The sequence below is a fragment of the Curtobacterium aurantiacum genome (assembly GCF_018598555.1).
Lineage (GTDB): Bacteria > Actinomycetota > Actinomycetes > Actinomycetales > Microbacteriaceae > Curtobacterium > Curtobacterium aurantiacum.
The window spans coordinates 1-57531 of sequence record NZ_JAHEWN010000008.1; the positions used below are offsets into that span (position 1 = coordinate 1).

Here is a 57531-nt window from a genome sequence, read left to right on the forward strand (position 1 = left end):
AACCGGGCATACCTGGCGGAACCGGGCGTGCCTGGTGGTACCGGGCATACCGAGCGGAGCCGGGCGTACCTGGCGGAACCGGGCATACCGAGCGTCCCTGGCGGAACCGGGCGTACCGACCGGAACCGGGCGTACCTGGTGGGTTCTTCCGACCAGGTACGCCCGTTCTTGCAAACCAACGCGCCCGCGATGGGAAGGAACGTGCGCGCAGACGGACGGGAGGCCCGGTGCCAGCTGGCACCGGGCCTCCCGTCCGTCCTGTGGGGACGCCGGGCCGGCGGCCGCCGCCGTCGTCACGTGCTGGGCGACACCTCACGCGCTCACGTGCGCGTGAACTGTCCGGCGGGGCGAGACTCGGCGCGCCGTGGCCACATGCGCAACGAGCAACGCCCCGACCGGAGCGGTCGGGGCGTTGCTCGTGATGGTGCCGATCAGCGGATCAACGAGATGTTGTCCGCCTGCGGGCCCTTCTTGCCGGGGCCGACTTCGTACTGCACGTGGTCGTCCTGGGCGAGCGGCCGGGAGCCGGTCGCCGCAACGATGCTGGAGAAGTGCGCGAACAGGTCCTGGGACCCGTCGTCCGGGTGGATGAACCCGAACCCCTTGCTGTGGTCGAACCATTTGACGGTGCCCGTGGGCATGGCGCTCAGCACGGCGTCAGTGGATGCGCAGCTGCGTGACCATGGGGCACGCGAAGGGGTCGCGGGCGGCGAGGCCGACGCGGTTGAGGTACCGGACGACGATGCCGTAGGAACGCAGCAGCGTGGTCTCGGTGTACGGCACGTCGAGGGTGTCGCAGTGGTCACGCACGAGCAGGCGGGCCTGCTTCAGCGCCGGACGCGGCATCGACGGGAACAGGTGGTGCTCGACCTGGTAGTTCAGCCCACCCATCAGGAACGACACCCACCAGCCGCCACGGATGTTGCGCGAGGTGCGCACCTGGCGGGAGAAGAAGTCGACCTTCGCATCGTGGGCGATGGTCGGCATGCCCTTGTGGTTCGGGGCGAACGAGGCACCCATCATCACGCCGAACACGGCCAGCTGCACCCCGAGGAACGCACACGCCATCCCGAACGGCAGGAACCAGAACACCACCGTCAGGTAGATCGCGAACCGCGCCACCAGCAGGGCGCCCTCGATGATGCGGTTCTTGACGTCGGCCTTCGTGCCGTTGCCGGTGACGATCGACACCACGGCGTAGCGGTGGAGGTTGATGCCCTCGAGCGTGAGGAGGGGGAAGAACAACCACCCCTGGAAGCGCATGAAGGTCTTCATCGCGCCGCCCTTCACGGCGGCGGCGTCCTCCGGCAGGAACCGGATGCCGTCCGGGGCGATGTCGGGGTCCTTGCCGACCGTGTTCGGGTTGCCGTGGTGGCGGGTGTGCTTGTTCATCCACCACGAGTAGCTGAGCCCCACCAGGAACGTGCCGAGCCAGCGGCCCGCACGGTCGTTCCACTTCTGGGACTCGAACACCTGACGGTGCGCGGCTTCGTGCGACAGGAACGCGAACTGCGTGAACAGCACGCCCAGCGCACCCGCCACGATCAGCTGGAACCACGAGTCACCCAGGAACGCGAACGCGACCCAGGCGAGGGCGAGGCTGCCGACGAGTGCGCCGAACAGTGCCCAGTAGAAACCGGTACGACGGCGCAGCAAGCCGTTCTCCTTCACCTGCGCCAGGAGCGCGGAGTAGGTCGAGGTACCCTTGCGGGCTCCCGTAGCGGGACGAGTGCGGGTGTAACCCGGAGCGAGCGGAGTGGTGGTCATGTGGACCGCCTTCCGGTACGGATCGGTCCTTCAACCGGTTCGAGGGAGTTCACGCGAGTGCGCTTGTGGCGACCCTAGGGGCCGAACTTGCGTGTTCACCGTGGTGTCCGGAACACGTTGTGGGCGCCTCCGATCAGCCCGCGTGACGCTCCGTACCGTCTGCGAAGCGGCCGGACGATGCGCGCAACGTCTGACCCGGGTACTCCCCGAAACGACGGAAGTAGGTGCCCGAGAACCGCCCCAGGTGCCGGAACCCCCAGGCCATCGCCACCTCCCCCACACTGGTCTCGTGACGGGTGCCGGACTCGAGCGCGGCGTGCACGCGGTCGAGCCGCATCCGCAGCAGGAACGTCATCGGTGAGACACCGTGCTCCCGCATGAAGGCCGTCTGCAACGTGCGGGGACTGACCCCGACCGCGTCGCAGATGTCGGCGAGGCAGAGCACCCGATCGCAGTGCCCGTCGAGGTAGGCCTCGGCGAGCTCGACCGTCGACGGGGTGACGGAACGCCGGACGACTGCGGTCACCCGCGTGCCGAACGCTCCGAGGACGGCCTCGACCAGTGCCACCTGCGCACCTGTGCGGGCACCGGACGTGAAGCCGTCGCGGGTGGCGGTCACCGCGACCTGCTCGACGCACCGACGCAGGTGCTCGAGCGCGCCGCCTGCCGGCTCGGCCCCGTGGGTCGGCAGCTCCGGCGCCGTTCCCCCCGATGACCCGCGCACGTGGTCGAGGAGCGACCGGTCGATGCTGACCAGCTGGAGTGTGCCCTTCGGGGCGCGCACCGAGAACGCCCCCGTCGTCGGCATGAGGACCGGCGTGCCGGGTCGGGTCTCGAGCACGGTCTCGTCGTCGACCGCGACACGCACGCCCCCGGTGCTCGACCACCCGACGACGATCCGGTCGATCGGCTCGAACACCCCCGAGAACCCGGAGGTCGCCGACGCCGTCACGAGGCTGACGCAACCGTCCCGCCGGGTCCGGTACCGGAACCGGAACGGCAGGCGGAACGGGTCCTCCTCGACGTCGAAGGCGACGTCCCGCCCGTGTCCGGCCTGGGCGAGGACGCGTGCCGCGAAGGCACGGTCGCTCCCCGAACGTTCGGTCCGACGGCGCTGACCGTCGATCCTGGCGGTGACGGTCCGGGCCGCGTCGGTGCCGTGGACCGCGGTCAGCACGGTGCCTCATCGAGGTGTTGCCCGCAGCGGTGCTCGAACCAGGCGCGGGCGTCCTGCAGCGTCGCGCGCCGGTCGTGCTCGTGCAGTGCCGCCATGAGCGTGCAGTCGAAACCGTCGCCGGTGCGCTCGATGAACCCGAGGAGCATGTCGGGGTCGCCCCAGGCCGCTGCGGCGTCGACGACGCGCCAGCACCCTGAGTCGACCGGCTGCACCCGGATGTCGGTCGGGTCCGTCGCGGCGAGCGCGCGGATCCGGTCGGTGTGGACGACCTGTTTCCACACGACCGAGTCGCTCATCATGGTCGAAATTCCCTGTGCGTGTCCCATCGCGCCTCCCTGTTGGTCCGATGTGGCGCACCGCTTCAACCGGCGGTGCACGAGACACTTTCAGTATCGGCAGGACAGTTCCCGTCACGTCAGGGGTTGACAGCAGACCGCGTAAGGCGGATCATCCGCGGTCTGCACGGCGGTGCTGGGAGCGCGCGGTGCAGCGGTGTCGTACGGTCGGCCCATGAGCGACGGGAGCACCGCGGTGCCGGACGGGCCACCCCGGCTCTCACGTGCGGTGCGGGACGCCGTTCGCTTCGTGCAGGAGCACGCGGCCACCCACATCACGGTCACGGACATCGCCGTTGCTGTCCAGCTGTCGCCCAGGAGCCTACAGAAGCGGTTCCAGGCCGAGCTCGGTCAGACGCCCGGCGTGTACCTGCGGGCCGTCCGGCTCGAGGGCGTGCGCCGCGACCTCCAGGCGGCATCGGGAGCGCCGGACCGCCGGACGATCGCCGAGATCGCCGAGCGGTGGCAGTTCAGCAACGCGGGGCGGATGGCCGCTGCGTTCCGGGCGGCCTACGGCATCGCACCGTCGTCCGCGCTGCGGTCCTTCGTGCCGGAGGACGACGAGGACGGGGCGCCGAGCCTGTCGGACCGGAACCAGCGGCGGTTCCGCCTGGTGCTGGACTGCGAGGTCGACGTCGACGACCCGAAGGCGGTGCTCGCCGGTGCCCTGCAGCGAGCCGGCAGCGGACCGTGGCGCGACTACCGGCCCGACGGCGGCAGCGAGGACCTGATGGCGTTCCTGCTCGGCAACGCGGTGCGGACGGTGGTGCGCGAGACCTCCGGTGTGACGCTGGTGGCCCTGGACGCGATGCTCCGCGTGCAGGACGAGCAGGGGTCGTACCCGCCCGCCGAGCTCCCGGCCTGGCGCGCCGGCCCACCGCCGAACACGACTGCGCCGTCCGGATCGTCCGACACCGCCCTGCGCGTAGGATCGAGAGACGGCAGGGAAGGTGCCCATGGATGACGCATTCGAGCGTGCACTCCGCGCGCTCCGCTCGGCGGACATCGCCGACGATCAACTCAGTGGGCCGTTCGCGCTCGCACTGCCCATGGGTGGTGTCGCCATCTCGACGTTCGGTGCCCTCTGCCCCAGCGAGACGGTGTCCGCGACGGACGAGGTCGCCACCCGCGTCGACGAGATCCAGTTCGACCTGTCCGAGGGCCCGTGCTGGACAGCCCTCGCGACCGACGCCCCGGTCCTCGCGACCGACCTCGTGCAGCGTCCCAACCCGGAGTGGCCGGCCTTCAACGAAGCCGTCCGGCGCGAACCCGTCGGCGCAGTGTTCGCGTTCCCGGTCGCGTTCGGGCCCTTCCCGCTCGGTGCGGTCGACGTGTACGTCCCGCAGCCGGCGACGATCGAGGACGACACCGTCCGGCAGGCCATGACGCTCGCCTCGGCCGTCAGTCGCCGGGTCCTCCGCCGAGCCCTCCGTTCCATCGCCGACGAGGACGACGCCCTGCTGGACCGGAGTCCGTCGTCGCGTCGCGTGGTGCACCAGGCCACCGGGGTCGTCCTCGCACAGCTCGACATCAGCCCCGAGGACGCGTACCTGCTGCTGCAGGGACACGCGTTCGCCCGCCGGACGACGATGCGTCGCGTGGCGGAGGAGATCCTGGACGGCACGGTCCGGTTCGAGAAACGCGGCGACCTGATCGAGGAGGTCCAGTGACGACAGCAGGCAGGGAAGCCCGGATCGTCGAGACGTTCACGACGCTGGCAGACACCCTGGTGGACGCCTACGACGTCGTCGAACTGTTGCAGACGCTCGTCGAGACCTGTGCCGACGTGCTCGGGATCGACGCCGCCGGCATCCTGCTGGCGAACGACGAGCAGGAACTCGAGGTGGTGGCGTCCACGTCGGAGGCCACCCGGCTCGTCGAGGTCCTGCAGCTCGACGCCGAGGCCGGGCCCTGCATGACCTCCTTCGCGACCGGCCGGACCGTGACGTGCCCGGACATCGACGCCGCCCCTGCGGAGTGGGCGATGTTCCGGACCGGCGCACTGGCGCTGGGGTTCCGTTCGGTGCACGCCGTCCCGCTCCGACTGGGGAGCAACGTCATCGGCACGCTCAACCTGTTCGGGACCGACACCGGTGCCCTCCCCGAGGCCGACCTGCGGGTCGCACGGGCCCTGGCCGACGTCGCGACGATCGGCACCCTGCACGAGCGCTCCCTGCGGGAGCACGAGGCCGTCCGGGCGCAGCTGCAGCGCACGATCGGCTCGCGCGAGGTCATCGAGCAGGCCAAGGGGGTCGTGTCGTACCTGCGGGGTGTCTCGATCGAGGACGCCTTCGCGGTGATCCGGGGGTACGCGCTCGAGCACCACGAGCCGCTCTCCGAGGTCGCCCGCGCGATCGTGCAGCGCCGACTCGTCCCCTGACGAGCGCGGCCGGTCCGACGGGGCCGTCGACCCTCCGCCCGCTACGGTGAGCGGATGGGCAAGGTCACGCTGCAGGACGTCGCCGCACACGCCGGCGTGTCGATGAAGACCGTGTCCAACGTCGTCCGCGGCTACCGGCACGTCAGCGACCCGATGCGCAGCCGGGTGCAGGCCGCGATCGACGAGCTCGGCTACCGGCCGAACGTCTCGGGCCGCTCACTCGCGACCGGTCGCTCGAACATGCTCGCCTTCGCGTTCCCGGATCTCCGTCGCCCGTACTTCGCCGAGCTCGCACACGTCTTCTCGCGGGTCTGCGCCGAACGCGGCTACCAGCTCCTGCTCGAGGAGACCGGCGGCGACCCGGACGGTGAGCGCTCGGCGGTGCGGGGGCGCGAGGCCGGCGTGGTCGACGGCGTGGTGATCCACCCGCAGGTGCTCACGCCGGAGGCGATCGACCGCATCCGCGGGGACACGGCCGTGGTGTTCCTCGGCGAGGACGTCCGGCCCCCGCACGCCGACCAGATCGTCATCGACAACGCCGGGGCCGCCGCCGAGGCGGTCGCACACCTCGTGGCGCTCGGCCGTCGGCGCATCGGGTTCTTCGGGCACGAGACCGGACCGTCGTCGCGCACGTCCGGACTGCGTCTGGACGGCTACCGCGCGGGCCTCCTCGACGCCGGCCTCCCGTTCGACGACGCACTCCTGGTCCCCCGCGAGGTCGGCGACGCCGCGGGCGCCGAGCTCGCCTTCGGCGCGGCGCTCGACGCCGGGCTCCGCGTCGACGGCCTGCTGTGCCGTGACGACCTGGCCGCGCTCGGCGCGCTCCGCGCGATGCGCCTGCGCGGCCTCGACGCGCCCGGCGACGTCGCGATCGTCGGGTGGGACGCGATCGGGCTCGGGTCGAGCCTGGTGCCGAGCCTGACCTCCGTCGCGCCCGACACGGTCGCACTCGCCGACACCGCGCTCGACCTGCTGGTCGAGCGGATGGACGGATCCGACGTACCCGGCCGCCTCGTCACGGTCGGCCACCGGCTGCTGGTCGGCGAGAGCGCGCCGTACGCGGACGGCACGTCCGACCGGGCGGCGCACCAGGGCGCCTGACGACGGACGGGAGGCCCGTGGCGGCGCCGCCACGGGCCTCCCGGCCTCGTCCCCGTCGTTCTCCGTCAGCGGCCTGCGGGCACCGACTCCCCCGGGTGCACGCTGCCGAGCAGCTCGACGACGACGTCCCGGAGGGCGTCGGGCAGGCCCACGGTGCCGAGCTCGACGATGCGGTCGGCGCGCGGCAGGTCCTTCGCCACGACCTCCCACGCCTCGAGCTTCTCCGGGTTGCCGGCCTGCGCGCCCTCGAGGGCCCGCCGCACGGCGTCGCGCGCATCGACCCCGACGACGGGTGCGCCGACCAGCGTGACCGAGCCGCCCGACGCCGAATCCACCGACAGGTCCACGGAGAACCGGTCGGCGGACCGCGCCGACGTCTCCTGCCCGTCGGCCGGAGCCGCGAGGAACGTGATCCGCCACTCGCGGTGGGCGGGGACGACGTCGAGGGCACCGGTCGTGGCGTGCACCCGGAACTCGGCGCGCTCGGGGTCCCAGGTCAGCCGGGTCTCCGCAGCGTGGTCACCGTCGCCCTCGCGGTCCTCGACCAGGGTGAAGGACCCGGCGGCGCCGGGGGCGACGAGGACCTCGAACGCGGTCGGGTTCGCGGTGGCGTCGAGCTGGTCCTCCGCGGCGAGCGGCAGCACACCCCCGGCGCGCAGCAGGACCGGCACCGTGTCGAGCGTGCGGTGCAGGTCGACGAACCGGTCGCCGGCGTACACCGTGCCGGTGAAGACGTCGGTCCAGGTGCCCGGCGGCAGCCAGGCCCGGGCCACTCCGTGCAGGCTGACCGGGTCGCGCGGGACGACGATCGGGGCGACGAGCAGCTCGGACCCGAAGGCGTAGGTGTTCGGCACCCGGTACGCCTCGTCGCGGCGGGGTTCCAGGTGGTAGAGCGGGCGGACCAGGGCGGTGCCCTCGGCGGTGCGGTGGTTCATCGTGTGCAGGTACGGCACCAGGCGGTGGCGGAAGCGGAGCGCCTCCCCCATCGCGGCGCGCGCCTCGGCCGGGAACACCCACGGCTCCTTGCGGATGAACGGGTTGTTCGCCGAGTGCAGTCGCATGATCGGCGAGAACACCCCGAACTGCACCCACCGGGTGGCGAGTTCGTCGTCGCGGACGCCGCGGGTGTGTCCGCCGATGTCGTGGCTCCACCAGGGGTAGCCGATGTTCGCGGCGGTGGCGGTGAACTCGGGCTGGAACGCCAGGGACGCCCAGGACACGACGGCGTCACCGGAGAACCCGACGGCGTACCGGTGGCTGCCCGGGCCCGCGTAGCGCGAGAAGGTCATGCCGTCGACGGGGGCCGGGACTGCGGTTGCCTCGGCGGTGGTGGCGGTTTCTGCGTCCGCGGTTGCGTCTCCGCCCGACGGCGCGTGTCGTGCGGAGTCGAGCAGGTGGAAGTGGTTGAGCAGCCATAGTGGGTCGACGCCGGGCAGCCCGGTCTCGCGGCCCTGCTGCCAGTCGATCCACCAGAAGTCGACGCCCTGCTCCTCGAGCGGGCGGTGCAGCTGCTCGAAGTAGGCCTGCAGGAACCGACGGTCCGTCGGGTCGAACGGGATCGGCTGCTCGGTGTCCGGGTCGACGCCCATCGCCCGCGCCAGCGCGGGGTAGGCGTCCTCGAACGCCCGCACGCCGTCGGCCGGGTGCAGGTTCAGGGTCGTGCGCATCCCCCGGCGGTGCAGCTCGGCGAGGAAGGCCTCGGGGTCCGGGAACAGCGACGGCTCCCACGAGTACCCCGTCCAGCCGTTGCCGAACCGTGGCGGCACCGAGTCGACCCGGTGCCAGTCCATGTCGATGACGGCGACCGAGAACGGCAGCTGCTCGTCGGCGAAGCGGTCGAGCAGCTCGAGGTACGAGGTGTCGCTGTACGGGTGGTACCGGCTCCACCAGTTGCCGAGCGCCCACCGCGGCATCCGCGAGGGCGGCCCGGACACGGCGTGGTACGTGCGGAGCGCAGCCTCGTAATCGCGGCCGTACGCGAAGACCGTGACGTCGCGGCGCCCGGGGACCCGCGTGCCGATCCAGCCGTCGTCGGCGAACAGGAACGACTCGCTGTCGTCGAGCGCGGTGATGCCGTCACGCGCCAGGATCCCCGGTTCGAGCGGCATCCGGCCGTCGACGTCGTCGAGGGTGCGACCGGTGCCGCCGAGGTCGCGCGGCTCCTGCCCCCAGCGCCAGCGGTTGGCGTCCGGGCCGGTGGTCTCGACGACCAGGCCGCTGGGGCTGAACGGGCGGCCGTCGTAGCGCAGGCGGGCGCGGTCGGTGGTGACGACGACGCCGGTTCCGGTGTGCTCCACGGTGAACGCCGGGACGGGCAGCCGGCGGCGCATCGCGAAGGTCGAGGCGCGGTCCTCGAACCCGCCGTCGTCGCTCCACTCGACGCGGAACGCCCCCGCGTCGAGGACGGTGATGCGCCAGTGGCCGCCGCTGACGACGGCCGCGGGGTCGGCGACCGGGTCCGAGCCGGGGAACGGGCGGATGGTGGGCAGGACGGTGCCGGTGCCGGTGCTGCTGGTCGTGTCGGTGCTGGTGGTGCTCACGTGGTGCCTCTCAGCTCTTGACCGCACCCTGCGTCACGCCGCTGATGACCCAGCGCTGCGCGAACAGGTAGACGATGATCGTGGGCGCCATCGCCATCAGGTACGAGGCGAAGGCGACGTTGTAGTTGGTGCCGAACTGACTCTGGAAGATGTTCTGCACCACGGGCAGGGTCTGCAACCCCGGGTCCGCCGTGATGAGCGACGGCATCATGAAGTCGTTCCACGACGCCAGGAACGCGAAGATCCCGACCGTCGCGTTCATCGGACCGAGGAGCGGCAGGATGATCCGCCAGAAGATCTGCCACGTGGACGCCCCGTCGATCCGGGCGCTCTCCTCGAGCTCCACCGGGATCGAGCGCAGGTACGCCGAGTAGAGCAGCACGCTGAACGACAGTTGGAACATGGCGTGCAGGATCCCGACGCCGATCGGGTTGTCGAGCCCGATCTCGGCGGTCAGCTTGATCTGCGGCAGCGCCACCACCGGGAACGGCAGGAACATCGCCGCGAGCAGGTAGACGAACGAGTACCGGAAGAACCGCTTGTGCCAGTTCCGGACGATCGCGTACGAGGCGAACGAGCTGAGCAGCAGCGTCGCGACGACGGTGAGCGCCGCGACGCCCAGGGACACCGAGAAGGACACCGGGAACCGGGTCAGCTGCCAGGCCTCGGCGAACGAGCCCGGGTTGAACGGGAACGGCAGCGAGAGCGCGTTGCCGTCGACGGACTGCTCGGTCGTCTTGAACGCCATCGAGAGGGTGACGTAGAGCGGGACGAGCACGGTCAGCGACGCGAGGCCGAGGACCACGGTGAGCGTCCAGTTCGTGCCGCCGAGGCGTCGGCGGTGGCCGCGGCCGGAGCCGGAGCCGCCGGTGGTCACCGCGCGGGTGTCGGTCGGGGGTCGTGTGTCGATGGCGGTCATGCGAGTCGCAGGTTCCTTCCGCGGGTCGCCGCGAGCTGCAGCACGGAGATGAGGACGGTGATGATGAAGAACACGGTCGCGTTCGCCATCTGGTAGGCGTAGTCGCCGCCGGTGAAGCCGCCGAAGATGGTCATCGCGACGCTGCTCGTCGCGCTGCCGGGGCCGCCGTTGGTCAGGCCGACGATGACGTCGTACGCGCCGAGGTAGCCCTTCACACCGAGCACGGTGTTGATGACGATGAAGCCGCCGAGCAGCGGGAGCGTGATCGCGCGCAGCTGCTTCCAGCCCGTCGCCCCGTCGAGCGAGCTGGCCTCGTACAGCTCCTCGGGGATGGACGTGAGGCCCGCCGTGTAGATGAGGAGCGCGCCGGGCACGGTCTGCCAGGCGGACACGATCACGATCGCGAGCCAGGCGAGGTTCGGGTCACCGAGGATGCTCTGCTCGAGCGGGCCGAAGCCGACGCTCGTGGCCAGGGCCGGCACGGTGTTCGAGAACAGGAAGTTGAACACGTAGGCGACGATGATCCCCGAGATCACCATCGGGATGACGAAGATCGAGCGCAGCCCGGCGGCGAACCGGATCTTCTTCGCCAGGGCGATCGCCAGGGACAGCGCGACGACCTGCGTCACGATGACGGTGACGACCGCGAAGCCGAGCGTGAACCCGTACGACGCCAGGATCGCGGGGTCGGACACGAGCGCCTTGTAGTTCTCGATGCCGAGGAAGTTCCACTGCCCGAAGCCCAGGTAGTCGGTGAAGCTGTAGAAGACGCCGACGCCGGCCGGGGCGACGACGAACGCCGTGAACAGCACGAGGGCGGGCACGAGGAACAGGTAGTACATGCCCTCCGTGCGGTGGAGGGAACCCACACGACGGTGCGTGCGGGACGCCGCGGTCGCCGGTCCGGAGGTCGCCGGGTCGGTGTCGTGGGAGAGCGGGGTCTGCATGGTCATGGTGACTCCTGTGTCCTGGTCCGGCTCAGACCGTCGCGGAACGGCCGGCGAGCCGCCGCCAGTCCGAGTCGAGTCGCTGCAGCATCGAGGTGAAGTCCCCGCTCCGGATCGCCGACTGCAGGTAGTTGCCGAGCGGGATCGACGTGGGGATGAAGGTGCCGGCGCCCTGGTAGAACGCCGCGTCGTCGACGTACTGCTGCAGTCCGGCGAGACGCTCGTCCTGCTGCGGCGGGGCGTCGATGCGGGGCGAGTACGCCAGGTTGTCGCGGTTGTAGGCGTCGATGACGTCGGGCTGCATGAGGAACTCGACGAGCTCCTTCGCCTCGTCCGGGTGCTGCGACGCCGTCGGGATCCAGAGCCCGAGGTCGATGTTGACGCGCGCCTTGCGGTCGGCCGGGTCGTTCGACACCGGCAGCGCGAACGTGCCGACGGGCAGGTCCTCGTCGATGAGCGCGATCTGCCCGAGCGCCCACGGGCCCTGCAGGTACATCGCGGCCTCGCCCTTGCCGAACGCCAGGTTGCCGTCGGCGTAGGCCCGGGTGGCGTGGTCGGGGTTGAAGAACGACGAGATGGTCTTCGCGCGCTCCATCGGCACCGCGAAGTCCTGCTCGAACGACACCTCGGAGTCGGGGCCGACGTCGGGCCCGAGCGCCTTCATCTTGCGGAAGAACGACCCGGTGTCGACGAGGCTGCCGACCGAGTAGTCGAACAGGCCCTGCCAGAGCGTCCACGTGTCGCGGTCGGTGGCGTAGATCGGGGTGATGCCGGCCTTCTGCAGGGTTCGGCACACCTCGACGAACTCGTCCCACGTCGTCGGGACCGGCAGGTCGTGCTCGGCGAAGATCCGCTTGTTGTAGATGACCCCGGCCGCCGCGAGCGAGTACGGCAGCACGCTCGTACGGTCCTCGAACTTGGCGTACTGGTTCGTGAGGGTGTCGATGTCCGGGCGGACGCGTGCCGCCGACGGCAGGTCACTGAGGTCGCTGAGCACGCCGCGCGAGATGTACCGCGCGAGTTCGAGGTTGTCGTTGAAGCACCCGACGTCCGCCGGTTCGCCGCGCACGAACTGCGGGGCGATCGCCCCCGTACTGTCGTGCACGACGGAGAACCCCGCGTGCTCCCCCTCGAACCGTCGCAGCAGCTTGTCGAAGTACGCGATGACCTCCTGCTTCTGCTCGTAGAAGCGGAGCGTCGTACCACCACCGGCTGCGCGTCCGGGGGTCGCGCACCCGGCGAGCGCCATGGTGCCGAGTGCGATGCCACCGGCCGCGCCCGCGAGGAACCCCCGCCGGCTCAGCGCGGCCTGGAGTGTTGCGGTCCTGCTTCCCACCATCGGGTCTCTCCCTCGTTGCGCATCGTCGCGCAGGCTCCTGTTTACAGCGCTGTAAAGCGTACGTCAACGTTGTAATCGCATGTGACAGTGGTCGGTGCGCCCACGGACGGGAGGCACGGTGCCAGCCCGCCCCGCGCCTCCCGTCCGCCGCGCAGCGCGTCCACCGCCGCGCGCCGCCACCTGGTGCGAGGTTCCGCACTCCGTGCGAGGGCCGGAGCGCCGCACCGAGTGCGGAACCTCGCACGGGGCGCACCGGGGGCGCACCACGGCGGCGCCCGCGACACGCCTGCGTGAACGCACAGAACCGCGAGCAGGCACCATGGACGGATGGCAAGCACCACTCCTCCCCTGCCCGGACCCGTCACGACCACACCGCAGTTGCGGCGGTGGGTGTTCTGGCCCGCCGCCGTCATCGTGCTGGGGTTCGTGGCGTTCACCCTGATCTCCCCGTCCACCGCCGAGGCGCTGTTCCTCGGACTGCAGGACGGCATCGTCAAGAACTTCAGCTGGTACTACGTGCTGATCGCAGCGTTCTTCGTCGGCTTCTCGCTGTTCGTCGGGTTCAGTCGCTTCGGTGACATCAAGCTCGGCAAGGACCAGGACGAGCCCGAGTTCTCGACCGGTTCGTGGTTCTCGCTGCTCTTCGCCGCCGGCATGGGCATCGGCCTCGTCTTCTACGGGGTCTCCGAGCCGCTCAGCCACTTCGCCTCCCCGCGCCCCGGCGTCACCGGCGGCGAGAACGAGCTCGCGCAGCAGGCACTGACCCAGACGTTCCTGCACTGGGGCCTGCACGCGTGGGCGATCTACGTCGTCCTCGGCCTCGCCCTGGCCTACGCGATCCACCGCCGGGGTCGCCCGGTGTCGATCCGCTGGGCCCTCGAACCGCTGCTCGGCAACCGCGTGCGCGGCGGCTGGGGCAACCTGATCGACGTGATCGCACTGGTCGGCACGCTGTTCGGCGTCGCGACCTCGCTCGGCCTCGGCGTCATCCAGATCGGCGCGGGACTCGAGAGCGCCGGCATCGCCGACAGCAGCCTCGTCAGCCAGATCGCGATCATCGCCGTGATCACCGCCGTCACGATCGTCTCGCTCGTCACCGGCGTCACCAAGGGCATGAAGATCCTGTCGAACTTCAACCTGATCCTCGCCGCCGCGCTGCTGCTGTTCGTGCTCATCGTCGGGCCGACGCAGTTCCTGCTCCGCGACTTCGTGCAGTCGATCGGTTCCTACCTGCAGAACATCGTCGGCCTGTCGTTCAACGTCACCGCCCAGCAGGGTGCCGAGGGCGTGGCCTGGCAGGGTGCCTGGACCACCTTCTACTGGGGCTGGTGGATGTCGTGGGCGCCGTTCGTCGGTGTCTTCATCGCCCGCATCTCCAAGGGCCGCACGGTCCGACAGTTCGTGTTCGGCGTCCTCCTGGTGCCGACCGCGCTCACGTTCCTGTGGTTCGCCGTCCTCGGTGGCACCGCGATCCACCGCCAGACCGACGGCTCGGGCGGCCTGATCGGCTCGGACGGCACGGTCGACATCGAGGGGTCGCTGTTCGCGGTCCTCGGCGACCTGCCTGCGGGCATGGTCCTGACCTACGGCGCGATCCTGCTCATCGGCGTGTTCTTCGTGACCTCGTCGGACTCCGGCTCGCTCGTGATGGCGATGATCGCGTCGGGTGGTGACATCGAGCCGAAGAACTGGCTGCGGGTCTTCTTCGCCGGTGTCGCGGCGCTGCTCGCCGTCGCGCTGCTGCTCAGCGGCGGGTTGAACGCGCTGAAGACGGCCGCGATCACGACCGCCCTGCCGTTCAGCGTCGTCCTGATCCTGACCTGCTGGTCGACGATCATCGCCTTCACCCGCGAGCGCCGTGCCTACGACAAGGCCGAGCGCGAGGTCCTGCTCGAGCACGTCGGCGCGTACTACGGTCTCGAGGTCGAGGCGCCGACCGAGCGTCCGGCACGGTCCGGGCTCGGACGTCCGTGGGCCGCGGTCAAGAGCCGCGTCCGGGGCAGCCGCGGGCCCGCAGCGCCGACGGCGGGCGCGGGTGCGCTCGACGACTTCCCGGTCCGGCCCGAGTCGGTCTCGGCCGACCCGGCCGTCGACCCGAGCCTCGACGCACGTCCGGCCTCCAGCGACACGTCGGCGACGGAGCAGCCGGAGCGCTGACGCGGCGCGCGCCGTGTGGTGCGAGGTTCCGTGTTCGGTGCGACGAACGTGCCCTCGCACCAGAGACGGAAGCGCGCACGGGCCGTCGACGCGACCATCTGACGGACGGGAGGCACGGTGCCAGCTGGCACCGTGCCTCCCGTCCGTCACCCCGTCAGGTGTCGTTCCGTGCGGACGCGACCTCGAGGGTCACGACGACCGCCGCCACGGCGAGCGCCGTGACCGGCAGCGACACCGCCGGCACCGCGATGGACGCGAGGACCACGAGCGTCAGGACGACGACCGCGGTGTTCGCCCGGGCCGACAGCGACGGCCGGATCGCCAGCGCCCAGATCGACAGCACGAACACCGCGACCGGGATCGCGACGGTCGCGGCGACCGAGGCGGACGAGAGCTCGACGTGGCCGGCGTCGGCGCTGACGGCGACCTCGATGCCCGCGGGAAGGGCGCCGGCCGCGGCGAAGACGAAGTAGTGGCCGTACCCGAACACCAGCGCGGTGGGCAGCGAACGGATGTGGGCGTGCTGCTCGCGGGAGAAGTAGATCCACCACATCCCGACGGTGATCACGAGCCCGCAGCCCGCGAGCGCCAGCAGGGCCCCCAGGTGCTCGGTGTCCGAGAGGGCGTCGATCACCGCCCCGGCCGAGGCCACCAGCCCCTCGCCGAGGACGATGAGGGTGAACAGCGAGAACCGCTCGGCCAGGTGCCGGGTGTGCCACGGAGCGGTCCCCGTCGAGGTCTGCGCCCAGACCGGCACGAGCAGCTCGGCGAGCACGAGGAACGGCGCCGCGTACGGCCAGACGTCGTCGGGCAGGGCGAGTGAGACCACCCAGAGCACCTGGACGACCGTGATGCCGACGGCGTGCCGGGTGGCGGTGGGCCGGTAGCGGGTGGAGGAGGCGGCGGCGCGGATCCACTGTCCGACCAGGGCCAACCGCATCACGACGTACCCGGTGATGCCGATCGTGAAGTCGTTGTCGACCATCGCCGCGTGCACCCCGGCGGCGAGGACGAGCACCCCCGCCATCTGCACGAACGTCATCACCCGGTAGAGCCAGTCGTCGGTGTCGAACGACGTGGCGAACCAGGTGAAGTTCATCCAGGCCCACCAGATCGAGAAGAACACCAGCCCGTACGACAGCACGGCGGAGGTGACGTGTCCCTCGATCTCGATCTCGTGCAGGTTCGTGGCGGCGAAGCCCACCGCGACGACGAACACCAGGTCGAACAGCAGTTCCAGGGGGCTGGCGGCGCGGTGCCGCTGGTCGGGGTCGCGCGGCACCATCCGGCGCAGTCCGATCGTGGTCATGGGCTCACGGTAGGGCCGCGCCCGTCGCGGCGCCAGCGCGCGGCACGGCGCGGCTCGCCGCTCCCCGGTCCGCGTCGGCATCCGCAGGACGCGGACTGCTGACGGCTTGCCCGGCGCTGCCGATCAGTCCGTGTGCAGGCCCCGCACCACCAGACCCAGCCGACCACGGCCGTGTACCGCCGTGTCCGGCCGACCCCCTCCGACAGGAGTCCCCGGTGACCTCACCGCGTCCCGCCGTCCGCACCCGGTCGTTCCGCGCAGCGACCGTCAGCGCCACCGCCACCGCGTTGGCCGCCGCCACGCTGCTGGCGCTCGTCGTCACCCCGGCGAACGCCGCAACGCCCGACACCCCGCGGTCACCGGCCGATCCGTCCGCCGCGGCGGTCGCGCCCGAGGAACAGCCGGGAGGCCCGTCCAGCGTCGGTCCCGCCGCCGACGGCGTGCGGGTGGGTTCCGGCTCCTACGCGCCGACCCCGCCCGACGAGATCACCGACATCGCCGACGTGCGGAAGACGCTGGGCCAGAAGCTGTACATCGACCCGTCGCAGGCCGGCAAGCCCGTGCCGACGAACCAGTGGTGGACGGACCTGTTGGTCAGCAAGTACTCCGGGGACATGTGGGCGTACCCGTTCGTGTCCTCGAACAGCGCCGCCGGCACGAAGGTCACGATCCCGACGCGGTGGAACAGCGACGGCACCGCGATGCGGCTCGAGGCCCCGGTGACGGTGGGCGGGACCGTGGAGCCGACGCCGGACGCGAGCGACCGCACCCTCGCCGACTTCGAGGACGGCCTGCCCGACGGCTGGACCGCGACCGGCGACGCGTTCACCTCGACCGCCACCGGCACGGCTACGGGGCAGAGCGCGGTGTCCGGGTGGCTCGGCGGACGCTTCCTGAACTCCTTCAGCGACGAGGACGGCGACGGCGCGACCGGCACGCTCACCTCGCCGACCTTCACGATCGACCGGTCCACCCTGGCGTTCCTCGTCGGCGGTGGCCGGCACCCCGACCACGAAGCCGTGCAGCTCCTGATCGACGGCGACGTCGTCGCGAGCAGCACCGGGACGGACGGCGAGCAGCTGCGCTGGGACAGCTGGGACGTCTCCGCCCACCGGGGACAGTCCGCGCAGCTGCGGATCGTCGACGACCTCCGTGCCGGATGGGCGCACGTCATGGTCGACCAGCTCCTGCTCACCGACGCCCCGGACGGGCTCGCCGAGCGCTTCTCGACGACGTTCACCGCGAAGCAGGCCGACGCGCTCCGCTGGGGTGACTGGAACGTCAGCTGGCGGATGCCGCAGGACGGCCCCGGCGGGCAGTACATGGACGTCACGAGCATGCAGGGCTCGCCGTACGAGTGGTTCGAGTTCCACGGGATGACCCCGCGCATCACCCTGCAGGACGGCGCCGAGGTCACCGACGCCGACGGCGAGCCGCTCGACCTGCCGGTGACGACGGACCGGTTCGAGATCCGCCAGGACGGCCACGTCTTCGGGGTGCACGCTCCGGACCGGACGACCTTCACCCGGGTCGGGAACGCCCTCGAGGCCTCGGCCGGCACGCCGTACCTGGTGCTCAGCGCCGTCCCCGAGCGGGGTCTGACGCTCGACGACCTGCACCGCACCGCGTTCGCCGTCCCCCGCGACACCACGATGGCGTACTCGTACGACCCGGCCGCGGCGAACGTCCGCCAGCAGTGGTCGATCCGCACCGACACCCTGCAGGGCGACGACCACGACACCGTGCAGGGATGGCTGCAGCACCAGTACGCCGACGCCACCACGAACCTGCGGTTCACCGGTGCCACCTACGAGACCCCGCGCGGCACCATGCGGACCACGGTCGGCCACGGCGGCTGGACCCTCGACTACGCGTTCACCGGCATCACCCCGGTCGGTGCGACGCCCGAGGCGGTCGGTGACGACCCGTACTCCGAGAAGATCATGCGCGAGTACCTGCACGACTACGCCGCGAAGACCACGTACGGCGGCGACACGTACTGGGGCGGCAAGGACGTCCTGCAGCTGGCCGAGTACATGACCATCGCACGGCAGGTCGGCGCCACCGAGGACGCCCGGAAGCTGCAGGACACCCTCGAGCGCGCCCTGACCGACTGGTACACGTACACGGACGGCGAGGCGGAGCACTTCTTCGCGATGTACCCGACGTGGAAGGCCCTCATCGGGTTCGCCGACTCGTACGGGTCGGCGCAGTTCAACGACAACCACTTCCACTACGGGTACTTCGCCGTCGCGACCGCCATGCTCGGCCGGGTCGACCACGACTGGGCTGCGAAGTACCAGGGCATGGCGACGCTCGTCGCGAAGCAGTACGCGAACTGGGACCGCGACGACGCCCGGTTCCCGCACATGCGGACGTTCGGCGTGTGGGAGGGCCGATCCAACGCCGGCGGGGTGTCCTCGCCCGGTGGCAACAACCAGGAGTCGTCGTCCGAGGCGATCCAGTCCGAGGCGGGGCTCTTCCTGCTCGGCTCGGTCCTCGGCGACGACGCGATGCAGGCAGCCGGTGCGGTGCAGTACGTGACCGAGCGGGCCGCCGTGCGCGCCTACTGGCAGAACGTGCGTGGCAACCCCGCGTCGGCGTCGTACGACGGCAACGGCGCGTTCCCCGAGGAGTACGAGCACGGGCAGGCGGGGATCCTCTTCGACTCCGGCCAGGCCCACTCCACGTACTTCTCCGGCGACCCCGCGTGGATCTTCGGCATCCAGTGGATGCCCATCGCCCCGTGGTTCGACTACTTCGGCTGGGACCCGGGCTTCTCGAAGGCCCTGATGCGCGAGATGATGGCCGCCCGCCCGGAGTCCATCGGGCAGGCCGGCGTCACCGACGGCAACGCGGCACGCATCCAGATGCTCACGAAGAAGTGGTGGGGCGTCGGCAGCTACGGCGACGTCAAGATCACCCGCGACCGCCCGGCCGCGATCGGTGAGCTGCAGGACGCGATCCGCGCGGTCGAGGCGAACCACCCCGGGTACGTCACCCGACGAACCGCGGCGAACCCGCTGTACGTCCCGGCCACCGACACCCTGCTGGTGAGCGTGGACGACGACGGACGGGTGGTGTTCCCGGACCGGTACTGGACGCCGGAGAACCTGCCCGACTCGCTGGTGCCCGCCGAGCTCGACGGTCCCACCGCCGACCGGAAGCCCCAGGACTGGCCGACGCCGTCCCCGCTGATGCCGTTCCTGGTGGAGGACTTCCGCGCCGACACCACAACCATCGACCAGCTGTACGGCGTCGACCTCACCGACCACACCCCGGGCACGGACACCGAGCACGCCGCGCGGGTGTTCAGCGGCATGGGTGACGCCCTCGGCAACGTCGTCCTCGGGTTCCTCGGGCAGTACGACCCGGACACCTACGCCGACGTGCACGCCGCACTGTGGGCAGCCGACGACCCGGCCGTCACCGGGCAGTCGATGGCCGGCCTGGTGTACCACCAGGCGATGTCGAACCGGACCGTCGGCACCGAGGTCACCGACCGGCACACCTCCGATCCCCTCAGCCAGGTGTTCCGCGCCCCGGACGGGACGATCAGCTACGTGCTGGACAACCCCGACACCGTGCAGCACACCTACGACGTCTACGAGGGCACGGAGGTGATCGGGCAGATCGCGGTCCCGGCACAGACGCAGATCACGTCGCAGCTCGACGCACGGCTCACCGAGGTCGTCGTCAGCACCGAGGGCGACCCGAAGACGATCGTCCCCGGGGCCACCACGACCTTCACCGCGACCGGCTACGACCAGTACGGCGCCACCGTCGCGCTCGACGACGTCTCCTGGTCGACCGACACCGGCACGGTCAGTGACGCCGGTGTGCACCGTGCCTCGGCGCGGGCGGAGCACGCGACGGTCACCGCGACGGTCGGCGACGTGCACGGGTCGTACGCCTTCCGGGTCGCCCCGGCACCGGTGTTGACCGGCATCGACGTCACGCCCGGCTTCGACCGGCTCGTCGTCGGGACGCCGCAGCGGTTCCGTGCCGCCGGCCACGACCAGTACGGCGACCCGGCGGCCCTGCCCGCCGACGTCACCTGGTCGTACACCGGCGCCGGGAGCGCCGGCACCGACGGCACCGTGACCACCACGGCCGCGGGCTCCGGGTACGTCGTCGCCACCGGTGGCGGTGTCGAGGGGTCGGCGGTCGTCGCCTCGGTGACGTCGATCCCCGACGCCGCGGCCGGTGCCGACGTCGTCGCGAGCTCCACGGACGGCGGGAACACCGCGGGGAAGGCCGTCGACGGCGACCGCAGCACGCGGTGGGAGAGCGCCCACGGTGTCGACGACGTCGACTACACGATCGACCTCGGCCGCCTGACCGACGTCGACACCGTGCAGGTGGACTGGGAGAACGCGGCGGCCGCACGGTACGTCGTGCAGGTCCGCGACACCGCCGACGACGAGTGGCGCGACGTCCGCACGGTCGACAAGACCACCCCCGACGCGGACACCGTCACCGTCGGGGCGACCGCCCGGTTCGTGCGCCTGCACCTGACCGACCGGCTCACCGGGTACGGCTACTCCATCTGGGAGGTCCACGTGTCCGGCACCCCGGCGGCCTCCACCGTCGACGCCGAGGACGTCCTCGTCGCGCCCCGGGCCGCGACCGTCCGTCGCGGCGACGAGGTCCGGATGGCCGCGTACGGGTTCGACCACGACGGGTTCGGCGGGCGGCTCGACCCGGCCCGACCGGAGTGGACCGTCGACGGTGGCGGCAGCGTCGACGGCGAAGGTGTCGTCACCGCAGCGACCGAGGGCGGTGTGACCGCAACGGTCACCGCCACCGTGCCGGGAGCATCCGGAAGGGCCACCGTCACGACCCTCGACGAGGCGACCGACGACGACGGAACCGCACCCTCGCCCGCCCGCGACGTGGCGGCCGGCAAGCCCGTCACCACCTCCTCCGACGAACGGCGCGACCTGGCCGGTGGCAACGCGGTCGACGGGGACGGCCGGACCCGGTGGTCCAGCGCCGCGCGCGACGGCGAGTGGTTGGCCGTCGACCTCGGCCAGGTCGTGCCGATCGACCAGGTGCAGCTCGACTGGGAGGCCGCGTCCGCCGACGCCTACCGGATCCAGGTCCGTGACGACGCCGACGACACCTGGCGCACCGTCGCCGACGAGGAGCACGGGTCCGGCGGCGACGTGGCCCACCGCTTCGACGAGGACGAGGTCAGCGGCCGGTTCGTCCGGCTCGTGGCCGACCGTCGCCACACCGAGTTCGGCGTCTCCCTCTGGGACCTCCGCGTCTACTCGACGCAGGGCGAACCGACGCCGGACCTCGCACGGCGGGCGACCGTCTCGTCGTCGGCCGACGAGGGCGACGGCGTCCCCGCACGCAACGCCGTCGACGGCGACCCGGGCTCACGCTGGGCGAGCGCGCACACGGACGACGAGTGGCTCGCCGTCGACCTCGGCGCACCGCACCGCCTGCACAGCGCGGTGCTCCGGTGGGAGGACGCCTTCGGACGCTCCTACCGGATCGAGGCCCGGAACGCGGGCGACGACGACTGGACGACCCTCGCCACCGAGGCCGACGGTGACGGTGGGACCGACCGACACAGCCTGGACGGCTCGTGGCGGTACGTCCGCGTGCACGGCATCGAACGGGCGACCCCGTACGGCTACTCCCTGTACGACCTCGAGATCCGGTAGCGACGGCTGCCGCCGTCGGACGACGTCGCCGCCGCCGCCGCGGTGCGGTTACGTCGTCCGACGGATGCCCCGGACCGGCGAGACCACGGATCCTGGCGGGACAGCACCCGCACGACGTCAGGAGCCCGCACCATGACCACCACCCCCATCGAGACCCTCGGCATCATCGGCGCCGGCAACGTCGGCGCGCAGATCGCCCGCCGCGCAATCGGCGTCGGAATCGACGTCGTCCTCGCGAACTCCCGCGGGCCGGAGACGCTCGAGGCCCTGATCGACGAGCTCTCCCCCGGTGCCGGAGCAGCCACCGTCGCCGATGCCGCCCGGGCCGGCGACGTCGTGGTCGTCTCGATCCCGATCAACGGCTACCGGGACCTGCCCGCCGAGGCGTTCGCCGGCAAGGTGGTCGTCGACACCGGCAACTACTACCCGGAGTTCTTCGGACTGGTGGACGAACTCGAGCAGGGGACGGTGCCGACCACCTCCGAGCTGCTCCAACGGTCGCTGCCGGACGCCCGGGTCGTCAAGGCGTTCAACAACCTCGGTGCCACCGACGTCACCACGGACGGGGCCGCCGCCGGAACTCCGGGGCGCCGAGCCCTCACCGTCGCCGGGGACGACGTGGACGCGAAGGCCGTCGTCACGGAACTGCTCGACCGGTTCGGGTTCGACGTGGTCGACGTGGGACCGCTCAGCGAGGGCTGGCGCTACGAACGTGACCAGCCGGCGTACGGGGTCCGGCACGACCGGGCCGGCATGACCGCCGCACTGGCGGCAGCAGCTCGCCGCTAGCCCGCGGACGACACCCCGGGCGCCGCCTGCGCCCCGGGGTCGTCCCTGACCGCTGCCGCGACGAGGGTGTCGAGCAGCCCGGGCCAGCGCGCGTCGAGCGCGTCCCGGCGCAGCTGCACGGCGTGCTCGCGTCCCGTCACACGGGTCCGGGTGAGCCCCGACTCGCGCAGCACCTTGAAGTGGTGCGAGAGCGTCGTCTTGTGGATGTCGAGCCGGTAGTCGGTGAGGTTGCACGGGTGGTAGTCGCCGTCCGACAGCCGCTCGATGATCACGAGTCGCGCCGGGTCACCGGCCGCCCGGAGCACCCGCACGAGTTCCAGGTCGTCGACGGCGGGCAGCGGGAAGGGGTCGTGCCCGACCTTCGGCTCTTCGTTTGACATGCATCAAACCTATCAGGAATGATCCCAATGGTTTGATGCTTGTCAAACGATGCTGAGGCAACGACCTCGGAACCGAAGGAGTGCCCACCGTGCCCACCACCACCGACCCCCGCGTCACGGACAACCGCGCCGCGATCCGCGCCGACCGACCGCCCGTCGGCCGGATCGCGATCGTCACCGCGGACCACGTCGAGGACGTCGAGTTCTTCTACCCCTACTACCGGTTCGTCGAGGCCGGTTACGACGTCGACGTCCTCACGCCCGACGGCGGGACCGTCACCGGGTACGTCGGCCTGTCCCTGCGGACCGGGCTGCAGCGCGTCGCGGACGCCACCGCCGAGCACTACGACGCGCTCTTCATCCCCGGCGGCCTGGCCCCGGCCGAGGTCCGGACCATCCCGGAGGCCCTGGCGTTCGTCCGCGACTTCGCCGCCACGGGCCGACTCATCGGCGCCGTGTGCCACGGACCCCAGGTCCTGGCCTCCGCCGGGCTGGTCGACGGACGCAGCCTGACGTCCTGGCACGAGGTCGCCGACGAGGTCCGCGCGGCCGGCGGCACCTGGATCGACGAGCCCGTGGTCGAGGACGGCCAGTTCGTCACCGCACGGAAGCCCGGCGACATGCCGCAGCAGCTGGCCCGGATCCTCGAACGGCTCGCCGACGTGCGGACGGAGCGCAACCATGTCTGACCCCGTCCGCACCCCCTTCACCGCGTCCGCCACCGCGGCCGACGTCCTCGCCGACGTGGACCTGCACGGTCGCCGGTACCTGGTGACCGGAGGTGCCTCCGGCATCGGCGCGGAGACCGCCCGCGCCCTCGCCGACGCCGGAGCCGAGGTCGTCGTCGGGGTGCGTGACACGGCCCGCGCCGACGCGGCGTTCGCCGACCTGGAGGCCCGTGGCCGGGTCGTGCCGCGAGCGCTCGACCTCAGCGACCTCGGTTCCGTGCGCCGCTTCACCAACGCGTGGCAGGGCACGGTCGACGGGGTGGTCGCGAACGCCGGCGTGATGGCGCTCCCCGAGAAGCAGCTCACCGCATCGGGCTGGGAGATGCAACTCGCGACGAACCACCTCGGCCACTTCGCCCTGCTGCTCGGCCTGCAGGAGCACCTGTTCGCGGCCGGTGACGCCAGGGTGGTGACCGTGAGCTCGACCGCGCACCTGCGCTCCCCGTTCCACTTCGAGGACCCGCACTTCGCCGTGCGTCCCTACGACCGCTGGGCGGCGTACGCGCAGTCGAAGACGGCCGACGTGCTCCTCGCGGTCGGGGTCGCCGACCTGTGGGCCGACCACGGCGTCACCGCGAACGCGCTCATGCCGGGGTGGATCACCACACGGCTGCAACGCCACCTCGACGACACGACGCTCCGGGCGATGGGCGCGCTGGACGACGACGGCAACCGGATCGAGCAGCCGTTCTTCAAGACCCCGGCGCAGGGTGCGGCGACGTCGGCGCTGCTCGTCGCCTCCCCGCTGGTCGCCGGCGTGACCGGGCGGTACTTCGAGGACAACCAGGAGTCTCCGGTCCTCGACGACGGCACCGGGCACGACCGCGGGGTGGCGCGGTACGCGCTCGACCGCGGCAACGCGGAGCGGCTCTGGACACTGGGCGCCGGATACGTCAGCTGACGGATGCTGCCGGGACGGGCCTCCTGTCAGCGTGGACCGCGCCACGCACCATCCGTCACCAGCGACGCACGAGGAGCCCACCTTGACCGGAAACCCGAAGCACATCGCCCTGGAGCCCGCCGCCCAGGAGTTCGTCGACGCCACGTCGAACCCGCCGTTCCTGAACGACCTGCCGCCGGCCGAGGGCCGCAAGGCGGTCGACTCCGTGCAGGACTCCCCCATCTTCAAGCCGGACGTCGACGAGGAGTGGCTGGAGATCGAGGGCGGTCCCACCGGCACCGTGAAGATCCGCCTGGTCAAGCCGGCCGGCACCACCGCGAACCTGCCCGTCATCCTGTACGTGCACGGTGCCGGCTGGGTCTTCGGCGACGCGCACACCCACGACCGCCTGGTGCGCGACCTCGCCATCGGGTCGAACGCCGCCGTGGTCTTCCCGGAGTACGACCGCTCCCCCGAGGTCGGCCACCCGGTCGCGCTCGAGCAGTCGTACGCGGCAGCCCAGTGGGTCGTCCGGGAGGGTGGCGACAAGGGTCTCGACGCTTCGCGCTTCGCGGTGTCGGGCGACTCGGTCGGCGGCAACATGGCGATCGCCCTCGCGCTCCTCGCCGCCGAGCGGGGGGACGTCGAGTTCGTGAAGCTCGTCGCCTTCTACCCCGTGACGAACGCCGCGTTCGACACCGGCTCGTACGAGGAGTTCGCCGAGGGGTACTTCCTCACCCGCGCCGGGATGCAGTGGTACTGGGACCAGTACACGACCGACGAGGCCGTGCGCGCCCTGCCCACGGTGTCGCCGCTCCGTGCGCCGCTCGAGGTGCTCGCGACCCTGCCGGAGACCCTCGTCATCACCGGGGAGGCCGACGTGCTCCGCGACGAGGGCGAGGCCTTCGCGGCACGCCTGCGCGAAGCCGGCGTCAAGGCGACGAACGCCCGGTTCGGCGGCATCGTCCACGACTTCGTGATGGTGAACGCGCTGCACGACACCGAGGCCGCGAAGCACGCGCTGATGCTCGCCACCGCGTCGCTCCGCGCAGCCCTCGCCTGAGCGCGGAGACACCGTGTCGCAACCACTCGGGTCACTCATGCACGCCAACCTGTTCGAGGTGTTCGGGGAACGAGACCCGGACCGTCGCCGCGCCGCGATCGAGCGGACGTACGCCCCGGACGTCACGTTCTTCGACCCCGACGAGGTCGTCACCGGCCACGACGCCCTGCAGGCGAAGGCGCAGCGCCTGCTCGACGGGACCCCCGGGTTCGTGTTCTCGCCGGCCGGCCCGGTCTACGAGAACCACGGGATGGGGTACCTCGCCTGGCACTTCGGACCAGAAGGGCAGCCGCCCGTCGTGTCCGGGATGGACATCTGCTTCGTCGAGGGCGACGTCATCGCGAAGGTGTACACCCTGCTGACCAGCTGAAGCCGCCCGCAGGCGCCCGACCCCGTCGCAGTCCCACACCCTGCGATGATGGTCGGGCGTCTGAGGGACGGGCGCGCGGCGGGAGGTCACGGGCGATGTCGATGCAGCACGAGGTGCCCCCGGAGTCGCCCTACGCGTACATGACCGCCGAACAGGTCCGCACCTGGTACGCGTACATGAAGCTCCAGCTGCGCCTGCGGTACGAGATGAACCGGCAGTTGCGCACCGACAGCGACATCTCGCTCGCCGACTACGACGTCCTGGTGGCGCTCACGAGCGAACCGGGCGGCGAGATGACGATGTCCGCCCTCGCGACCCGCATCGGGTGGGAGCGCAGCCGGGCGTCCCACCACGCCAAGCGCCTGGCCGAACGCGGGTTCCTCGAGCTCCGCCGGGCCGAACACGACCGGCGCACGACGGCCGTCGCCCTGACCGACGCGGGCTGGCGGACGCTCCGCGAAGCGACGCCGAGCCACACCGAACTCGTCAAGGACATGTTCTTCAGCACCCTGCACGAGGACGAGCTGGCGGGTTTCGCCGACGTCCTCGAGCGGGTGTACGAGTCGGTGCTCGAACACGGCACGCTCCCCCGCCCGGCGGACCACCCCTGAGCCCCGTCCGTCCCCGCTCCCACACGTTTGCCCTGCGCGTCGACGGGTCGTAGATTAGGTGAAAAATCACCTAATCACCGAGGGAGCCGCGCGTGGACGCACGATCTGCCGTGTCCGAGGGGGCCGGAGCGCCGTCGCTGTTCGGTCGCTCCGACGAACTCGCCGTCCTCACCCGGCTGCTCGACGACGTCGGGCAGGGCGGAGCAGCACTCCTCGTCGAGGGTGAGGCCGGCATCGGCAAGACGACCCTGCTCACCGCCGTCGAACACGAGGCGCGCCGAGCGGGCTTCCGCGTCCTGACCTGCACCGGCATCCAGGGCGCGAACAGCGTCGGCTTCGACGGCCTGCACGAACTGCTCCACCCGCTCCTCCCCTACACGGCCGCGCTGCCGCCCCGGCAGCGGGCCGCACTGCTCACGGCCCTCGCCATCGAGGACGGCCCGAGCCCCGACCGCCTGCTGGTGAGCACGGCGACCCTCGGACTGCTCGAGGAGGCCGCCTCGCACCGGCCGGTGTTCGTCCGCGCCGAAGACCTGCAGTGGCTCGACCGGTCGACCACCGAAGTGCTCGACTTCGTCGGTCGCCGGCTCTCGAACGCACCGATCGTCGTCATCGCGGCAGCGCGGAGCGGACACACGCCCAACACCACGCCCCCGTGCAGCTTCACGCGGTTCGAGCTCGGACCACTCCCCGACGACGCGGCCCGGGCCCTGCTCGACGAACGCGCCGGCAGCCTGTCCGCCTCGGCCAGGCGGCGCGTCCTCGCCGAAGCGGGCGGCAACCCGCTCGCCCTGCACGAACTCCCCGCGGCGCTCCTCGCCAGCAGCACCGGCAGCACGAACGGCGCCAGCGGTTCCAGCACCGTCACCGGGGCCACGATCGCCATCGCGAGCATCTCGTCCCGACTCCCCACCACCCGACGGCTCGAACAGGCGTTCCTCGAGCAGCTCACGGCGGTCCCACCTGGCAGCCGAACGTTCCTGGTGCTCGCCGCAGCGGCTGACGACGCGGCCCTGCAGGACGTCATGGCGGCTGCCCGGACGATGGACCTCGGGGTCGACGACCTCGAACCCCTCGAGGAGCTCGGCCTCCTGCGCACGGACCTCGTGTCGCTCCGCTTCCGGCACCCGCTCCTGCGATCGGCCGTGATCGGGAACGCCTCGGCCGCAGCCCTGTCCGCGGCGCACCGGGCGCTCGCGTCGGTGGCCCCCGACGGGATGCGCGCCGCCTGGCACCGGGCCTCCGCGACCTTCGAGCGCGACGAGTCCATCGCCGCCGAGCTCGAGGCCGCCGCAGACCGTGCGGCCCAGCGCGGTGCCCGGCCCGAGGCCGTCCGGGCCTACGAGCGCGCCGCCACCCTGTCGCAGGGGGTCGCCGGACGCGCACGTCGGTTGGGGCGTGCCGCCGAGACCGCCCGTGCAGCCGGGATGACGGCCGAGGCGATCGAACTCCTGGACCAGGTCGACTCCCTCGCCGCCGACCCCGAGACCGTCACCGAGACGGCCGTGACCCAGACGGTGCTGAGCCTGACGACCGGAGCCGCCGGTCGGCCTCGCATCGAACTCCGCCGCATCCGTCCGGTGCTCGCCGGCCCGGAGCACGCGGACCGGCTCGTGCGGGTGCTCTGGGCCGCAGCACTCAACGCGCGCGGACGCAACCTGCCGCGGTCGGAGTGGCAGGACATCGAGGAAGCGCTGCTCGCCGTCCGGTCGGCGAGCCCGCTCAAGCCGGTCGCCCTCGCCGTGCTCGCACCGCTCGGGTCGGCGCACCACCTGCGCGCGGAACTCGCACACCTCGTGCCGCAGCTGACCGAGCAGCCACTCGCGATGGCGTCCCTCGCGATCGCCGCCGAGTCCCAGCAGGACCTCGAGACCGCGCTGACGTGCTGGGAGCTGGCGTACGAGCGCGCCCACCAGCTCGGCGCCGTCGCCGACGAGACCCAGGCGCTCCGCGGTCGCGCGACCGTGCTCATGCTGCGCGGGCGGGTGCGGGACGGCCTGGCCGACGCCGAGTACGCCGTGCGCATCGCCCGCGACGTCCAGCTCCCGCTCATCGCCGGGATGGCCTACGCCACACTCGCCCGGGGCCACGCGCTGCTCGGCGACGACGACGCCGCCGTGGCCGCCCTGCGGGAGGGCGCCGAGTTCGCACACGGCGGACGGCTCGCCCTCGCCAGCGCCGACGCACGGTGGGCAGCCGGACTCGTCGCCCTCGGGCAGCAACGCCACCGGGACGCCCAGATCGAGTTCACCCACATGACCGTGCACGCGACACGCTCCCTGTGGGCGATCGCCGACCGCACCGAGGCGGCGGTCCGTGGCGGCCGGCCGGAGTCCGTCGTCGAGAACCTCGCCGAGGCCGAGGCGGTCGCCCGCACCACCGGCTCCGCACACCTCACCTCGCTCGTCGTGCGGAGCCGCGCGCTGCTGGCCGGGGGCACCGCAGCCGAGCCCCTCTACGCCCGGGCGATCGAGGCCGGTCGCCTCGCCGACGCCCCGGTCGAGCTGGCACGGACGCAGCTGCTGTTCGGTGAGTGGCTCCGCCGTGAGCGCCGCGTGGTCGAAGCGCGGCCGCACCTGCGTGAGGCGCTCGGCGTGTTCGACGCCGCCGGCACCGCGGGGTTCGCCGCGCGGGCCGCGGCGGAGCTCCGCGCAGCCGGCGAGGCGCCGGACCGACCCGGCACCAGGACGTCGCCGACGCGCGAGCAGCTCACGCCCCAGGAGCTGCAGATCGCGCGGCTCGCCGCCGCCGGCATGACGAACCGCGAGATCGCGGACCGCATCTACCTGTCGCACCGCACCGTCAGCACCCACCTGTACAAGGTGTTCCCGAAGCTCGGCGTGACGAGCCGCACCGAGCTGGCGGCCGCGCTGGCGGCGTCCGGTCCGGCGGACTGACGCACCGGCCAACGGCCTGGAGGCGCGCGGGTTACGTCACGCAACGGATGCCCCGTCGGCAGCCCAGCTGCGAGCCTCGTGGCGAGGGCCCGAGACCGTCCTGCCCGCACCGGTGACCCGCCGCCGAGAACGAGATGGACTGACACCATGACCGAACCACTCCTGTCCGCACAGGACCTGACGAAGTCCTTCCCCGGACCGGAACAGTCGAGGGTCCCGGTGCTCCGCGGCGTCTCGCTGTCCGTGCAGCCGGGCGAGTTCGTCGCGATCGTCGGCCCCAGCGGCTCCGGCAAGTCGACTCTGCTCTACTGCCTGTCCGCCCTCGAGCCCTACGACAGCGGCTCGGTGGCGATCGCCGGGCAGCGCCTCGAGACCCTCCGTCCGAAGCAGCTGCAGGCCCTGCGACGATCGACGGTCGGCTTCGTGTTCCAGTCCTTCAACCTCATCCCGTCGCTGACCGCGCGGCAGAACATCGCTCTGCCCGCCAGCCTCGCCCACCGGCCGGTCTCCGCGGCCCAGGTCGACGCCGCACTCGCATCCGTGGGCCTGGCGGACCGTGGCGACCACCGTCCCGGTGCGTTGTCCGGCGGCCAGCAGCAGCGGGTCGCGATCGCCCGGGTCCTGGCGTCCGAACCACACGTCGTGTTCGCGGACGAGCCGACCGGTGCCCTCGACACCACCGCCGGTGACGCGGTCCTCGGCCTGCTGCGCCGGGTGGCCGACGGTGACCGATCGGTGGTGATGGTCACGCACGACCTCGAAGCGGCCGCACGTGCGGATCGGGTGCTCGTGCTGCGCGACGGCACCGTCCACCGCGAGCTGGTCCGTCCGGGCGCCGCCGAGGTCCTCGAGGCCCTGACCGCAGCCGCACAGGAGGCCTGAGGTGCTCCGCCTCGTCCTGAGCGACCTGCGACAGAACGTCGGTATCTGGATCGGCGCGCTCGTCGTCAGCGCCGCGACTGCAGCGGCCGCCGCCATCGCCGCCGGCATGCTCGAGACCGGCTTCGCGATCATCGGGTCCGGCACGCAGACCGAACTGCTCCGAGCCGGCGGCCTCACCACGCTCGCCTCGCTGGTCGTGGTCCTGACGATCGTCGCCGTGACCGCCGTCCTCGGCAGCGTCACCCGGTTGACGATCGACCTGCAACGCCGGGGGTACGCGCTCTGGCAGTTGGTCGGGGTGCCGTCCCGCACGGTGACGGCGGTCGTTCGGCTCCAGCTCGCCGTCGTGGCCCTGATCGGCAGCGCGATCGGGTGCCTCGTCGTGGCCCCGTTCGTGCCGGCGTTCCTGCACTTCGGGCTCGCCGAGTCGGACGGGCTCCGGGACCTCGACGAACGCTTCGGCCCGACCAGCGCGCTCGTGGTCGTGCTCGCCGTCACGGTCGTGGTCGTCCTGAGCAGTCTGCGGCCGTCGCGCCGAGCCGGTCTCGTCCGCCCGGTCGAGGTGCTGCGGGAGCCGGAGTCCGGCCGCACCCGGACGACCTGGACCCGATGGGCCGCGTGCGCCGTCACGTTGGTCCTCGCCGGGCTGCTGACCAGCTCGATCGTCGACGCCGGCGTCCGGACCAGTGGCCAGGTGCTGCTGATCGGGCCGCTCGTGACGGCGGCCTGCACCGCGATCGGCCCCGTGGTGTTCCCGGCAGTCCTCCGGGCCTGGACCTCGGTGGTGCCCGCGCACCGGTCGGCCTCGTGGTTCCTCGCCCGCAACGCCGCCGCGTTCTCGGTCGACCGGAGCAGTGCCACGATGAGCGCGCTCGTCATCACGATCGCCCTGCCCGGCAGTCTCTTCGCCGGCTTCGACACCCTCGGCGACGCCGTGCAGCGGACCACGGGTTCGTCGGGCGGCGGGCTCGACGTGCAGAGCGTCCTGCTCATGCTCGGCGGACCGCTGCTCGTGTCGCTCTTCGGTGCGGCCGCCACCGTCCTGATGGCCGGACGCACCCGCGAGCAGGAGGCCGCGCTGGTCGAGGCCGCCGGCGGTTCCCGCGCCACCGTGCTCGCCCGCGCAGCCTGGGAGTCCGTCATCCTCGTCGGCACCGCGGTCCTCGTCGCCGCCGTCGTCCTCGCCCTGACCGCCGGAGGTCAGGCGAGCGCCCTCGCGGTCACCGTCCCCGGCACCCTGCCCCACCTCGGCCTGCGGGCCGCACTCCCGGCCGCCCTCGTGAGCCTCGTGCTCATGGTGGCCGCCGGCACGATCCCCCTCGTCACCGGGCGCCGACGCAGCATCCCGCTCGTCCTCGCCGCCGACTGACCCCGAACCAGGAAGACCCCTCATGCGCATCCTCTTCTCCGGCGTGCCCGCACTCGGACACCTCCTGCCCCTCGTCCCGCTCGCCCGCGCCGCGCAGGCGGCCGGCCACGACGTCGCCCTGCTCACCAGCGGTGGGATGCGCGAGCCCATGGCGACCGAACTGCCCACGGTGCCGGTCCTGGCGGCCGGTCCCATGCCTCCCGACCTGTTCGCCGAGGTGGCCCGACGCATCCCCGGCAGCGACCCCGCGAACCGGCCCGAGCCGGCGGCCGTCGCCGAGTTCTTCGCCGGCGCACGCGTCGACCTGACCGTCGACGACGCCGTGCGCGAAGCGCGCGCATGGACACCCGACGTCGTCGTCGCGGACGCCGTCGACCTGGTCGGACCGCTCGTCGCCGCGGAACTCGGCGTACCGTACGCGATCGTCGCCTTCGGCCCCGAGGTCCCCGACGAGTTCCGCCGCCCGATGACGGAACTCGTGCTCCCCCGCTACGCGCAGCGCGGGGTCGAGCCCGCCCCGCCGGTTGCCCTGCTCGACCCGACGCCGGTGTCGCTGCAGGCACCCGGGTGGACGCAACCGCCGGTCACGATCCCGTTCCGCTCCGAGCCGCACAGCCGCCCCGACGCCGCCTCCGACCAGCCGCTCGCACCGTTCCCGGTGAGCGAGTGGCGACCGCGGGTGCTCGTCACCCTCGGCACGGTCTTCGGCGACGCGGCGCTGCTGACGGCGATCCTCGGCGGGTTCCACCCCGACGAGGCCGACGTGGTGGCGACCGTCGGGGTCATCGGCGAGCGACTCGACGACACCGAGCACGTGCACTTCGTGCCGTTCCGGCCGATGCGCGAGCTGCTCGAGGGCGTGGACCTGGTCGTCGCCGCGGCCGGCGCCGGCACGGTGCTCGCCGCGGCCAGCGTGGGCGTGCCGATGGTGCTGCTCCCGCAGGGCGCGGACCAGTTCATCAACGCGGCCCGTGCCGCCGAGGCCGGTGTCGCGGTCGTGGTCGACGAGCCGTCGGCGGTCGGACCGGCGGTGCACCGGATGCTCGCGGAGCGCAGCCACTTCGCCGCGGCACGGCGACTGGGCGAGGAGACCGCGCAGCGACCCAGCGCGACGGACGCCGTCCGGGAGCTCGTCGAACGGGTCGAGCGCGACCGCGCCGAGCGCGTCGCCTGACGTCGTCCTGCTGACGGGCTGGAGGCCCGGTGCCAGCTGGCACCGGGCCTCCAGCCCGCCTGTCGGCTCGGTCGATCCGTTGCCGGATCGAGACACCGGTCCGGCCCGGCGTGCGGCATCGTGGAGCCACCGATGGCGGACAGGACGGAGCGCACGGTGGAACGAGTGGTGGCTCCGGGTGGTCGGGGCGGACAGGGCCGTCGTCCGATGACGCGCACGGACCCTGCGGCGAGTCCGCGACCGTGGACACTGATCGCCGTCGCGGTACTGGTGGGCTGGGCGGTCGTGACGGCACTGCTGTTCCCGGTCACGGGGATGGACGAGCACGAGGGCCCCAGCGACCAGGTCTGGCGGACCTCGTCGAGCGCGCTCGGCGTGCCGCTCTCACCCGAGTGGGACGTGCTCGTCTGGCTCGGCGCACTCGCGCTGGTGCCGGTCGTCGTCGGTCTGGTGTTCCTGCTCCGCCGCCGACGACCGCGCACCGCGCCCGTCAGTCCGTCGCCGGGTGGCCCTGCCCGCTGAGGTGCGCCCGGAGCACGTCGCGGACGCTCGTCCACGGCTGCACGCCGTAGCGGTCGTTGTCCACGTGGTGCAGCTGCGCCTGCCCGCTGAACATGCTCACGAAGTACTGCATCCCCTGCCACGCCGGGAACGTCTCGTCGGGGTCCTTCGACAGGCGCTTGCCGACGGCGCTCATCGCGGACAGGGTCCCGGTGGTGCCGGCCCACTGCAGCCGGAAGCGCTCCCCCGTCAGCTCGCTCACGGTGCGGGCGACGTCGCGGGCGGTCACCCGGTCCCCGGCCATCTCGATGACGCGCGGAGCGGCGTCGTCCAGGGCGGCGAGCGCCGTGACCCGGGCGACGTCGTCCTTCGTGGTGAAGTCGAGCACCTGGTCCGCCGACGACCAGAAGAGCACGAGCCGGCGGCCGAACAGGATCATCGGGGCCTCGCCGGTGAGCAGGTCGGTGAACATGCCGGTCAGGATCGACGTCGCCTGCACCGGCGCGGCGTCGAGGTCGGCGGCGAACTCGCGGCGGAGCTCGAAGTTGCGGTTGGTCCCGGGCGTGATCCGGCGGTAGTCGGCCGAGTAGTCGGACGGGATGAACCGCCGGACCCCGGCGGCGACGGTCGCCGCGAGCAGTGCGCGCTGCGCGTCGACGATCACGGGGCGCGTCCCGCTGACCGCGGAGACGACGACGTCGGCCCCGCTCACGGCCCGGGTCAGGGCATCGTGGTCGCCGTACTCGGCGGTGACGACGTCGACCCGGGGGTCGTCGCCGAAGCGCTGCTCGGCGGTCCTGCTGCCGGGCCGGGTGAGGACCCGTACCCGGACGTCGTGCTGGGTGAGCTCGCGGACGATGCGGTGCCCGAGGTCGCCGGTGGCGCCGGCGACGAGGATGGTGGTGGTCATGGGCGGGGCCTCACTCTGTGGGGGTCGACGGGGTCGTCGAGGTGCGCCGTCGGGATCGCTCCGGGACGGCGAGGGGGTGGTGGAACGTGGGGTCCGCGGCGGCCGATCCAGGGGCGCCGAGTGCGACGCGGGCCAGCAGGTGGCGCAGCGTCGTCTGCTCGTCGTCGCCGAGGTGGCGCATGAGCACGCCCTCGGCGTCGCGCAGGGCCGATCGTGTCCGGTCGAGTAGGGCCCGTCCGGCGTCGGTGGGGTGGACCTGCCGGACCCGACGGTCGGTCGGGGCCGGGCGGCGCTCGACGAACCCGCCCGACTCGAGCGCGTCGACGATGTAGGTCATCTGGGTCTTGTCGATCCCGAGGCGCTGCGCGAGCCCGAGCTGTGACGACGGTTCCTCGGTGGTGATCGCGACGAGCACCTGGTACCCGCGGGGACCACCAGGAACGTCGGCGACCGCCACACTGCCGAGCCGAGTGAAGCCCTGGAAGGCCAGCGGCAGGGCCCACCCGAGTTCGGTCTCGATCCCGTCGGCGCCCCAGTCGATCTCCGGGAGCACATCGGTCGGCGTCGGACTGTCCATGGTGGAGACCGTACCGCAACAAGATCGTCTTGTGCAAAGATCATCTGGAAGCGAGATCGAATCGCTCACGACGCAGACACGAGGACCCCATGCCGGACACCGCAGCGATCACCCCGTTCACCATCGACACCCCGCAGGCCGACCTCGACGACCTGCGCCAGCGCCTGCTCACGACCCGCTGGCCCGACGCCCAGACCGTCGACGACACCTCGCAGGGCCCGCGCCTCGAGAAGGTCCGCGCGCTCGTCGACCACTGGGCGACCGCCTACGACTGGCGCCGGACCGAGGCCCTGCTGAACTCCTGGGGCCAGCACACGACCCGGATCGACGGGCTCGACGTCCACTTCCTGCACGTGCGGTCCTCGGTCCCCGGGGCGCGTCCGCTCCTCCTCACCCACGGCTGGCCCGGCTCGGTCCTGGAGTTCCGGCACGCGATCGGCCCGCTGACCGACCCCGTCGCGCACGGCGGTGACGCGGCGGACGCCTTCCACCTCGTGATCCCGAGCCTGCCCGGATTCGGGTTCTCCGGGAAGCCCACCACGACCGGGTGGAACACCGCCCGCACCGCGAAGGCCTGGTCGGCGCTGATGTCCCGGCTCGGGTACACGGACTGGTTCGCCCAGGGCGGTGACCTCGGTGCCACCGTCACCGCCGAGCTCGCCGCACTCCAGTCCGCCGAGGACATCGGTCTCGCCGGCATCCACCTCAACATGGCGCTCTTCATGCCGACGGCCGACGAGGCCCGCGAGGCCTCGCCCGAGGAGCAGGTCATGCTGCAGGAGAGCGGGTACTACTGGCAGCAGCTGTCCGCCTACTCGCAACAGATGTCGACCCGCCCGCAGACGATCGGGTACTCGTTGGCGGACTCCCCCGTCGGGCTGGCGTCGTGGATCTACGCGATGTTCCAGGACGTCGGCGGCTCGCACGACGAACACGGCGACGCGGAACGGCTCTTCCCGCTCGACGAGATCCTCGACGACGTCATGCTGTACTGGCTGCCGAACACCGCTGCGTCCTCGGCGCGGATGTACTGGGAGGCGACCCGCACCGGCTGGGCCACGCCCGGCACCATCGAGGAACCGCTCACCCTGCCCGTCGGCCTGAGCATCATGCCGGGCGAGTACGTCCGCCGGTCACGCCGCTGGGCGGAGCGCCGCTACACCGACCTGGTGTTCTTCAACGAGGTCGCGCGCGGCGGGCACTTCGCGATGCTCGAGCAACCGGAGCTGCTCGTCGCCGACGTCCGCGCGACGTTCCGCGGGCTCCGTTGACGGCGAACGCCCGGACGCCCAGCAGCAGGGCGTAGCCGATCATCGCGGCGCCGAGGGTCGGTACGAGCCAGGCGCGCGCGTTGCCGGCGACTGTCGTGTTCACGAACCCGAGGCCGGGGATCGAGTACCAGACCCGGCCCATGACCTGTTCAGCGACGACCCGCTCGGGGTCGGCCGCGGAGTTGTTGTCACCCTTGAAGGTGAACAGTCGGCGGCCGTCCGCGCCGATGGCGACGGCGACCACCCGGTGCGAGATCACACCGGGCCGGTCGACACGGATCTGGTAGGTGACGATGTCGCCGACGCCGATGTCCGCCGGGTCCACGGGACGCACGACGGCGAGGGTGCCCGGCGGCATCCCGGGCTCCATCGAGCTCGTGAGCACGGTCAGGGGGACGGAGCCGGTGATCCGCGGGACCACGATCGCCAGCGCGGCGATGCCCACGACGACCAGGAGGAGCAGGACCGCGGCGGTCTGCCCCGCGAGCCGGAGGCCGCTCGACCACCGAGCAGCCTCCGGCTCCGGCAGGGTGTCCGTCACGACGTCGCCCGGAGGGAGAACAGCTGGAGTCCCGACGTGCCGCAGTCAGCCACGGTCATCGCGTGCGTGGTCCCGTACCCGCCCGCCGCCGTCAGGCAGAGGTCGTTCCGGTTGCGGAACCGGAACAGTCCGCTGCCCGCCCCGACCGGTTCGGCCGTCCACTTCTGGGCGCTGATGTCGTTGTCCGGACGGAGCACCGCGGACCGGTCGCTCGGGGCGTCCCAGTAGAGCGACGTGTTCGACGACGAGCTGACCCGCAGCCAGGCGTCCTCCGGCGTGAACCGCCACGTCTGCGTCGCACTGGTCGAGCAGGTCGTCGTGGTGAGTGGCGACCCGGAGGTGGTCCCGCCGGCCGCGATGCACTTCCCGGTGGCGTCGTTCTGCAGGGCGTACCGGCCGGTCGAGGTGAACCACCCGGTGGCGTGCTGCACGCCCGGCGACGGCGGTGACACGTGACCCGCGGCTCCGGAGGCGACCGCGCGGACCGTGTAGGCGTAGTAGGTGGAGACCTGGAGGCCGGTGTCGGTGAAGGACCGGACGGACGCCGGGGTGGTGCCGACCAGGACGCCGTCCCGGTAGACGGCGTACGAACCGATGCCGACCGTGTCCGCGGGGGCTCCCCACGTGAGCGCGATGCGGCTGTCGGTCTCGCCGGCCTTCGACGGCATCGTCGGCGTCACGGTGGCGGCGACCGTCTGCGTCGCACGGGCGTGTGCGGTGCCCGTCCAGGCCCCCTGCCGGGCGGTGACGGTCGCGTCGAGTGTGGTCGCGCCTCCGGAGAGGTCGAAACGCTGCCCCTGGCCGACCGAGGTCCGCACGCAGTACGAGGTGCTGCCACCGGCGTCCAGCGACGCGACCACGGGTGCGATCGTCGTGCCGGTCCCGGTGGTCGCAGCGGTCGACGGGGAGCCCGAGCAGGGGTTGCCGGTCGTCGGGTGCCAGACGTCGACCCGCAGCGCGCCGGACAACGCGGATCCGGCGGTCGCGCTGAGTGCGAGCGAGGTGGTCGCGGGGACGGAGCCCGAGTTCAGGACCGTCACGGTCGCACCGTGCGACAGGGCGGCCGAGGAGTACGTCGTGGCGATGCCCTCGCCGCCGCGGATGCCGACGGCGACGGACCCGGTGGTCGCGGTCGCTCGGACGACCTGGGCCGGGGCGGTCCACGAGGCCCAGGCGGTCCCGCCGCTCACGAGCTCGAGCGCGACGACCGCTGCGGCCGTCGCACCGAGCAGGAGGACCCGTCGGCGCCGCGTGCTGTCGGTCATGACCGTGCCTGCGTCCCGCTGATGGTGGTGGTGAAGTCGGTGCTGAGGCCCTGCTGCGACGCAGCCGCGTCGGCGGGCATCGCGACGGCGAGGCACAGGACGACGGCCGCGCCCGGGCGCAGCGCGACGCCCGCGGACCGTGGCTCGGTCGAGTCCAGGGTGCCGGACCAGGTGGGACGCACGCTGCCGGACCGGCAGACCGACGCGGACGCGGCCGGTCCGGCCGTCACCCGCAGGTCGCTGCGGACGGCGGAGGCGGTGGCGGTCGCGACGGGGACGCGCCCCATCACGATGTCGAGGTCGAGCGGCACGTCGCCGGTGTTCGTCGCGGTGACCACGCCGAACTCGGTGGCCCCGGGCCAGAGCGGTGCCGTGGGCAACGCGAGGCTGCTCAGCGACAGGTCCGCCGACCCCGAGGTGATCGTCGCCGGTTCGGTGGACGACCGGGCGTCGAGGAGTGCGAACGTGCCGCCGTCGGTCGAGAGCACGACGACCGTCGCGACCCCCACCACGGCGACTGCGAGCAACGTCGCCGTCGGCCACCCGGCCATCACGGCCCCCCGACGCCGACGGGTCACGACTGGGTCAGGGTCACGGCGATCGCGTCGAGGTCGACCGACCCGTTCTGCGTGCCGTCCTCGACACCGGCGGTGGTGCTCTTCGGGAACGCGATGGTCACACCGACCGTGATGTCCTGCTGGGTGCCGGTCTGCCCGGTGACCGTGTACGGAGCCGCCGTACCGGAGATGCCGTCACCGCTCGCGGTCAGCACCGCGTTCGCCGACAGGTACTTCGCCAGTGCCACGTCTGCAGGGGCCGACGTCGAGGTGGCCTCGACCGAGGCCGGGTCCACGGCCAGCGTCGCCTTCAGGCCCTTGCCGTTCGCGGTGACGACCATGTCCTGCGAGTAGGTGACGACGTCGCCCGGAACGATCGGGTAGCCGTCCAGGGTCGAGAGCGGTGACCCGCCGTTGACGGTCCAGCTCGCCGTCTGTGTCGTCGGCTTGATCGAGAGCGCTCCGGCGACGATGGTGCCGCCCGCGGTCTCGGCGCTGGAGTTCCACAGCGCGAACGTGCCCGCGCCCCCGAGGAGGAGTGCCACGCCGGATGCGCCGATGATCGAGGCGGTGATGATCTTCTTCATGGTGTGCTCTCTGCGACGTCGAACGTCGGATCTGCGTCGACCACGTCGGGCGGACAGCTCGATGAGCTGCCGGCAGCCGCACCCGGGGAAGGGGCGCGGCGCATCGACCGGGGACGTGGTGCTCGACCTGCTGGGAGCGGCAAGTGCAGGAGACGAATCCCTGCGAGCAGGGACCGGCCGACGGCCGGTCGTGCTGCTTCGCTGAGTATGACATGCCAGCGGCCCGCGTGCGGGTTCGCGCACATGCACCGGTGGACTGCCAGGTTCGTGCTCTTGTGGTCCGCACATGGATAGCGTTACTCTCCGATAGTGCGCGTATCCGAACTTGCCCGAGCGGCGTCCACGCCGGTCACCGCCGTCAAGTACTACCAACGCGAAGGCCTCCTGCCCCCTGGCGAGAAGTCGGCGCCGAACCAGACCGCCTACGACGACCGGCACGTCGAACGGGTCCGGCTCGTGCGGGCGCTCCTGGAGACCGGCGGGCTCTCGGTTGCCGTCACGAAGCAGGTCCTGGCCGTCCTCGACGCCGAGGCCGCACCGCTGGCCGAGGTCTTCGCCGTCGCCCAGTACGCGATGACCACCCCGCGGTCACCCGAGTCCGAAGCGACCCCGGAGGCCCGTGCCCGTATCGAGGAACGGGTGTCGGCCGCCGACTGGTGCGCGACGTCGGACAACCCCGGACTCGAGACCGCGGCTCGCGCGCTCGACGGCCTGCGCACCATCGGGTTCGACGCCCCGGACGACTACCTCGACGCCTACGTGTCGGCAGCGGCGAGCGCGGCACGTGCCGACGTCGCCGCGCTGCAGGACCGCGACGGCCGGACCGCGATGGCGGAGCTGATGGTGATCGGCACCGTCCTCGGCGATCCGCTCTTCGCGGGCCTGCGGCGCCTGGCGCAGCAGGACGCCACCCACGACCTGTTCCCGGTCAGCACCACGGACGAGGCCGGCGCATGAGCGCTCCGGTGCACGTCGTCCTGGGCGGCAACGGTGTCGTCGGGCGCGAGACGCTCCGAGCCCTCCGCGAGCACGACGTCGCCGCCGTGTCCGTCGGCCGGCGCCCGTCGACACCAGCAACGGCAGGCAACAACGAGAGCGAGAGCGCCAACGCCACCGCCGACCACGTCATCGCCGACCTGCTCGACCCCACCGCCGTCCGCCGCGCACTGCACGGAGCCGGCGTCGCGTACCTCGTCGCCGGACTGCCGTACTCGTCGACGATCTGGGCCGACCAGTGGCCGAGGATCATCGACAACACCGTCGAGGCAGCCCTGGCCGAGGGCACCCACCTGGTGTACCTCGACAACGTCTACGCCTACGGCCGCGTCACCGGGCCGATGACCGAGGACACCCCGATCAACCCCTCCGGCCGGAAGGGTGCCGTGCGCGCGGCCGCCCTCGAGCGGCTCCGAGTCGCGTCCGACCGCGGACTGGCCGTCACCATCGGTCGGAGCGCCGACTTCACCGGCCCAGGGGCGACGACGAGCGTCTTCAACGGCTTCGTCCTCGACCGGATCACCGCCGGCAAGCGCCCGACCTGGCTGCTCGACGCCGACCAGCCGCACTCCCTCACCGCGACGACCGACATCGGGGACGCGCTCGTGGTCCTCGGCACCGACGAGCGCGCGAAGGGCCGCACCTGGCACCTGCCGACCGCCCCGGCGCTGACCGGCCGGCAGTACGTCGAGCTCGCCGGGGTCCCGGCGGCCCGCACCGCCGTGATGTCGTCGGCGACACTGCGCTTCGGTGCGCTGTTCAACGTCTCCGCCCGCGAGACGCTCGAACTGCGGTACCAGTACACCGAGCCGTACGTGTTCGACTCGTCGGCGTTCGAGCGGACCTTCGGCCTGCACCCGACACCCACCGCCGACGTCGTGGCGGCTGCCCTGTTGCACGCCCGGAGCGTGGTCCGGTGATCGCCGCAGTGCGCCGCGCGGTGGCGTGGCACCCGGCACTGATGGCCGTGGCCGGCCTGATGCTCGTGTCCACCGCGATCTGCCTCGTCGGACTCGTCGTGGATCCCCGGACCGTCCTGGGGGCGCCGGCGTGGACGAAGCCCCTGAAGTTCTCACTCTCGATCCTGCTCTACGCCGTCACCTGGGCATGGCTCATCGCCCACCTGCCGAAGTGGCGGACGCTGGCGCGACGACTCGGCACCGTGGTGGCCGTGGCCCTGGTGGTGGAACAGGTGCTCATCGTCTGGGCCGCCGCGACCGGCACCACGAGTCACTTCAACGTGTCGAACAGCGTGCACGTCGTCGTCTGGGGCGTGATGGCGACGGCGATCACGACGCTGTACCTCTGCACGTTCATCACCTCGATCGCGCTCTTCTTCCTGCGGCTGCCCACCCCCGCGCTGACGGTCGCCGTCCGTGCCGGTGCCGTCATCGCCCTCGGCGGCATCGGTGTGGCGTTCCTCATGACCGGCCCGACCCCCACCCAGCTCGCCGCCCCGGACGGGATCGTCGGCGCCCACACGGTCGGGATCGCCGATGGCGGCCCCGGGGTACCGCTGCTCGGGTGGAGCACCGTCGGGGGCGACTACCGGGTCGCCCACTTCATCGGCATGCACGCCCTGCAGGTGCTCCCACTGGTGGCACTCGTCCTCGCCGCCGCGGGTCGACGCCTGCCGTGGCTGGCCCAGCCGATCACGCAGGTGCGGATCGTGGTCGTCGTCGCCGTCGCGTGGGCAGCGGGTACCGTGCTCCTCACCGTGCAGGCCGCGGTCGGACAGTCGGTGGTCCACCCCGCCGGCATGGTCGCCACCGTCGCGTGGGCGCTCGTCCTGCTGGCCGCGGCTGGCACCGCGGCCGTGCTGCTCCGCGCCCGCAGCACTGCGGGCACACGACTGCGCTGACGGACCGCCGACGCGGCCGCGCCGGCGGTCGTGCCTCAGCGGACCCGGAGCCCCCGGGAGATCAGGTCGGCGGCGACTCGGGCGTCCGCCGCCCACCCGGGGCGGTCGATCCCGGCCCCGATGCCGTGGAGCAGCATGAGCACGGTCCCGGGGGCGACGTCGGCCCGGATCGTGCCGTCAGCGGTCGCGCGCGCCATCAGCTCGGCGAGCGTGCGCTCCAGTTCGCCCCCGCCCTCGGCCTGCGTGGTGGCGTCGACGACGGCGGCCAGGGTGCGCGCGAGTGCCGCGTGGTCGACCACGTACTCCACGAACCCGCGCAGGAAGTCGTCGAGGCCCTCACCCGCGGGGCGTGTCGAGTCACGAGCGCGCCGGCAGAGCGCCTCGACCTCGCCCCGGTAGACCGCTGCCGCCAGGGCTTCACGCGTCGGGAAGTGTCGGTACAGGGTGCCGACGCCGACTCCCGCGCGTCCGGCGAAGTCGTCGAACCGGAGCTGTTCGTCGCGCTCGAACGCCGTCCGCGCCGCGGCGACGATCGCGTCGCGGTTCCGGCGGGCGTCGGCGCGCAACGGCTTCTCGGCAGGCAGCGGCTTCTCGACCGGCACGGGAACTCCTTGACAAGTGGAAACAATCTCCATATCTTCCAAGTGGAGATCGTCTCCAGACTAGCGGACAGGTGCCTGATGCGGATCCTCATGCTCGGACGGGGCGTCGTCGCGACGATCTACGGCCAGGCCCTCCAGCAGTCCGGGCACCACGTCGACCACCTGGTGCGGCCCGGCCGCGCTGCCGAGTACGGCGACACCGTGCAGACCGATGTCATCGACGGCCGCCGCGGTCCCCTGGGGCGGCGGGCCCGATCGACGTCGACCACGCGACTGCTCGAGTCGATCGGGACGGACGACGCGTACGACCTCGTCGTCCTCAGCGTGGGCCACCACCGGTTGCAGGAGGCCGTGGCCACCCTCGCACCGTGCATCGGCGACGCCACCGTGCTGGTCCTCGGCAACGTGTGGGACGAGCCCCTCGCCGCGGTCGCCCCGCTCACCGCGGACCGGGTGCTGTTCGGGTTCCCGGGTGCCGGCGGCGGGTTCGACGCCGACGGGGTCCTGCACGGTGCCGTCCTCCGGTCGATCCGGCTCGGGACGACCGGCGCGGCTCCGGACCGGCGGGAGCTGGTGCGGTCGGTGTTCCAGCGGGCGGGATTCACCGTGCAGGACGAGGACGACATCCGTGGCTGGCTGTGGCTGCACTTCGTGCTCGACGCCGGCATGTTCTCCGCGGCGCTGCGCAGCGGCGGCATGGCGACGATGATCGGGGATCGGCACGCGCTCCGCGACGCGTTCCTGACCGGCCGGGAGCTCCTCCCGGTCCTCGAGGCGCGGGGCGTCGACCTCTCCCGACACCGCTCCTCGACGCTGCCCGTCCGACGGCCGGTGACGACGGCGACCCTCGTCGCCGCGGCCACGGCACTGGTGCCGATCGCCCGCGCGAGCCTCGCGGCACACGACGATCCCGCCGCCGCCGAACCCCTGGCGGTCCTCGAGGACGTCCGCCGCACCGCCGGCGCGTTGGGCATCCCGACCCCGCGCCTCGACCGGACCGCGCGACGCGTCTGACGGCGACTGCGGGCCGTGGACGTGGCCGGGCACGGACTGGAGGCCCGTCACCAGCTGGCACCGTGCCTCCAGTCCGTCACGGCGAGCGTTCCGGACCCGCCCGTTACGCTGTCCCCGTGTCAGAGCCGCGCCGCAGTCCGGGGAACCAAGCTTCACTGCGTGAAGCCAACCGGGGCCGGGTCGTCAGCGCGGTGAAGCGTCACGGCGGGCTGACGCAGGTCGAGCTCGCCGGCGTCACCGGCCTCTCCCCCGCCACCGTCTCGAACATCGTCAAGGAACTCGTCGCGACCGGTGCCCTGCACGCGACGCCGAGCACCTCGAGCGGCCGACGGGCGCTCCGCGTGACCCTGCCGCACGGCCTCGGGCTCGTCGCCGGGGTGCACGTCTCCCCGCGGCACCTGCGGCTGGCACTGTCGGACCTCAACGGCACCGTCCTGGCCGAGCGGCACATGCCCCTGGCGCGGGACCACCGGGCGGACGCCGAGCTCGACAAGACCGCGCTGCTCGTGCTGGACATGGTGGAGTCCATCGAGTCGTCGATGGACGAGGTCCTCTCCGTCGGCCTCGCCGTCGCCGCCCCGATCGACGCCCGGACCGGGATGACGGCGCGCGGCGGGATCCTGCGCGGCTGGGACGGCATCCCGCTCGGCCGGTCCCTCGCCCGCCGGATGGACAAGCCCGTGCAGGTCGACAACTCCGCCAACCTCGCCGCCCTGGCCGAACACCGCAGCGGGGCGGCCCGTGGCCGCGACACCGTCGTGACGCTCGACGTCGGGAACGGCGTCGGCGCCGGACTCGTGCTCGGCGGACACCTGTTCCGCGGGCACCACGGCATCGCCGGCGAGTTCGGGCACACCCCCGTGCTGCCGAACGGGCCCCTGTGCCGGTGCGGCAACCGCGGCTGCCTCGAAGCGGTCGCCGGAGCGCCCGCCGTGCTCGAGGGCGTCCGCGACGAGGTCGGCACCCTGAAGCTGGCGGACCTGATCCTCCGGGCGATGGGCGGCGACCAGGTGTGCATGCGGGCGGTCGCCGACGCGGGGCGGGCGATCGGCTCCGCGGCGGTGGGGCTCTGCAACGTCCTCGACCCCGAGCGGGTCGTGGTCACGGGCGAGTTCGCGCGTGCCGGGGAACTCCTGCTCGGTCCGATGCGGCACGCCCTCGAGTCGTCGTTGATCGTGGACGTCGACGGCACGCCGGACGTGGTGCAGGGGCAGCTCGGTGAGAAGGCCGCGGTGACCGGCGCGCTGGCGCTGGCGATCGAAGCCGTGGACGTGACGCGCGCACGCTAGGCGAAGCCGACTCGGGCCGTGCCGGCCGGGCCGCTCCACGCCGTGCCCGCCGAGCCGCCCCGCGCCCGCCGGATAACGTTTTCGTCACGGCCCGCGGTCCTTGTGTTCAACTCTTGCAGCCAAGAACGCTCGCTGTCACACTCAGGGCACCGCCGATGGGGGCGGTCCACTGTTGGAGGACGTTTCAATGAAGAAATCCACCACACGAGCCATGCTGGGCGTCAGCGCCCTGCTGCTCGCGATCACCACCCTGGCGGGCTGTTCCAACGGCGCGGACGCCGGGACCGGTTCCGGCGGAGGCGGCGGAGACGCGTCGAAGGCCAAGATCGGCCTGCTCCTGCCCGACTCCGTCACCGCCCGCTACGCCAGCGCCGACCGTCCGCTCTTCACCGCCGAGGTGAAGCGCCAGTGCAGCGGCTGCTCGGTCATCTACGCGAACGCCGACGGCGACGCGTCGAAGCAGCTGCAGCAGGCCCAGTCGATGCTCACGCAGGGCGTCAAGGTGCTGGTCCTCGACCCGTTCGACGGCGAGGCAGCAGCGTCCATCGTCCAGCAGGCGAAGGCCAAGAAGGTGCCGGTCATCTCCTACGACCGGCTCATCAACAGCCCCGACCTGAGCTACTACATCTCGTTCGACAACGAGAAGGTCGGTGAGCTCCAGGGCCAGGCCCTCGTCGACGCCCTCAAGGCGAAGAAGGTGCCGGAGGGCTCGGGCATCATCATGGTGAACGGCTCCCCGACCGACAACAACGCGTCGCAGTTCAAGAAGGGTGCGCACTCGGTCATCGACGACAGCGGGTACGAGGTGCTCGCCGAGTACGACACCCCCGGATGGGACCCCGCCAAGGCACAGGACTGGGCAGCCGGCCAGATCAGCAAGCTCGGCAAGGACAAGATCGCCGGCGTCTACGCGGCGAACGACGACACCGGCGGCGGCGTCATCGCGGCCCTGAAGTCGGCCGGCGTCACCGAGCTCCCGCCCGTCACCGGGCAGGACGCCTCGCTCGCGGGCATCCAGCGGATCCTCGCCGGTGAGCAGTACATGACCGTCTACAAGGCCTTCAAGCCCGAGGCGTCGAAGGCCGCCGACCTCGCGATCCAGTTCGCGAAGGGCGAGACCCCGAAGGGCGACACGACCGTCGACACCGCCGGGGGCGCCAGCGTCCAGTCGACCCTGCTCGACCCGGTCGCCGTCACCACGGACAACGTCCAGTCGACGGTGGTCGAGGACGGCCTGTACGAGGTGTCGAAGATCTGCACCGCGCAGTACGAGGCAGCCTGCGACAGCGCCGGCATCAAGTAGGTCCGACCCCCCTCTGCCCGCCCGGTCCGACTGCGGACCGGGCGGGCCTCACCGATCGAGGACGACACCCGTGAGCACGACACCCGTGAGCAACGCGTCACCAGCAGCACACCCCTCCGCCGAACCGGTGATGTCCCTGCGCGGGATCACCAAGCGGTTCGGCGCCGTCCAGGCCCTCAGCGAGATCGACTTCGACGTGTACCCGGGCGAGGTGGTCGCCATCGTCGGGGACAACGGCGCCGGCAAGTCGACGTTCGTGAAGATCCTCGCCGGGGTCTACACGCCGGACGGCGGCACGATCACGTTCGGCGGCGACGAGGTCACCGTCCCGAACCCCGCGGCGGCGCAGACGCTCGGCATCGCCACCGTCTTCCAGGACCTCGCCCTCGCCGACAACCTCGACGTGGTCTCGAACCTGTTCCTCGGCCGTGAGATCGCCCACCCGTTCCTCGACGAAGAGGAGATGGAGCGCCGCTCGTGGGAGCTCCTCCAGCAGCTCGCCGCCCGGATCCCGTCGGTACGGATCCCGATCGCGTCGCTGTCCGGTGGGCAGCGGCAGACCGTGGCCATCGCCCGCTCGCTGATCGGCGACCCGCAGGTGGTCGTCCTCGACGAGCCGACCGCCGCACTCGGTGTCGCGCAGACCGCCGAGGTCCTCAACCTCGTCGAACGCCTGCGCGAGCGCGGTCTCGGCGTCGTCCTCATCAGCCACAACCTCGCGGACGTCCAGGCCGTCGCCGACCGGGTCGCGGTCCTGCGGCTCGGTCGCAACAACGGCACGTTCCGCATCGACGACGTCTCCTACGAGGAGATCATCGCGGCCATCACCGGCGCCACCGACAACGCGGTCACCCGTCGCGCCGCCGCCCGGACCGAGCAGGAGACCTCCGCATGAGCAAGACCGACGAGACCCTCACCGCAGCGACCCCGACGCCCTCAGCCGCGGACCTGCAGGACGAGCGGCTCCTGCGTGACCAGGGGATCGGTGGCGCGGCGAAGGCGTTCGTCCGACGGGTCCGCGGCGGTGACATCGGCTCGCTGCCCGTGGTCGTCGGGCTGGTCGTCATCTGGGCGGTGTTCCAGGCGCTCTCCCCCGACTTCCTGTCCCCGGGCAACCTGGTCAACCTCGCCCTGCAGTGTGCCGCGGTCGGCACCATCGCGATCGGCATCGTGCTCGTGCTGCTGCTCGGCGAGATCGACCTGTCCGTCGGCAGCGTCAGCGGGCTCTCCGCCGCGATCCTCGGCCAGGGGCTCACCACGCTCGGCTGGCCGCTGTGGCTCGTGATCACCGTCGCCCTCGCCGTCGGGGCCGCCGCCGGTCTGCTCTACGGTCTGCTGTTCACCCGCTTCGGGGTGCCGAGCTTCGTCATCACGCTCGCCGGACTGCTCGGGTTCCTCGGCCTGCAGCTGCTCATCCTCGGGCCGAACGGCTCGATCAACCTGCCGTACGACTCGCCGATCGTGCAGTTCGCCTCGGCCTCGTACCTGCCGCCGTGGCTGGCGTACCTGCTCGCCGTCCTGGCCGCCGGCGGGCTGTTCTTCACCGAGATGCGCCGCGCCGCTCGCCGTCGCCGCGCCGGCCTGTCCACCGGTGCGGTGTCCCTGACCATCGTGAAGTCCGTCGCGCTGTTCCTCGGCCTCGCCCTGATGGTCTGGTACCTGTCGCGCGACTTCGGCACCGGCACCTCGTTCGTGTTCTTCGTCGTGCTGGTCGTGCTGATGAACTTCGTGCTCAAGCGCACCCGGTGGGGCCGTTCGGTCTTCGCCGTCGGTGGCAACGTCGAAGCCGCTCGACGCTCGGGCATCCGGGTGAACCGCATCTACATCTCGGTGTTCATGCTCACCTCGCTCTTCGCCACGGTCGGCGGGATCCTCGCGGCCGCCCGCCTCAACTCGGCGAGCCTGTCGTCCGGCGCCGGTGACACGAACCTCAACGCGATCGCCGCAGCCGTCATCGGCGGGACCAGCCTGTTCGGTGGCCGAGGCAGCGCCTGGTCGGCGCTGCTCGGCATCATCGTGATCCAGTCGATCTCGAACGGGCTCACCCTGCTGAGCCTCGACTCGTCGATCCGCTACATGATCACGGGCGCGGTCCTGCTGCTGGCCGTCATCATCGACTCGCTCTCGCGGCGCAGCCGCGCCAGTCACGGCGCAGCCTGAGCGGGGCCCTGGACCCCGCCACGCGGACGGACAGGAGGCACGGTGTCAGCTGGCACCGTGCCTCCCGTCCGTCTCGGCGAGCGTCTCAGGTTCGGAAGACGCCGTCGTGTTCCCTCGACGCCGCCCCGTGCGCGAGACGCCGCCGAAAACTGAGGCGTCTCGCCGAATGGGCGGCGTCTCGGCGAGCGTTACTTGCTCTTCGAGCCAGAGGTCCCCGGCAGGCTGAGGATGTTGTCCGTGCCCTGCGGCACGACGATCAGCGAGCCGTTGTCGCCGGCGCTCTTGAGGGCCTCGATCTCCCGCTGCTTGAGGGCGGCGTCGGAGAGCGGGTGCTCGTTGAGGACCTCGTTGGCGTCGGCCTGACCCTGCGCCTCGGCGACCTGCTGCTGTGCCTGCACCTTCTTCGCATCCAGGAGCGCGCGCTCCTTCGTGACCTGGATCTGCGCCTGCTGCGCCGTGGCGTAGGCGTCGATGACCGACTTCGGCGGGGTGATCTCCTGCAGGGCGAAGTTGTCGACGTGCACGCCCGAGCCCTTCCAGCGCGTCTCGAGTGCCTGGATCATCGCCTTCTCGACCGTGCCCCGCTTGGTGATCAGCTCGATGGTCGTGAAGTCGTTCGGGACCTGCCGGACGACGCTGCGCACCGAGTTGCCGATGAACTGCGTCTTGAAGTTCTCCTCGGTCTTGTACGACCGGTAGATGTCGGTGACCGACTTCGCGTCGATGCTGTACTGCAGGTTGAGGCTGACGTTCGAGGAGACGCCGTCCTGGTCCTGCACCGTGACGAACGGGCCGGAGCGCACGTTGCCGTTGTTGTCCGAGTCGGAGCCGTTCACCGCGTTGATGTAGGTGACGGTCTGGTTCCGGATGTTGAACGTGTGCAGCGTGGCCCACGGCGCCTTGAAGTGGAACCCGGAGTCCGTGGTCTGCCCGACGATGTTGCCGGAGATGTCCACCTGGACCTTCGACTCACCGGTGTCCTGGGCGTACAGGGTGCTGCCGAGCGTGAGCCCGACGAACAGGACTCCGGCCGCGGCTGCGGTCCACGTGGCGATGCGGTTCGGGCGACGGGTGGGGACTGCGGGGCGTGCCTCTCGGCCCGGCGTGGCGGGCCGCCCGGGGGTGGTGTAGGTCCGTGTCCGGAAGAAGAGCGCGACGAGCGCGATGACGAGGAAGACGATGGCGGCGACGAACATGACGATCACTCCTGGATGCTTGTCCGTCGAGTCTGCCGTACCGGGAGGGGTGCGGGTGACGCGGGTGCGCGGGGTGGCGGGCGTGTCCCCCTGTCGCCTGGTGCGAGGTTGTACGCCTGGTGTGACCCTGCCGCCTCGCACCAGGCGTACAACCTCGCACCGAGCGGACGCGCGTCGACGCCGAGCCGCTTGCCCGGCCGCGGGTGTCAGACGTTAGTACTCGGCGCGACGCGTGGCCTCGGCGAGGTCGCTCGCGTTCACCACCCCGGCACCTCGACCCGCACCGAACTGATCCGACCGGCGCGCGTCGTCGCCGTCACGGCCGGGTCGTAGCTGTCGGCGGTCGCCAGGTAGAGGGTGCGACCGTCCTCGCCACCGAGCGCACAGTCGATCGCGCACTCCCCGGGGGCGTCGATGCGGTCCGTCACCTCGCCGCCCTCGACGACCCGCAGGAACTCCCCCGTGTCGACCGAGCAGACCCAGATCGCGCCGTCACGGTCGACGGTGCTGCCGTCCGGGGTCACACCGCCGGGCAGGGCTGCCCACTCGCGCCGCCCGGTCAGCGAACCGTCGTCCTCGATGTCGAACGCGGTGAGCCGGCCGCCCCACGTCTCGCTGACCACCAGGGTCCGGGTGCCGGGCAGGATGTTGGCGCTGTTCGGGAACACCAGGCCCTCGGCCGCGAGGCGGACGGAGCCGTCGGGATCGATCACGTAGAGCGGGCCGGGTCGCAGTTCCTCGCCCGCGTACAGGTCGTAGCCGAAGGCACCGATGTAGGTCCGGCCGGTCTGGGCATCGACGACCAGGTCGTTCACGAGCGACGACTCGCTCGTGGACAGGTCGGCGAACACCGAGGTGCTGCCGTCCGGCTCGACGGCGACGACCGTGCGGGACTCCATCGAGCTGATGATGAGCCGTCCGTCGGCCAGCCACCCGAGTCCCGACGACTGCCCCGCGACCGTGGCTTCGAGCCGGGGGCCGTCGGTCGAGGAAGGGTCGACCGAGAAGACCTCACCGGTGTGCATGTCCGAGTACCAGAGCCGTCCGTCGTGCCAGCGGTTCCCCTCCGGGAACCGGATGCCGGAGATGACGATGTCGGTCGCGGAAGCCAGGGTGATGTGCACGGATCCACCCTGCCATCCACCCGATGGTCTGGCACGATCGACCCATGCCCCTCGACGGAACTCCCCTGCAACGTCTCGGTTTCCTGACGATCGGGTCGTTCGACCCCGCCCGACCGTCGGAGGGCCACGAGGACACCCTGCGGGTGATCGAGCGCGCCGAGGCCCTGGGCTTCGACAGCGCCTGGCTCCGCCACCGACACCTGCAGCACGGCATCTCCTCCCCCGTCGCGGTGCTCGCCGCCGCCTCGCAGCGCACCTCGCGCATCGACCTCGGCACCGCCGTCACCCCGCTCGGCGCGGAGAACCCCTTCCGGCTGGCGGAGGACCTCAGCACGGTCGACGTCCTGCTCGGCGGCCGCCTGAACCCGGGCTTCTCGGTCGGCACGCCGATGCACTTCGACCTGTACCGCGACGCGATCTACCCCGACACCCTGGAGCACGAGGACCTCGGCAACGACCGGCTCCTGCGCTTCCGTGACCTGGTGCGCGGTGACCCGGTGACGGCCACCGAGACCGTCGAACGCCGCGGCATCGAGGAGTTCGCGAGCACCGTCCAGCCGCACAGCGCCGGCCTGGTCGACCGGATCTGGTACGGCACCGGCAGCACGAAGTCGGCCGTCTGGGCGGGTGAGAACGGCTTCCACCTGCTCACCTCGAGCGTCACCCGCAGCGAGGTCGGCACCGACTTCGCCACGAACCAGCGCGCCCAGATCGACGCCTACCTCGCCGTCCACCCCGACCCCGCTGCCGCCCGCGTCTCGCAGGGCCTGGTCGTCATCCCGACCGACACCGCGACCGCCGAGCAAGAGGCCCGCTACCGTGCCTACGTCGACAGCCGCTCGGGTCGCGTCGGCGTGCCGATGGGGCCCGCCGGGATGCTCTTCGCCGCCGACCTGGTGGGCACGTCGGCCGAGATCGCGGATCGCCTCCGCGCAGACGTCGGCTACCAGGCGGTCACCGAGGTCGCCTTCGCACTCCCGTTCTCGTTCGAGCCCGACGACTACGCGCAGATCATCACGGACATCGCCGAACGGCTGGGTCCGGAACTCGGCTGGACGCCGCAGGGCGCGGCCTGAGAACGGCGCCAGACCGACGGACGGGAGGCACGGGGCCAGCTGGCACCGTGCCTCCCGTCCGCAGTTGACTCGCGCCCAGGGCGCGCGCTCTGGGCGCCGGATCAGTCCTGCTGGTCTGCCTCCACCGCATCCCTTAGCCGGTCGAGCACGTCCGGCACCGCCGAGCGCACCCGGCTCCAACTCGGGATGAACGGCTTGTCGTTCGGCCGCGCCGTGAAGGCACCGCCGGCGTCGAGGATCGCCTTGGTGAAGAGCTCCACCGCAGCCTCTTCAGCGTGCTGGTCGAACGCGAGCCCGCTCATCTCGGCCTCGTGCCGGTAGACCTCGACGATGTCGAGCGCGTTCCGGTAGTAGGTCGCCTTGAGCACCCGGAACGAGTCGGACGTGAGCGGGACCCCCATCGTCGCGAGCTTCCGGAGCAGCGACTGCACGATGTCGTTGCCCATCCGGGCGAGGCCACCGGTACCGTCGGCCTCGGCGAGGGGCTGGTGCTTGTGGTCGTACGCGTCGGCGATCTCCACCTGGCACACCTGCCGGGTCGCGTAGTCGCGGTAGACCTCGGAGAGCATGCCGATCTCGAGCCCCCAGTCGCCGGGGATCTTCAGGCCGTTGAGCACGTGCGCGCGCATCGCGAACTCGCCGGACAGCGGGTACCGGAAGCTGCTGAGGTACTCCAGGTACTCGGACTCCCCGTAGACCTGGCGGAGCGACCGGAGCAGCGGGCCGACGAGCAGCCGTGCGGCGCGACCGTTGATGCGGCCGTCGGCGACCCGGGCGTAGTAGCCCTTCGAGAACTCGTAGTCGAACGCGGGGTTGGCGACCGGGTAGAACAGCCGGGCGAGCATGCCGCGGTCGTACGTGGTGATGTCGCAGTCGTGCAGGGCGATGCAGTCCGCTCGCTCCGACGCCAGGGCGTACCCGGTGCAGTACCAGACGTTCCGTCCCTTGCCGGGCTCCCCCGGTGCCAGTCCCGCGCGCTCCAGCTCGGCGTCCAGCTCGCGCAGCCGCGGCCCGTCGTTCCACAGGATCCGGTGCCGCTGCGGCAGCCGCGAGAAGAACTCGCGGGCGTGCTCGAACTGGGACCGGTCGGCCCGGTCGAGCCCGATCACGATCTCGCTGAGCCAGTCGGCCTCGGCCAGCTCGTCGACGATCCGCGACAGCGCCGGGCGCTCGAGCTCGGAGTACAGCGCCGGCAGGATCAGGCTCATCGGCCGCTTCTCGGCGAAGCCCCGCAGGTCCTCCTCGAGGCTCGCGGTGCTGCGGCGACCGAGGTCGTGGAACGTCGTGATGACGCCGTTCTGGTGGAAGTCGCTCATCGGTGGCTCCTGACGGACGGGGTGGTGAAGTGGGCGATGCCCTCGGTCCAGCCCTCCGGGCCGGAGGCGGTGGTGCGGTGCACGCGTTCGGGGCGGTCGTCGGCCAGCGGCCCAGGTGCCGGACCGTGTCCGCGGACGACGACCGCGACGTCGACGGCGTCGAGCAGCGCGGTGTCGTTCGGGCCGTCACCGAGGCCGATGGTGCGCGGTACCGTTCCCGTCCGGCGCTCGTGGTCGGCGATGAGCATCCGGACCGCCGTGCCCTTGTCGCGCCCCGCCGGCAACACGTGCCAGAACCGTCCGCCCCGCACCAGGTCGAGGCCGACCGCGGCGAGCGCCGCGCGGAACGCGTCCGCCCGGTCGTCGTCCCCGGCGTGCCAGAGCAGCACTTCCGACGCCTCGCGTGCCCGGGCCGCGCCCGCAGCTGCGACGTCGAGCCCGGTCCAGTCTGCGACGGTCTCGTCGGTCGCGCCCGAGAACGTCGAGAAGCCCAGGTCGAGTGCGGTGCGGATGCGGCCGAGCGCCGCGTGCAGCCGGCCGACGTCACCGTCGGACGGCCCCGCGAGCGCACGACCGCCGGGAGCGACCACGACCGCGCCGTTCTCCGCGACGAACGCGTGCCCGTCGAGCCCGGTGCGGGCCTGCAGCGCCGTGATCTCGGCACGCGTCTTGCTGCTGCAGAACACCACGGGGACGTCGTCCACCCGCAGCTGTTCCAGCATCGGCAGGGCCGCGTCGAACGAGTAGTCGTGGTGGTCGAGGAACGTCCCGTCGAGGTCCGTGACGATCATCAGGTCGGGTGTTGGCATCGTGCTCCGCTGGCGGCTGGCTGGGCTGCGGGCGACGACGCCCCGGACCACCCTGCCACGCGCATGCGTCGGTTGGGTGAACAAGCCTGCGTCGGTCGCGCGAGGTGACCAGCGGACGGACTGGAGGCACGGCGCCAGCTGGCACCGTGCCTCCAGTCCGTCACGGCGCGGGGACCGCCGCGCGGTCACCAGGGCAGGGCGCCCTCGCGATCCGTGACGGTGCCGGTCGGTGTGTCGGCGCCGAGGGTCGCGACCCTGACGGCCGCGTCCGCGCCCTCCTCGACGGTGTGCCCGAGGTGACCGGTGAACTCGGTCGCGGTCTGGCCGGGGTCCACCGCGTTGAAGCGGACGTCCGGCGTCGTCTTCGCGTACTGCATCGTCAGCATCGTGACCGCGGTCTTCGACGACCCGTAGGCCGCGAGCGGGTACTGCGACTCGACGCGTTCGGGGTCGTGGATCATCGTGAACGACCCGAGGCCGCTCGTCACGTTGATGACCGAGGGCGCAGCGGACCGCCGGAGGACCGGCAGGAACGTGTTCGTCACACGGACGACGCCGAAGACGTTCGTCTCGTAGACGGCGCGCAGCTGGTCGACGGTCATGTCCTCGGGTGCGGTGACGTCTCCGAGGATGCCGGCGTTGTTGATGAGCACGTCGAGGTGCCCCGCCTGGTCACCGATCGTCGCGACGGCCGCGGCGACGGAGGCATCGTCCGTGACGTCGAGCTGCACGAACGAGGTGCCGAGTTCGTCGGCGGCTCGCCGACCGCGATCCGTGTCGCGGGCGCCGATCCACACGGTGTGCCCGGCCGCGATCAGTCGCCGGGCGGTTTCTCGGCCGATGCCCTTGTTGCCGCCGGTGATGAGGGTGTTCGTCATGGTTCTCCCCCGGAGTTCGGTCGGTCTCAGCGGGCGGGACGGAAGGGACGCAGGAGCGTGATGCCGTCTTCGATCGACCCGTCGATCAGCTCGAGCATCTGCGGCACGAGCTCCTGCATGCGCGGTGCCCCGAGGTGCGCGTCGAGGTGTTCCCGGCTCTCCCATCGTTCGTAGATGACGAACGCACCGGGCTCACCGTCGACCTCGTGTGCCTCGTAGTCGATGTTCCCGGCGTCGTTGCGTGACGGCGTGACGGCAGCGGTGATGAACGTCTTGAGGTCGTCTTCCCGTCCGGCCTTGGCCTTCGTCTCCCAGATGACGGTGACGTACCCGTTCGCTGTAGCGGTCATTTCGCGGTCCTCTCGTGGTGGTGAGGTGACCAGCGTGCGACGCTGCGGGATCTCCAGCCACGGAAGGACAGTCCTACCCACCGGCGGGTCCACTCGCGGAGAATGGTCGGGTGTCCACAGACCAGGTCGAAGCCCTCGGCGATCTCCTCCGATCGTGGCGGGGCCGGCTGACCCCCGAGGACGTCGGGATGGAGTCGCACGGTCGGCGCAGGACGGCGGGACTCCGCCGTGAGGAACTCGCGCAGCTCGCCGGTGTCAGCGCCGACTACGTGATGCGGCTGGAGCAGGGCCGCTCCCGGACCCCCTCGGCCCAGGTCGTCCAGGCGCTCGCTCGTGCGCTCCAGCTCGACCGTGCCGAGACGGACCTGTTCCACCGCGCGGCCGGACTGGCGTCACCCCGGACGGGTGTGGTGTCCCGCCACATCCCGCCCGGAGTCCAGCGCATGCTGGTCCGGATGGGTGACCTGCCGCTGGCCGTGTTCGCCGCCGACTGGACCCTGTTGCACTCCACGCCGCTCTGGCAGGCCCTGTTCGACGCGCCGTCCGTTCGCAGGGACCCCGAACAGAACCTGATCGTGCAGACCTTCATCGACAACAGCGTCGCCGAGATCGCGACCGCGCACGGCGGGCCGGAACCGTTCGAACGCGCGCTCGTCGCCGACCTCCGGCGCACGGCGGGGAACCTCGGAGCGGACGCCGGGTTCCGGGCGTTCATCGGTCGACTCCGCAACGAGAGCGAACGCTTCGCCGCGTACTGGGACGAAGGACGAGCCGCGGCCCACCAGTCGCTCGTGAAGACGGTCCACAACCCGATCGTCGGGGACGTGGTCCTGGACTGCGACGTCGTCACCGTGCCCGACTCCGACATCAAGCTCGTCGTCTACTCCACGCCCGAGAGCGGCCCCGACGCCGACAAGCTCGACTTCCTGCGGGTGCGAGCTGTCCGGACAGCGGACGTCGTCGGTCGTTGACGACGAGTACTGCGGGCCGTGCCAGCGAGTCAGTGCCGACGCAGGATGCCGAGGAACTCGTCGGCCCACTCGAGGTTCCGGGCGAGCTTCGCCCGGCGCTCCTCGGTGTCCACGACGTACGCGTCGAACTGCGCCTGCAGCCGGTCGCGCTCGACGCCGTCCGCCACCTGGAGCCCGTCGAGGATGCCGAGGAGCTCGGCCATCTGCTCGAGGGAGTAGCCGAGGGGCTTCATCCGGCGGATGACGAGCAGGCGTTGCAGGTCGTCGTCGGAGTACAGCCGGAAGCCACCCTCGGTCCGTCCGGTGGGGTGGAGCAGCCCGACGTCGTCGTAGTGCCGCACAGTCCGGATGGAGAGCCCGGTCCGGTCGGCGAGTTCACCGATCCGCATCGTCGATGCTCCTGCCGCATCCGTCACTGCTGACCCCTTCCGCCCGGTTGCCCGGTCCCGACCGATCGTACCGATGCTTGCGCAGCAACCCTTCCGTTGCGTTAGAGTCGGACACGACCAACTCTTCCGTCGCGGAAGGTTCGGGTCCCTGGCCGCACTCGGTCAGTGCGCGCGACGAAGCGCCCCACGACATTCCCCCCGCGGACGCCGAGCGTCCGAATCCCTCAGCGAAGGAGAACCGTGACGACCGTCACGCCCGCACCGGCTCCGGTGCACGCAAGCCCCACCGTCCTGTCCGCCCTGCGGAACCCGAAGATCCTGCTCCGCGAGGTCCTCGCCGGCCTCGTCGTGGCCCTCGCACTGATCCCGGAAGCGATCTCGTTCTCGATCATCGCGGGCGTCGATCCCCGCGTCGGGCTGTTCTCGGCGTTCGTGATGGCCGTGGTCGTCTCGTTCGTCGGCGGACGTGCCGCGATGATCACCGGCGCCACCGGAGCCATCGCGCTCGTCGTCGCCCCCGTGGTCAAGGAGCACGGCTTGGACTACCTGATCGCCACCGTCCTGCTCGGCGGCGTCTTCCAGCTCGTCCTCGGTGGGCTCGGCGCGGCCAAGCTGATGCGCTTCGTTCCGAGGTCGGTGATGGTCGGGTTCGTCAACGCCCTCGCGATCCTGATCTTCACCGCGCAGCTGCCGAACATCATCGGCGTCGACTGGCTCGTCTGGCCGATCGGCGCCGTCGGCATCGCGATCATCGTGCTGCTGCCCCGTGTCACCAAGGCCATCCCGGCGCCCCTCGTCGCCATCGTCGTCCTGACACTCGTCACCGTGCTGGCCCCGATCGCCATCCCCACCGTGGGCGACGAGGGCAAGCTCCCGGACAGCCTGCCGACCCTGTTCATCCCGAACGTCCCACTCACGCTCGAGACGCTGGCGATCATCGCCCCCTACGCCCTCGCGATGGCCCTGGTCGGCCTGCTCGAGTCGCTGATGACGGCGAAGCTCGTCGACGAGGTCACCGACACCGGCTCCCGCAAGACCCGCGAAGCCCTCGGGCAGGGGGTGGCGAACATCGCTTCCGGCCTGTTCGGCGGCATGGGCGGCTGCGCGATGATCGGCCAGACGATGATCAACGTGAAGGCGTCGGGCGCCCGTACCCGGATCTCGACGTTCCTGTCCGGGGTCTTCCTGCTCGTGCT

General features: G+C 71.7%; 53 protein-coding genes (1 of these 53 only partly in view). 29 read left to right on the top strand and 24 right to left on the bottom strand.

The features are described 5' to 3' along the window. Window positions 1-431 precede the first annotated feature (431 nt). The 4 genes from KK087_RS08685 to KK087_RS08700 all read right to left on the bottom strand — a co-directional run bounded on the left by KK087_RS08685 (window position 432) and on the right by KK087_RS08700 (window position 3270). Entirely contained in the window at window positions 432-641 is a 210-nt protein-coding gene (locus tag KK087_RS08685; RefSeq protein WP_214530120.1) for a cold-shock protein, read from the bottom strand. Between the two features lie 16 nt (window positions 642-657). Further along, window positions 658-1767: a fatty acid desaturase family protein gene (locus KK087_RS08690; protein ID WP_214530045.1), complete on the bottom strand. Its 1110-nt coding sequence runs from the start codon at window positions 1765-1767 to the stop codon at window positions 658-660. Between the two features lie 133 nt (window positions 1768-1900). Continuing rightward, on the bottom strand, window positions 1901-2944 hold the full coding sequence (locus tag KK087_RS08695) for a helix-turn-helix domain-containing protein (protein WP_214564852.1): 1044 nt from the start codon (window positions 2942-2944) through the stop codon (window positions 1901-1903). Next, the gene (locus tag KK087_RS08700) at window positions 2938-3270 is read right to left on the bottom strand and encodes a hypothetical protein (protein ID WP_214564853.1); all 333 of its coding nucleotides are present in this window, start codon (window positions 3268-3270) and stop codon (window positions 2938-2940) included. The genes KK087_RS08695 and KK087_RS08700 overlap by 7 nt, the downstream gene beginning before the upstream one ends. Before the next feature lie 184 nt (window positions 3271-3454). Between KK087_RS08700 and KK087_RS08705 the strand changes: the two genes are divergently transcribed. Genes KK087_RS08705 through KK087_RS08720 form a run of 4 tightly spaced genes read left to right on the top strand, consistent with a single transcriptional unit; the run spans window position 3455 to window position 6760 of the window. Continuing rightward, window positions 3455-4243 carry a helix-turn-helix transcriptional regulator gene (locus KK087_RS08705; protein WP_214564854.1) on the top strand — a complete coding sequence of 263 codons (789 nt, stop codon included), beginning with the start codon at window positions 3455-3457 and terminating at the stop codon, window positions 4241-4243. Beyond that, the gene (locus KK087_RS08710; RefSeq protein ID WP_214530049.1) at window positions 4236-4949 is read left to right on the top strand and encodes a GAF and ANTAR domain-containing protein; all 714 of its coding nucleotides are present in this window, start codon (window positions 4236-4238) and stop codon (window positions 4947-4949) included. The genes KK087_RS08705 and KK087_RS08710 overlap by 8 nt, the downstream gene beginning before the upstream one ends. After that, window positions 4946-5659, top strand: a complete 714-nt coding sequence (locus tag KK087_RS08715) for a GAF and ANTAR domain-containing protein (protein WP_214564855.1) — start codon at window positions 4946-4948, stop codon at window positions 5657-5659. The genes KK087_RS08710 and KK087_RS08715 overlap by 4 nt, the downstream gene beginning before the upstream one ends. A 54-nt stretch (window positions 5660-5713) precedes the next feature. Beyond that, window positions 5714-6760, top strand: a complete 1047-nt coding sequence (locus KK087_RS08720; protein WP_214564856.1) for a LacI family DNA-binding transcriptional regulator — start codon at window positions 5714-5716, stop codon at window positions 6758-6760. 65 nt (window positions 6761-6825) lie between these two features. Here the strand turns inward: KK087_RS08720 and KK087_RS08725 are convergent, their stop codons facing one another. From KK087_RS08725 to KK087_RS08740, 4 genes are read right to left on the bottom strand one after another with little or no spacing between them, the layout of a single operon-like run. After that, window positions 6826-9300, bottom strand: a complete 2475-nt coding sequence (locus KK087_RS08725; RefSeq protein WP_214564857.1) for a glycoside hydrolase family 31 protein — start codon at window positions 9298-9300, stop codon at window positions 6826-6828. 10 nt (window positions 9301-9310) lie between these two features. Further along, window positions 9311-10219: a carbohydrate ABC transporter permease gene (locus KK087_RS08730; RefSeq protein ID WP_214564858.1), complete on the bottom strand. Its 909-nt coding sequence runs from the start codon at window positions 10217-10219 to the stop codon at window positions 9311-9313. Then, window positions 10216-11172, bottom strand: coding sequence for a carbohydrate ABC transporter permease (locus tag KK087_RS08735; protein ID WP_214564859.1), 957 nt, complete (start codon window positions 11170-11172; stop codon window positions 10216-10218). The genes KK087_RS08730 and KK087_RS08735 overlap by 4 nt, the downstream gene beginning before the upstream one ends. 25 nt (window positions 11173-11197) lie before the next feature. After that, window positions 11198-12505 carry an ABC transporter substrate-binding protein gene (locus KK087_RS08740; protein ID WP_250900956.1) on the bottom strand — a complete coding sequence of 436 codons (1308 nt, stop codon included), beginning with the start codon at window positions 12503-12505 and terminating at the stop codon, window positions 11198-11200. A 327-nt stretch (window positions 12506-12832) separates the two neighbouring features. On the opposite strand from KK087_RS08740, the gene KK087_RS08745 reads away from it, so the two are divergent. After that, window positions 12833-14662 carry a BCCT family transporter gene (locus KK087_RS08745; RefSeq protein WP_250893115.1) on the top strand — a complete coding sequence of 610 codons (1830 nt, stop codon included), beginning with the start codon at window positions 12833-12835 and terminating at the stop codon, window positions 14660-14662. A 154-nt stretch (window positions 14663-14816) separates the two neighbouring features. Here KK087_RS08745 and KK087_RS08750 read toward each other — a convergent pair whose 3' ends face one another. After that, the gene (locus KK087_RS08750) at window positions 14817-15971 is read right to left on the bottom strand and encodes a low temperature requirement protein A (protein WP_214564860.1); all 1155 of its coding nucleotides are present in this window, start codon (window positions 15969-15971) and stop codon (window positions 14817-14819) included. Window positions 15972-16186: 215 nt separating this feature from the next. On the opposite strand from KK087_RS08750, the gene KK087_RS08755 reads away from it, so the two are divergent. Further along, window positions 16187-21649 carry a discoidin domain-containing protein gene (locus tag KK087_RS08755; protein WP_214564861.1) on the top strand — a complete coding sequence of 1821 codons (5463 nt, stop codon included), beginning with the start codon at window positions 16187-16189 and terminating at the stop codon, window positions 21647-21649. A gap of 42 nt (window positions 21650-21691) precedes the next feature. Continuing rightward, on the top strand, window positions 21692-22438 hold the full coding sequence (locus KK087_RS08760) for an NADPH-dependent F420 reductase (RefSeq protein ID WP_214564862.1): 747 nt from the start codon (window positions 21692-21694) through the stop codon (window positions 22436-22438). Here the strand turns inward: KK087_RS08760 and KK087_RS08765 are convergent. Then, window positions 22435-22818 carry an ArsR/SmtB family transcription factor gene (locus KK087_RS08765; protein ID WP_214564863.1) on the bottom strand — a complete coding sequence of 128 codons (384 nt, stop codon included), beginning with the start codon at window positions 22816-22818 and terminating at the stop codon, window positions 22435-22437. The two genes, KK087_RS08760 and KK087_RS08765, sit on opposite strands and share 4 nt — an antisense overlap. A gap of 89 nt (window positions 22819-22907) precedes the next feature. On the opposite strand from KK087_RS08765, the gene KK087_RS08770 reads away from it, so the two are divergent. The 10 genes from KK087_RS08770 to KK087_RS08815 all read left to right on the top strand — a co-directional run bounded on the left by KK087_RS08770 (window position 22908) and on the right by KK087_RS08815 (window position 33314). Beyond that, window positions 22908-23507 carry a type 1 glutamine amidotransferase domain-containing protein gene (locus KK087_RS08770; RefSeq protein ID WP_214564864.1) on the top strand — a complete coding sequence of 200 codons (600 nt, stop codon included), beginning with the start codon at window positions 22908-22910 and terminating at the stop codon, window positions 23505-23507. After that, complete coding sequence (locus tag KK087_RS08775; RefSeq protein WP_214564865.1) at window positions 23500-24447, top strand: SDR family NAD(P)-dependent oxidoreductase; 948 nt, start codon at window positions 23500-23502, stop codon at window positions 24445-24447. Before KK087_RS08770 ends, KK087_RS08775 begins: the two co-directional genes overlap by 8 nt. 82 nt (window positions 24448-24529) lie before the next feature. Further along, window positions 24530-25489, top strand: coding sequence for an alpha/beta hydrolase (locus KK087_RS08780; RefSeq protein ID WP_214564866.1), 960 nt, complete (start codon window positions 24530-24532; stop codon window positions 25487-25489). Between the two features lie 13 nt (window positions 25490-25502). Continuing rightward, window positions 25503-25859, top strand: a complete 357-nt coding sequence (locus KK087_RS08785; protein ID WP_307860009.1) for a nuclear transport factor 2 family protein — start codon at window positions 25503-25505, stop codon at window positions 25857-25859. A gap of 95 nt (window positions 25860-25954) precedes the next feature. Then, a complete protein-coding gene (locus KK087_RS08790; protein WP_250900957.1) occupies window positions 25955-26470 on the top strand; it encodes a MarR family winged helix-turn-helix transcriptional regulator in 516 nt (171 codons plus the stop codon). Between the two features lie 92 nt (window positions 26471-26562). Continuing rightward, entirely contained in the window at window positions 26563-29367 is a 2805-nt protein-coding gene (locus KK087_RS08795; protein ID WP_214564867.1) for a helix-turn-helix transcriptional regulator, read from the top strand. A gap of 147 nt (window positions 29368-29514) precedes the next feature. Then, entirely contained in the window at window positions 29515-30249 is a 735-nt protein-coding gene (locus KK087_RS08800) for an ABC transporter ATP-binding protein (protein WP_250900958.1), read from the top strand. A 1-nt stretch (window position 30250) separates the two neighbouring features. Next, window positions 30251-31618, top strand: a complete 1368-nt coding sequence (locus tag KK087_RS08805) for an FtsX-like permease family protein (protein WP_214564868.1) — start codon at window positions 30251-30253, stop codon at window positions 31616-31618. Between the two features lie 22 nt (window positions 31619-31640). Beyond that, window positions 31641-32792: a glycosyltransferase gene (locus KK087_RS08810; protein ID WP_214564869.1), complete on the top strand. Its 1152-nt coding sequence runs from the start codon at window positions 31641-31643 to the stop codon at window positions 32790-32792. 207 nt (window positions 32793-32999) lie between these two features. Continuing rightward, window positions 33000-33314, top strand: a complete 315-nt coding sequence (locus tag KK087_RS08815) for a hypothetical protein (protein WP_214564870.1) — start codon at window positions 33000-33002, stop codon at window positions 33312-33314. On the opposite strand, the gene KK087_RS08820 is transcribed toward KK087_RS08815, so the two are convergent. Further along, complete coding sequence (locus KK087_RS08820) at window positions 33283-34203, bottom strand: NmrA family NAD(P)-binding protein (RefSeq protein WP_214564871.1); 921 nt, start codon at window positions 34201-34203, stop codon at window positions 33283-33285. The genes KK087_RS08815 and KK087_RS08820 overlap by 32 nt on opposite strands. A gap of 10 nt (window positions 34204-34213) precedes the next feature. Beyond that, entirely contained in the window at window positions 34214-34780 is a 567-nt protein-coding gene (locus KK087_RS08825; RefSeq protein WP_214564872.1) for a MarR family winged helix-turn-helix transcriptional regulator, read from the bottom strand. 89 nt (window positions 34781-34869) lie between these two features. Here KK087_RS08825 and KK087_RS08830 point away from each other — a divergent pair, with 89 nt between their 5' ends. Next, window positions 34870-36051 carry an epoxide hydrolase family protein gene (locus tag KK087_RS08830; protein WP_214564873.1) on the top strand — a complete coding sequence of 394 codons (1182 nt, stop codon included), beginning with the start codon at window positions 34870-34872 and terminating at the stop codon, window positions 36049-36051. Here the strand turns inward: KK087_RS08830 and KK087_RS08835 are convergent. The 4 genes from KK087_RS08835 to KK087_RS08850 are packed head-to-tail and all read right to left on the bottom strand — an operon-like array spanning window position 35957 to window position 39001. Continuing rightward, entirely contained in the window at window positions 35957-36592 is a 636-nt protein-coding gene (locus tag KK087_RS08835; RefSeq protein WP_214564874.1) for a signal peptidase I, read from the bottom strand. The genes KK087_RS08830 and KK087_RS08835 overlap by 95 nt on opposite strands. After that, window positions 36589-37857, bottom strand: coding sequence for a ricin-type beta-trefoil lectin domain protein (locus tag KK087_RS08840; protein WP_214564875.1), 1269 nt, complete (start codon window positions 37855-37857; stop codon window positions 36589-36591). The genes KK087_RS08835 and KK087_RS08840 overlap by 4 nt, the downstream gene beginning before the upstream one ends. Next, the gene (locus KK087_RS08845; RefSeq protein WP_214564876.1) at window positions 37854-38435 is read right to left on the bottom strand and encodes a hypothetical protein; all 582 of its coding nucleotides are present in this window, start codon (window positions 38433-38435) and stop codon (window positions 37854-37856) included. The genes KK087_RS08840 and KK087_RS08845 overlap by 4 nt, the downstream gene beginning before the upstream one ends. Next, a complete protein-coding gene (locus tag KK087_RS08850; protein WP_214530062.1) occupies window positions 38432-39001 on the bottom strand; it encodes an alternate-type signal peptide domain-containing protein in 570 nt (189 codons plus the stop codon). Before KK087_RS08850 ends, KK087_RS08845 begins: the two co-directional genes overlap by 4 nt. 309 nt (window positions 39002-39310) lie before the next feature. On the opposite strand from KK087_RS08850, the gene KK087_RS08855 reads away from it, so the two are divergent. From KK087_RS08855 to KK087_RS08865, 3 genes are read left to right on the top strand one after another with little or no spacing between them, the layout of a single operon-like run. Next, entirely contained in the window at window positions 39311-39958 is a 648-nt protein-coding gene (locus tag KK087_RS08855; RefSeq protein ID WP_214564877.1) for a MerR family transcriptional regulator, read from the top strand. Further along, window positions 39955-40917 carry an NAD-dependent epimerase/dehydratase family protein gene (locus KK087_RS08860; protein WP_214564878.1) on the top strand — a complete coding sequence of 321 codons (963 nt, stop codon included), beginning with the start codon at window positions 39955-39957 and terminating at the stop codon, window positions 40915-40917. The genes KK087_RS08855 and KK087_RS08860 overlap by 4 nt, the downstream gene beginning before the upstream one ends. Then, on the top strand, window positions 40914-41858 hold the full coding sequence (locus tag KK087_RS08865; RefSeq protein WP_307860010.1) for a hypothetical protein: 945 nt from the start codon (window positions 40914-40916) through the stop codon (window positions 41856-41858). Before KK087_RS08860 ends, KK087_RS08865 begins: the two co-directional genes overlap by 4 nt. A gap of 35 nt (window positions 41859-41893) precedes the next feature. On the opposite strand, the gene KK087_RS08870 is transcribed toward KK087_RS08865, so the two are convergent. Further along, entirely contained in the window at window positions 41894-42460 is a 567-nt protein-coding gene (locus tag KK087_RS08870) for a TetR/AcrR family transcriptional regulator (protein ID WP_214530065.1), read from the bottom strand. A 78-nt stretch (window positions 42461-42538) separates the two neighbouring features. Between KK087_RS08870 and KK087_RS08875 the strand changes: the two genes are divergently transcribed. The 5 genes from KK087_RS08875 to KK087_RS08895 all read left to right on the top strand — a co-directional run bounded on the left by KK087_RS08875 (window position 42539) and on the right by KK087_RS08895 (window position 48226). Continuing rightward, window positions 42539-43474, top strand: a complete 936-nt coding sequence (locus tag KK087_RS08875; RefSeq protein WP_214564879.1) for a ketopantoate reductase family protein — start codon at window positions 42539-42541, stop codon at window positions 43472-43474. Window positions 43475-43590: 116 nt separating this feature from the next. Next, window positions 43591-44763: an ROK family transcriptional regulator gene (locus KK087_RS08880; RefSeq protein WP_214530067.1), complete on the top strand. Its 1173-nt coding sequence runs from the start codon at window positions 43591-43593 to the stop codon at window positions 44761-44763. Window positions 44764-44950: 187 nt separating this feature from the next. After that, window positions 44951-46066, top strand: coding sequence for a sugar ABC transporter substrate-binding protein (locus KK087_RS08885; RefSeq protein WP_214564880.1), 1116 nt, complete (start codon window positions 44951-44953; stop codon window positions 46064-46066). 130 nt (window positions 46067-46196) lie between these two features. After that, window positions 46197-46961 (top strand): ATP-binding cassette domain-containing protein, encoded by a 765-nt coding sequence (locus KK087_RS08890; protein WP_214530125.1) that lies wholly within the window; start codon window positions 46197-46199, stop codon window positions 46959-46961. Next, on the top strand, window positions 46958-48226 hold the full coding sequence (locus tag KK087_RS08895; protein ID WP_214564881.1) for a sugar ABC transporter permease: 1269 nt from the start codon (window positions 46958-46960) through the stop codon (window positions 48224-48226). The genes KK087_RS08890 and KK087_RS08895 overlap by 4 nt, the downstream gene beginning before the upstream one ends. Window positions 48227-48414: 188 nt before the next feature. Here KK087_RS08895 and KK087_RS08900 read toward each other — a convergent pair whose 3' ends face one another. Together KK087_RS08900 and KK087_RS08905 are read right to left on the bottom strand one after the other, a co-directional pair. Beyond that, the gene (locus tag KK087_RS08900) at window positions 48415-49422 is read right to left on the bottom strand and encodes an SPFH domain-containing protein (RefSeq protein ID WP_250893128.1); all 1008 of its coding nucleotides are present in this window, start codon (window positions 49420-49422) and stop codon (window positions 48415-48417) included. Window positions 49423-49679: 257 nt separating this feature from the next. Then, on the bottom strand, window positions 49680-50546 hold the full coding sequence (locus KK087_RS08905) for an SMP-30/gluconolactonase/LRE family protein (RefSeq protein ID WP_214564882.1): 867 nt from the start codon (window positions 50544-50546) through the stop codon (window positions 49680-49682). Window positions 50547-50590: 44 nt separating this feature from the next. Between KK087_RS08905 and KK087_RS08910 the strand changes: the two genes are divergently transcribed. Then, entirely contained in the window at window positions 50591-51622 is a 1032-nt protein-coding gene (locus KK087_RS08910; RefSeq protein ID WP_214564883.1) for an LLM class flavin-dependent oxidoreductase, read from the top strand. A gap of 101 nt (window positions 51623-51723) precedes the next feature. On the opposite strand, the gene KK087_RS08915 is transcribed toward KK087_RS08910, so the two are convergent. From KK087_RS08915 to KK087_RS08930, 4 genes are all read right to left on the bottom strand, one after another. Then, on the bottom strand, window positions 51724-52938 hold the full coding sequence (locus tag KK087_RS08915; RefSeq protein ID WP_214530073.1) for a glycosyltransferase family protein: 1215 nt from the start codon (window positions 52936-52938) through the stop codon (window positions 51724-51726). Further along, complete coding sequence (locus tag KK087_RS08920) at window positions 52935-53747, bottom strand: HAD-IIB family hydrolase (protein ID WP_214564884.1); 813 nt, start codon at window positions 53745-53747, stop codon at window positions 52935-52937. The genes KK087_RS08915 and KK087_RS08920 overlap by 4 nt, the downstream gene beginning before the upstream one ends. A gap of 185 nt (window positions 53748-53932) precedes the next feature. Further along, window positions 53933-54625 carry an SDR family NAD(P)-dependent oxidoreductase gene (locus KK087_RS08925; RefSeq protein WP_214564885.1) on the bottom strand — a complete coding sequence of 231 codons (693 nt, stop codon included), beginning with the start codon at window positions 54623-54625 and terminating at the stop codon, window positions 53933-53935. Between the two features lie 26 nt (window positions 54626-54651). After that, window positions 54652-54975: a putative quinol monooxygenase gene (locus KK087_RS08930; RefSeq protein WP_214530077.1), complete on the bottom strand. Its 324-nt coding sequence runs from the start codon at window positions 54973-54975 to the stop codon at window positions 54652-54654. 110 nt (window positions 54976-55085) lie between these two features. Between KK087_RS08930 and KK087_RS08935 the strand changes: the two genes are divergently transcribed. Then, a complete protein-coding gene (locus tag KK087_RS08935; protein WP_214564886.1) occupies window positions 55086-55946 on the top strand; it encodes a helix-turn-helix transcriptional regulator in 861 nt (286 codons plus the stop codon). Window positions 55947-55975: 29 nt separating this feature from the next. Here the strand turns inward: KK087_RS08935 and KK087_RS08940 are convergent, their stop codons facing one another. Further along, on the bottom strand, window positions 55976-56362 hold the full coding sequence (locus tag KK087_RS08940; RefSeq protein ID WP_307860011.1) for a MerR family transcriptional regulator: 387 nt from the start codon (window positions 56360-56362) through the stop codon (window positions 55976-55978). A gap of 213 nt (window positions 56363-56575) precedes the next feature. Here KK087_RS08940 and KK087_RS08945 point away from each other — a divergent pair, with 213 nt between their 5' ends. Continuing rightward, window positions 56576-57531: the 5' portion of a SulP family inorganic anion transporter gene (locus KK087_RS08945; protein WP_214564887.1), read on the top strand. Its footprint extends 562 nt past the window's final position; the window shows 956 of its 1518 coding nt (coding positions 1-956); its start codon is at window positions 56576-56578; the stop codon falls past the right edge of the window.

Bases quoted from the DNA above. Each gene is read 5' to 3' on its own strand.
- KK087_RS08775 (WP_214564865.1), top strand. From the start codon at position 23,500: ATGTCTGACCCCGTCCGCACCCCCTTCACCGCGTCCGCCACCGCGGCC.
- KK087_RS08900 (WP_250893128.1), bottom strand. From the start codon at position 49,422: ATGTTCGTCGCCGCCATCGTCTTCCTCGTCATCGCGCTCGTCGCGCTC.
- KK087_RS08920 (WP_214564884.1), bottom strand. From the start codon at position 53,747: ATGCCAACACCCGACCTGATGATCGTCACGGACCTCGACGGGACGTTC.
- KK087_RS08735 (WP_214564859.1), bottom strand. From the start codon at position 11,172: ATGACCATGCAGACCCCGCTCTCCCACGACACCGACCCGGCGACCTCC.
- KK087_RS08890 (WP_214530125.1), top strand. From the start codon at position 46,197: ATGTCCCTGCGCGGGATCACCAAGCGGTTCGGCGCCGTCCAGGCCCTC.
- KK087_RS08810 (WP_214564869.1), top strand. From the start codon at position 31,641: ATGCGCATCCTCTTCTCCGGCGTGCCCGCACTCGGACACCTCCTGCCC.
- KK087_RS08750 (WP_214564860.1), bottom strand. From the start codon at position 15,971: ATGACCACGATCGGACTGCGCCGGATGGTGCCGCGCGACCCCGACCAG.
- KK087_RS08910 (WP_214564883.1), top strand. From the start codon at position 50,591: ATGCCCCTCGACGGAACTCCCCTGCAACGTCTCGGTTTCCTGACGATC.
- KK087_RS08705 (WP_214564854.1), top strand. From the start codon at position 3,455: ATGAGCGACGGGAGCACCGCGGTGCCGGACGGGCCACCCCGGCTCTCA.
- KK087_RS08860 (WP_214564878.1), top strand. From the start codon at position 39,955: ATGAGCGCTCCGGTGCACGTCGTCCTGGGCGGCAACGGTGTCGTCGGG.
- KK087_RS08740 (WP_250900956.1), bottom strand. From the start codon at position 12,505: ATGGTGGGAAGCAGGACCGCAACACTCCAGGCCGCGCTGAGCCGGCGG.
- KK087_RS08895 (WP_214564881.1), top strand. From the start codon at position 46,958: ATGAGCAAGACCGACGAGACCCTCACCGCAGCGACCCCGACGCCCTCA.
- KK087_RS08830 (WP_214564873.1), top strand. From the start codon at position 34,870: ATGCCGGACACCGCAGCGATCACCCCGTTCACCATCGACACCCCGCAG.
- KK087_RS08925 (WP_214564885.1), bottom strand. From the start codon at position 54,625: ATGACGAACACCCTCATCACCGGCGGCAACAAGGGCATCGGCCGAGAA.
- KK087_RS08790 (WP_250900957.1), top strand. From the start codon at position 25,955: ATGTCGATGCAGCACGAGGTGCCCCCGGAGTCGCCCTACGCGTACATG.
- KK087_RS08800 (WP_250900958.1), top strand. From the start codon at position 29,515: ATGACCGAACCACTCCTGTCCGCACAGGACCTGACGAAGTCCTTCCCC.
- KK087_RS08915 (WP_214530073.1), bottom strand. From the start codon at position 52,938: ATGAGCGACTTCCACCAGAACGGCGTCATCACGACGTTCCACGACCTC.
- KK087_RS08825 (WP_214564872.1), bottom strand. From the start codon at position 34,780: ATGGACAGTCCGACGCCGACCGATGTGCTCCCGGAGATCGACTGGGGC.
- KK087_RS08700 (WP_214564853.1), bottom strand. From the start codon at position 3,270: ATGGGACACGCACAGGGAATTTCGACCATGATGAGCGACTCGGTCGTG.
- KK087_RS08875 (WP_214564879.1), top strand. From the start codon at position 42,539: ATGCGGATCCTCATGCTCGGACGGGGCGTCGTCGCGACGATCTACGGC.
- KK087_RS08730 (WP_214564858.1), bottom strand. From the start codon at position 10,219: ATGACCGCCATCGACACACGACCCCCGACCGACACCCGCGCGGTGACC.
- KK087_RS08745 (WP_250893115.1), top strand. From the start codon at position 12,833: ATGGCAAGCACCACTCCTCCCCTGCCCGGACCCGTCACGACCACACCG.
- KK087_RS08685 (WP_214530120.1), bottom strand. From the start codon at position 641: ATGCCCACGGGCACCGTCAAATGGTTCGACCACAGCAAGGGGTTCGGG.
- KK087_RS08885 (WP_214564880.1), top strand. From the start codon at position 44,951: ATGAAGAAATCCACCACACGAGCCATGCTGGGCGTCAGCGCCCTGCTG.
- KK087_RS08690 (WP_214530045.1), bottom strand. From the start codon at position 1,767: ATGACCACCACTCCGCTCGCTCCGGGTTACACCCGCACTCGTCCCGCT.
- KK087_RS08815 (WP_214564870.1), top strand. From the start codon at position 33,000: ATGACGCGCACGGACCCTGCGGCGAGTCCGCGACCGTGGACACTGATC.
- KK087_RS08710 (WP_214530049.1), top strand. From the start codon at position 4,236: ATGGATGACGCATTCGAGCGTGCACTCCGCGCGCTCCGCTCGGCGGAC.
- KK087_RS08820 (WP_214564871.1), bottom strand. From the start codon at position 34,203: ATGACCACCACCATCCTCGTCGCCGGCGCCACCGGCGACCTCGGGCAC.
- KK087_RS08765 (WP_214564863.1), bottom strand. From the start codon at position 22,818: ATGTCAAACGAAGAGCCGAAGGTCGGGCACGACCCCTTCCCGCTGCCC.
- KK087_RS08850 (WP_214530062.1), bottom strand. From the start codon at position 39,001: ATGAAGAAGATCATCACCGCCTCGATCATCGGCGCATCCGGCGTGGCA.
- KK087_RS08840 (WP_214564875.1), bottom strand. From the start codon at position 37,857: ATGACCGACAGCACGCGGCGCCGACGGGTCCTCCTGCTCGGTGCGACG.
- KK087_RS08720 (WP_214564856.1), top strand. From the start codon at position 5,714: ATGGGCAAGGTCACGCTGCAGGACGTCGCCGCACACGCCGGCGTGTCG.
- KK087_RS08930 (WP_214530077.1), bottom strand. From the start codon at position 54,975: ATGACCGCTACAGCGAACGGGTACGTCACCGTCATCTGGGAGACGAAG.